Source organism: Pseudomonas sp. H2_D02 (assembly GCF_054677635.1).
Genome location: NZ_CP162816.1, coordinates 3,336,870 through 3,394,079, shown reverse-complemented (window position 1 = coordinate 3,394,079; position 57,210 = coordinate 3,336,870). Strand labels below are relative to the sequence as shown.

Annotated in this window: 51 protein-coding genes and 4 pseudogenes (2 of these 55 running past the window's edge); 15 read left to right on the top strand and 40 right to left on the bottom strand. The window is 61.5% G+C overall.

Annotation, left to right across the window (positions count from 1 at the left end):
• The 6 genes and pseudogenes from treS to AB4N42_RS15775 form a co-directional block, all read right to left on the bottom strand.
• Positions 1–1,324 (bottom strand): annotated as a pseudogene (gene treS / locus AB4N42_RS15800) (maltose alpha-D-glucosyltransferase); it reaches 744 nt to the left of the window's first position.
• Between the two features lie 309 nt (positions 1,325–1,633).
• Positions 1,634–2,896 (bottom strand): lipase family protein, encoded by a 1,263-nt coding sequence (locus tag AB4N42_RS15795; RefSeq protein ID WP_460114943.1) that lies wholly within the window; start codon positions 2,894–2,896, stop codon positions 1,634–1,636.
• Entirely contained in the window at positions 2,893–3,876 is a 984-nt protein-coding gene (locus AB4N42_RS15790; RefSeq protein WP_460114942.1) for an alpha/beta hydrolase fold domain-containing protein, read from the bottom strand. The genes AB4N42_RS15795 and AB4N42_RS15790 overlap by 4 nt, the downstream gene beginning before the upstream one ends.
• Positions 3,873–4,889 carry a phosphoglycerate dehydrogenase gene (locus AB4N42_RS15785; protein ID WP_460114941.1) on the bottom strand — a complete coding sequence of 339 codons (1,017 nt, stop codon included), beginning with the start codon at positions 4,887–4,889 and terminating at the stop codon, positions 3,873–3,875. The genes AB4N42_RS15790 and AB4N42_RS15785 overlap by 4 nt, the downstream gene beginning before the upstream one ends.
• Positions 4,890–4,919: 30 nt before the next feature.
• Complete coding sequence (locus tag AB4N42_RS15780; RefSeq protein WP_431145328.1) at positions 4,920–6,317, bottom strand: OprD family outer membrane porin; 1,398 nt, start codon at positions 6,315–6,317, stop codon at positions 4,920–4,922.
• Between the two features lie 84 nt (positions 6,318–6,401).
• Positions 6,402–7,691 carry a CitMHS family transporter gene (locus tag AB4N42_RS15775; RefSeq protein ID WP_181286378.1) on the bottom strand — a complete coding sequence of 430 codons (1,290 nt, stop codon included), beginning with the start codon at positions 7,689–7,691 and terminating at the stop codon, positions 6,402–6,404.
• A 257-nt stretch (positions 7,692–7,948) separates the two neighbouring features.
• On the opposite strand from AB4N42_RS15775, the gene AB4N42_RS15770 reads away from it, so the two are divergent.
• Complete coding sequence (locus tag AB4N42_RS15770) at positions 7,949–9,154, top strand: citrate synthase (RefSeq protein ID WP_030141650.1); 1,206 nt, start codon at positions 7,949–7,951, stop codon at positions 9,152–9,154.
• A gap of 61 nt (positions 9,155–9,215) precedes the next feature.
• Here AB4N42_RS15770 and AB4N42_RS15765 read toward each other — a convergent pair whose 3' ends face one another.
• From AB4N42_RS15765 to AB4N42_RS15755, 3 genes are all read right to left on the bottom strand, one after another.
• On the bottom strand, positions 9,216–10,589 hold the full coding sequence (locus tag AB4N42_RS15765; RefSeq protein WP_431145326.1) for an MmgE/PrpD family protein: 1,374 nt from the start codon (positions 10,587–10,589) through the stop codon (positions 9,216–9,218).
• A 74-nt stretch (positions 10,590–10,663) separates the two neighbouring features.
• Positions 10,664–10,972 (bottom strand): DUF4387 domain-containing protein, encoded by a 309-nt coding sequence (locus AB4N42_RS15760; RefSeq protein ID WP_198795860.1) that lies wholly within the window; start codon positions 10,970–10,972, stop codon positions 10,664–10,666.
• Positions 10,972–12,384: an acyclic terpene utilization AtuA family protein gene (locus tag AB4N42_RS15755; protein WP_460114940.1), complete on the bottom strand. Its 1,413-nt coding sequence runs from the start codon at positions 12,382–12,384 to the stop codon at positions 10,972–10,974. Before AB4N42_RS15755 ends, AB4N42_RS15760 begins: the two co-directional genes overlap by 1 nt.
• Positions 12,385–12,867: 483 nt before the next feature.
• Here AB4N42_RS15755 and AB4N42_RS15750 point away from each other — a divergent pair, with 483 nt between their 5' ends.
• Positions 12,868–13,116: a hypothetical protein gene (locus tag AB4N42_RS15750; protein WP_030141654.1), complete on the top strand. Its 249-nt coding sequence runs from the start codon at positions 12,868–12,870 to the stop codon at positions 13,114–13,116.
• Between the two features lie 21 nt (positions 13,117–13,137).
• Here AB4N42_RS15750 and AB4N42_RS15745 read toward each other — a convergent pair whose 3' ends face one another.
• Positions 13,138–14,013 (bottom strand): LysR family transcriptional regulator, encoded by an 876-nt coding sequence (locus AB4N42_RS15745; protein WP_198795858.1) that lies wholly within the window; start codon positions 14,011–14,013, stop codon positions 13,138–13,140.
• A 123-nt stretch (positions 14,014–14,136) separates the two neighbouring features.
• Here AB4N42_RS15745 and AB4N42_RS15740 point away from each other — a divergent pair, with 123 nt between their 5' ends.
• From AB4N42_RS15740 to map, 5 genes and pseudogenes are all read left to right on the top strand, one after another.
• Positions 14,137–15,006 carry an NmrA/HSCARG family protein gene (locus AB4N42_RS15740; protein WP_198795857.1) on the top strand — a complete coding sequence of 290 codons (870 nt, stop codon included), beginning with the start codon at positions 14,137–14,139 and terminating at the stop codon, positions 15,004–15,006.
• Between the two features lie 122 nt (positions 15,007–15,128).
• Positions 15,129–16,491 (top strand): annotated as a pseudogene (gene chrA / locus AB4N42_RS15735) (chromate efflux transporter).
• An 89-nt stretch (positions 16,492–16,580) separates the two neighbouring features.
• Complete coding sequence (locus tag AB4N42_RS15730; RefSeq protein ID WP_198795855.1) at positions 16,581–16,853, top strand: hypothetical protein; 273 nt, start codon at positions 16,581–16,583, stop codon at positions 16,851–16,853.
• A 165-nt stretch (positions 16,854–17,018) separates the two neighbouring features.
• A complete protein-coding gene (locus AB4N42_RS15725; RefSeq protein ID WP_030141658.1) occupies positions 17,019–17,231 on the top strand; it encodes a ParD-like family protein in 213 nt (70 codons plus the stop codon).
• The gene (gene map / locus AB4N42_RS15720; protein WP_030141659.1) at positions 17,228–18,004 is read left to right on the top strand and encodes a type I methionyl aminopeptidase; all 777 of its coding nucleotides are present in this window, start codon (positions 17,228–17,230) and stop codon (positions 18,002–18,004) included. Before AB4N42_RS15725 ends, map begins: the two co-directional genes overlap by 4 nt.
• Before the next feature lie 27 nt (positions 18,005–18,031).
• Here the strand turns inward: map and AB4N42_RS15715 are convergent, their stop codons facing one another.
• Complete coding sequence (locus AB4N42_RS15715; RefSeq protein ID WP_431147512.1) at positions 18,032–18,934, bottom strand: LysR family transcriptional regulator; 903 nt, start codon at positions 18,932–18,934, stop codon at positions 18,032–18,034.
• Between the two features lie 5 nt (positions 18,935–18,939).
• A complete protein-coding gene (locus AB4N42_RS15710; RefSeq protein WP_323154968.1) occupies positions 18,940–19,533 on the bottom strand; it encodes a TetR/AcrR family transcriptional regulator in 594 nt (197 codons plus the stop codon).
• 114 nt (positions 19,534–19,647) lie between these two features.
• Between AB4N42_RS15710 and AB4N42_RS15705 the strand changes: the two genes are divergently transcribed.
• Entirely contained in the window at positions 19,648–21,084 is a 1,437-nt protein-coding gene (locus AB4N42_RS15705) for an amidase (protein WP_217859716.1), read from the top strand.
• Positions 21,085–21,093: 9 nt separating this feature from the next.
• On the opposite strand, the gene AB4N42_RS15700 is transcribed toward AB4N42_RS15705, so the two are convergent.
• The 4 genes from AB4N42_RS15700 to AB4N42_RS15685 all read right to left on the bottom strand — a co-directional run bounded on the left by AB4N42_RS15700 (position 21,094) and on the right by AB4N42_RS15685 (position 26,261).
• A complete protein-coding gene (locus AB4N42_RS15700) occupies positions 21,094–24,111 on the bottom strand; it encodes an EAL domain-containing protein (RefSeq protein WP_460114939.1) in 3,018 nt (1,005 codons plus the stop codon).
• A complete protein-coding gene (locus tag AB4N42_RS15695) occupies positions 24,099–25,118 on the bottom strand; it encodes a substrate-binding domain-containing protein (protein WP_460116397.1) in 1,020 nt (339 codons plus the stop codon). The genes AB4N42_RS15700 and AB4N42_RS15695 overlap by 13 nt, the downstream gene beginning before the upstream one ends.
• 286 nt (positions 25,119–25,404) lie before the next feature.
• The gene (locus AB4N42_RS15690; RefSeq protein ID WP_030141663.1) at positions 25,405–25,812 is read right to left on the bottom strand and encodes a VOC family protein; all 408 of its coding nucleotides are present in this window, start codon (positions 25,810–25,812) and stop codon (positions 25,405–25,407) included.
• A 23-nt stretch (positions 25,813–25,835) separates the two neighbouring features.
• On the bottom strand, positions 25,836–26,261 hold the full coding sequence (locus AB4N42_RS15685; protein ID WP_460114938.1) for a YciI family protein: 426 nt from the start codon (positions 26,259–26,261) through the stop codon (positions 25,836–25,838).
• A 296-nt stretch (positions 26,262–26,557) separates the two neighbouring features.
• Between AB4N42_RS15685 and AB4N42_RS15680 the strand changes: the two genes are divergently transcribed.
• Positions 26,558–27,253, top strand: coding sequence for an EthD domain-containing protein (locus AB4N42_RS15680; RefSeq protein ID WP_225936047.1), 696 nt, complete (start codon positions 26,558–26,560; stop codon positions 27,251–27,253).
• A 100-nt stretch (positions 27,254–27,353) separates the two neighbouring features.
• On the opposite strand, the gene AB4N42_RS15675 is transcribed toward AB4N42_RS15680, so the two are convergent.
• The 21 genes from AB4N42_RS15675 to AB4N42_RS15575 all read right to left on the bottom strand — a co-directional run bounded on the left by AB4N42_RS15675 (position 27,354) and on the right by AB4N42_RS15575 (position 50,293).
• Entirely contained in the window at positions 27,354–28,487 is a 1,134-nt protein-coding gene (locus AB4N42_RS15675) for an FAD-dependent oxidoreductase (protein WP_407683152.1), read from the bottom strand.
• A 392-nt stretch (positions 28,488–28,879) separates the two neighbouring features.
• Positions 28,880–30,349, bottom strand: a complete 1,470-nt coding sequence (locus AB4N42_RS15670; RefSeq protein WP_217859721.1) for an NAD-dependent succinate-semialdehyde dehydrogenase — start codon at positions 30,347–30,349, stop codon at positions 28,880–28,882.
• A 16-nt stretch (positions 30,350–30,365) separates the two neighbouring features.
• Positions 30,366–30,806, bottom strand: a complete 441-nt coding sequence (locus AB4N42_RS15665; RefSeq protein WP_460114937.1) for a hypothetical protein — start codon at positions 30,804–30,806, stop codon at positions 30,366–30,368.
• The gene (locus AB4N42_RS15660) at positions 30,787–31,383 is read right to left on the bottom strand and encodes a dihydrodipicolinate synthase family protein (protein ID WP_460114936.1); all 597 of its coding nucleotides are present in this window, start codon (positions 31,381–31,383) and stop codon (positions 30,787–30,789) included. Before AB4N42_RS15660 ends, AB4N42_RS15665 begins: the two co-directional genes overlap by 20 nt.
• Before the next feature lie 25 nt (positions 31,384–31,408).
• Positions 31,409–32,419: an ornithine cyclodeaminase family protein gene (locus AB4N42_RS15655; protein WP_198795850.1), complete on the bottom strand. Its 1,011-nt coding sequence runs from the start codon at positions 32,417–32,419 to the stop codon at positions 31,409–31,411.
• 98 nt (positions 32,420–32,517) lie between these two features.
• A complete protein-coding gene (locus AB4N42_RS15650; RefSeq protein ID WP_261978301.1) occupies positions 32,518–33,468 on the bottom strand; it encodes a LysR family transcriptional regulator in 951 nt (316 codons plus the stop codon).
• Entirely contained in the window at positions 33,465–34,190 is a 726-nt protein-coding gene (locus AB4N42_RS15645; RefSeq protein ID WP_258647560.1) for a FadR/GntR family transcriptional regulator, read from the bottom strand. Before AB4N42_RS15645 ends, AB4N42_RS15650 begins: the two co-directional genes overlap by 4 nt.
• A 2-nt stretch (positions 34,191–34,192) precedes the next feature.
• Positions 34,193–34,978, bottom strand: coding sequence for a cyclase family protein (locus tag AB4N42_RS15640; RefSeq protein WP_030141671.1), 786 nt, complete (start codon positions 34,976–34,978; stop codon positions 34,193–34,195).
• Entirely contained in the window at positions 34,965–35,972 is a 1,008-nt protein-coding gene (locus AB4N42_RS15635; RefSeq protein ID WP_030141672.1) for an NAD-dependent epimerase/dehydratase family protein, read from the bottom strand. Before AB4N42_RS15635 ends, AB4N42_RS15640 begins: the two co-directional genes overlap by 14 nt.
• Entirely contained in the window at positions 35,963–36,955 is a 993-nt protein-coding gene (locus AB4N42_RS15630) for a fumarylacetoacetate hydrolase family protein (RefSeq protein ID WP_030141673.1), read from the bottom strand. The genes AB4N42_RS15635 and AB4N42_RS15630 overlap by 10 nt, the downstream gene beginning before the upstream one ends.
• Positions 36,952–37,524 (bottom strand): cupin domain-containing protein, encoded by a 573-nt coding sequence (locus tag AB4N42_RS15625; RefSeq protein WP_407683296.1) that lies wholly within the window; start codon positions 37,522–37,524, stop codon positions 36,952–36,954. Before AB4N42_RS15625 ends, AB4N42_RS15630 begins: the two co-directional genes overlap by 4 nt.
• A gap of 63 nt (positions 37,525–37,587) precedes the next feature.
• Complete coding sequence (locus AB4N42_RS15620; RefSeq protein WP_407683151.1) at positions 37,588–38,541, bottom strand: PDR/VanB family oxidoreductase; 954 nt, start codon at positions 38,539–38,541, stop codon at positions 37,588–37,590.
• On the bottom strand, positions 38,538–39,584 hold the full coding sequence (locus tag AB4N42_RS15615) for an aromatic ring-hydroxylating dioxygenase subunit alpha (RefSeq protein ID WP_030141676.1): 1,047 nt from the start codon (positions 39,582–39,584) through the stop codon (positions 38,538–38,540). The genes AB4N42_RS15620 and AB4N42_RS15615 overlap by 4 nt, the downstream gene beginning before the upstream one ends.
• Positions 39,581–40,654, bottom strand: a complete 1,074-nt coding sequence (locus AB4N42_RS15610; protein WP_198795845.1) for an aromatic ring-hydroxylating dioxygenase subunit alpha — start codon at positions 40,652–40,654, stop codon at positions 39,581–39,583. The genes AB4N42_RS15615 and AB4N42_RS15610 overlap by 4 nt, the downstream gene beginning before the upstream one ends.
• Positions 40,655–40,699: 45 nt before the next feature.
• Positions 40,700–41,902: an MFS transporter gene (locus tag AB4N42_RS15605; protein ID WP_030141678.1), complete on the bottom strand. Its 1,203-nt coding sequence runs from the start codon at positions 41,900–41,902 to the stop codon at positions 40,700–40,702.
• A 126-nt stretch (positions 41,903–42,028) separates the two neighbouring features.
• Positions 42,029–44,563: an efflux RND transporter permease subunit gene (locus tag AB4N42_RS15600; RefSeq protein ID WP_030141679.1), complete on the bottom strand. Its 2,535-nt coding sequence runs from the start codon at positions 44,561–44,563 to the stop codon at positions 42,029–42,031.
• Between the two features lie 4 nt (positions 44,564–44,567).
• Positions 44,568–45,662 carry a WD40/YVTN/BNR-like repeat-containing protein gene (locus AB4N42_RS15595; protein WP_030141680.1) on the bottom strand — a complete coding sequence of 365 codons (1,095 nt, stop codon included), beginning with the start codon at positions 45,660–45,662 and terminating at the stop codon, positions 44,568–44,570.
• 70 nt (positions 45,663–45,732) lie between these two features.
• Positions 45,733–47,097 carry a DUF1329 domain-containing protein gene (locus AB4N42_RS15590; RefSeq protein ID WP_460114935.1) on the bottom strand — a complete coding sequence of 455 codons (1,365 nt, stop codon included), beginning with the start codon at positions 47,095–47,097 and terminating at the stop codon, positions 45,733–45,735.
• A gap of 12 nt (positions 47,098–47,109) precedes the next feature.
• A complete protein-coding gene (locus AB4N42_RS15585) occupies positions 47,110–48,789 on the bottom strand; it encodes a DUF1302 domain-containing protein (RefSeq protein ID WP_030141682.1) in 1,680 nt (559 codons plus the stop codon).
• A gap of 184 nt (positions 48,790–48,973) precedes the next feature.
• Complete coding sequence (locus AB4N42_RS15580; protein ID WP_030141683.1) at positions 48,974–49,339, bottom strand: Rieske (2Fe-2S) protein; 366 nt, start codon at positions 49,337–49,339, stop codon at positions 48,974–48,976.
• Between the two features lie 15 nt (positions 49,340–49,354).
• The gene (locus AB4N42_RS15575; RefSeq protein ID WP_030141684.1) at positions 49,355–50,293 is read right to left on the bottom strand and encodes a VOC family protein; all 939 of its coding nucleotides are present in this window, start codon (positions 50,291–50,293) and stop codon (positions 49,355–49,357) included.
• Between the two features lie 319 nt (positions 50,294–50,612).
• Here AB4N42_RS15575 and AB4N42_RS15570 point away from each other — a divergent pair, with 319 nt between their 5' ends.
• Both AB4N42_RS15570 and AB4N42_RS15565 read left to right on the top strand, forming a co-directional pair.
• Positions 50,613–51,524, top strand: coding sequence for a LysR family transcriptional regulator (locus AB4N42_RS15570; RefSeq protein WP_030141685.1), 912 nt, complete (start codon positions 50,613–50,615; stop codon positions 51,522–51,524).
• Between the two features lie 216 nt (positions 51,525–51,740).
• Positions 51,741–52,898, top strand: coding sequence for an alpha/beta hydrolase family protein (locus AB4N42_RS15565; protein ID WP_198795839.1), 1,158 nt, complete (start codon positions 51,741–51,743; stop codon positions 52,896–52,898).
• A 238-nt stretch (positions 52,899–53,136) separates the two neighbouring features.
• Here the strand turns inward: AB4N42_RS15565 and AB4N42_RS15560 are convergent, their stop codons facing one another.
• Together AB4N42_RS15560 and AB4N42_RS15555 are read right to left on the bottom strand one after the other, a co-directional pair.
• Positions 53,137–53,586, bottom strand: coding sequence for an NADPH-dependent F420 reductase (locus AB4N42_RS15560; RefSeq protein ID WP_460114934.1), 450 nt, complete (start codon positions 53,584–53,586; stop codon positions 53,137–53,139).
• 72 nt (positions 53,587–53,658) lie between these two features.
• Positions 53,659–53,970 (bottom strand): annotated as a pseudogene (locus AB4N42_RS15555) (SDR family NAD(P)-dependent oxidoreductase); the annotation flags it as partial.
• A 4-nt stretch (positions 53,971–53,974) separates the two neighbouring features.
• On the opposite strand from AB4N42_RS15555, the gene AB4N42_RS15550 reads away from it, so the two are divergent.
• A complete protein-coding gene (locus AB4N42_RS15550; RefSeq protein ID WP_460114933.1) occupies positions 53,975–54,301 on the top strand; it encodes a winged helix-turn-helix transcriptional regulator in 327 nt (108 codons plus the stop codon).
• Here AB4N42_RS15550 and AB4N42_RS15545 read toward each other — a convergent pair.
• A pseudogene (locus AB4N42_RS15545) lies at positions 54,207–55,095 on the bottom strand (LysR family transcriptional regulator). The gene AB4N42_RS15550 and the pseudogene AB4N42_RS15545 sit on opposite strands and share 95 nt — an antisense overlap.
• Before the next feature lie 94 nt (positions 55,096–55,189).
• On the opposite strand from AB4N42_RS15545, the gene AB4N42_RS15540 reads away from it, so the two are divergent.
• The 3 genes in view from AB4N42_RS15540 to AB4N42_RS15530 are tightly spaced (at most 51 nt apart) and all read left to right on the top strand, a layout consistent with a single transcriptional unit that may run on beyond the window.
• Entirely contained in the window at positions 55,190–56,236 is a 1,047-nt protein-coding gene (locus tag AB4N42_RS15540; RefSeq protein WP_198795838.1) for an Ldh family oxidoreductase, read from the top strand.
• 1 nt (position 56,237) lies between these two features.
• Positions 56,238–56,966 (top strand): ABC transporter substrate-binding protein, encoded by a 729-nt coding sequence (locus tag AB4N42_RS15535; RefSeq protein ID WP_030141690.1) that lies wholly within the window; start codon positions 56,238–56,240, stop codon positions 56,964–56,966.
• 51 nt (positions 56,967–57,017) lie between these two features.
• On the top strand, positions 57,018–57,210 hold the 5' portion of the coding sequence (locus AB4N42_RS15530; protein ID WP_323155335.1) for a CitMHS family transporter. It continues 1,112 nt past the right edge of the window; the window shows 193 of its 1,305 coding nt (coding positions 1–193); it begins with the start codon at positions 57,018–57,020; its stop codon lies off the right edge, out of view.

Genomic DNA, 57,210 nt, shown 5'->3' with positions numbered 1-57,210 from the left:
ACATCTGCTCGCGAATGTGCTCGCGCAAGATGCTGCCGGGGAACGTCTGGCCTTGGTACAGGTACGTGTCGTGGGCGTGCAGCGTCCAGAAATGCACCAGCTCCAGGGTCAATTCGTCGTGGTTCTGCAACGCGTGGATCAGCGAGCCTGGGTCGATGCCGAAGGCGTGCATCTGGCGCAGCATCAACCGCAAGAACTCAGTGTCGCCCATCAGCAACGCGTGTTGGTAGGCCGGGCGCGTGATGAAGTCATAGGACAGGTCCGCCCCGCCGTGGGACATGGCGGCGATGTCATCGAGGGTCAGGTTCAGTTCCTGGAAACTGAAACCGCCGGCCTTGCGAATCGCACCGCCGAGCAACTGGTTGCCGGTGATCGACAACGGATGGCTCTCGGACCAGGCGGTACCGTCGAGCTTGCGTTCCACGCCAAGGAAACCGTTGGCGTCCAGGCGCAGGATCTTCGCGCCCATGCAATCGATGGCGTGCAGCGCATCGCCGATGATCATCTGTTGCGCGGCAAAGCTTGGGTCGAGCCAGTTCAACGACGGCTGGCCTTCCTTGAAATAATGCAGGTAGACCCAACGCCGCGGCTTGCCATCGACGCCTATGACGACAGGAGTCGCACTCCAGTCGGTTTCCTTGACGCCGGGCTCGAAGAAAATCACCCGCTGCAACTGGCCGACAATGTAGTGTTTGTCGCGCAGGGCATCCACCTGTTGCGCGGTGAGGTTCTGCGCATCACGCCCCTCCTCGACCTCCGGGAGCAGCGGCCAGTCTTCCTCGCGGATCTCCACCATATGGTAGAGCCCCGGATAATCTTCATAGGCCATTTCCGCCAGGCGAAAGTCCGCGCCCTTGCCGGTATGGGACGGGATGACATCGTCGATGACCACCGCGTTGTGGGCGGCGGCCATGCGCGTCAATGCCTGTAGCTGGGCCTCTGTGCCCAATTCCGGGTCGATGTCGAAGCTGATGCGGTCGAAGTTGCCGTCGATGGTCGGCGTGTATTCGGCGCCGCGCAGGCCGCCCGATTGCTTCAGCGGGCCGTTGTGGATGCCCTGGATACCGATTTTCGACAGCGCATGCCACAAGGTTTCATCCCCCAGCGCTTCCAGCATCGTGCCCTCTTCCCGGGTGACGATGGAAGCCGGGTACGCGGTGAACCACACGGAGGATAGCGCCGAGGCGTCGCGGGGCCGGGTGTGCGCGAAGGGCTGTTGCCATAGACGTCCCTGCCCCGAATAGAGCTTGGCCCGCTGCCTCGCAGCCTTGAGCATCGATTGTTCGACCAGCCAGTCAATATGGTTTTTCTCAGCCATCGTCATGAAAACAATCACCTGTCATAAGAAAAAGTCGGACCGCCCCCGGGCATCGAAGGTGCCGCTTATGAGTCATATGAGGCCATGGCCTGGCAATCGTTGCATTGGGACGGCTTCGCGATGAGACCAGCGCGGACAATCCGATACCCGTGGCGAGGACGCTCGCTCCCGCTGGACCTGTAGGAGCTGACGAGCGAAGCGAGGCTGCGATCTTTTCACCGCCAATTTAATCTGGAGCGAAAGATCAAAAGATCGCAGGCTTCGCCAGCTCCTACAAAGGCCAGCGGGAGCAAGCTCCCTCGCACAGGGGTCTACTCAGCACTCAATCGTCATTGAACAGCGCATCAGGATCTCGTTCACCTGGCGGACCGGGTCTTCGCAGAGTCGTGCAATTGGCGCCATAGCCCTGCCCGTCCAGTCGGGCCCCGACGAAGGCGAAGGCATCTTCCAGCGAACCATGCAGCACCCCGTCGTGCCCCAGGCCCTCATACGTGCGCCAAGTGACTGCGTTGCCGGCATGGCGCACAACGCCGCTGCGACCGCGTACTGCCGCTCCGGGGTAATCGTCCGATCAGCCTGGCCGGTGGCGATGAACAGCGGGAAGGCGATGGATGCCTGCGGCATGTCGGTGGTCGGGATACGAAGGGCGTTCAGCGTCTCTGGGGGGACGGTCAACAGCTCGGCAAACGAACTGATCTGCAATGCCTTGGACTTGATCGCGATGTCACGGGTACAGCCCTGCCGGGCGATCTCCAGCAATTGGAGGCCCTTGGCGGTCAGGATGTCTTCTACTCGCGGTCCGTCGTCACGCAGTCCGCCGGACACCAGCGCCAGGAACAGGGTATTGGACTGGCGCGGCGGCAGCGTAATGGGACCTTGGGGAAAGGTGCTGTTCGGCGCCGTCAGCAGCGCGCCCAGGATAGGCAGCTCCGGCGCGTAGCGCGTGGCAAGGATGGCCGCGCCCAACGCCGCTCCGCCGCCCTGGGATTGACCGGCGAGGAACGTGCGATTGGCAATCAGCCCTGGCCGGATGGCGCGGGCTGCGCGAATCGAGTCGAGGACGGAGCGTCCCTCGGCTTGCCAGAACGTATAAGGATGCGGTCCCGGCCCGCCCAGGCCTTGGTAGTCGGTCACGACCACAGCAAAGCCATGCGCCAGCCAGCGATTGATATACGCTGCGTCACGCTCGCGCAGCCCCGTCCAGGAAGGCGCGCACGCGTCGGCGATCCCCAGCGTGCCGTGGGCCCAGGCCAGCAGCGGCCAGCCTTCGGCGGGGGGCTTGCCCGTCGGCAGGTACAACGCGCCACTGACCGCAACGAGACCGGAATGCCAGCGCTCGTCGGTGGAGCTGTAGAGCAGACGCAACGCCTGCGCGGCAGCAGGCATCTGTGCCTGCACTGGCATGCCCTCGCTTCTCAGCAGTCCGCCGGGCAACGCGGGCATTGCCTCAGGCCCGCGATAGAAGGCCGACAGCTCGGTATCCCCTGCGGCAGGCCCGACCGGCAGCGTGCCGGCGGCCATGGCAACGGACGCTCCTAGGCAGGCACAGGCAAAGGCCACGATTCGGAAAAGCTTCATGGGAGGTTCGCCTCCCTGGAAAGCGCCGCACGCAAGGCGCTGCCCTGCTTGGCAATGACGCTGCGGGCGACGGGCGCCCTGTCATTGAAACGAACAAAACCGTGAGTCATGTTCGGCAAGACTCGCAGGGTCGTCGCCACCCCTGCGTCTCTCAGCCGCTGCGCCAGTTCGCGATTTTCATCCAACAACGGGTCCAGCTCGCCGACCACCAATCGTACCGGTGGCAGCCCTGCCAGATCCGCAATGATTGGCTGAACCCGCCAGTCGTCCTCGTCATTGGCCAGGTAGCTTGCCCAGTAGGCGCTCATGGTCTCGACCGACAGGTTCTGTCCTCCATACCCACCCAGCCTCTGCCACGAAACGGAGCTCATGTCCCGCGAGAAGCTGCCATAGAACAATAACAACTGCCGCAGCGCATCAATCCCCGAATCGCGCAACGCTATCGCAGCCCCCAAGGCCAGGTTGGCGCCTGCCGAATCGCCGCCCATGGCGTAGCCGCGCACCGGGCAATCGGTGATTGTCCCCAGCTTGATGACACGGCTGACGATTGCCACCACCTCGTTGAACGCCACGGGAAAGCGATACTCCGGCGACAACGCGTAGTCGATGGAGAGCACCGCCAGGCCACTGTCGCGAACCAACTGTCGCAGCGGTGCATCCCAACCGGCCAGTGAGCCATGGCGAAATCCGCCGCCGTGGCAGTAGAACATCAGGCAAGGCGTCTCATCGCCCTCCGGCCAATAGAGCTTGCACGGCACCGTCCGACCGTCAACGGAAAACCCCAACGTGCGCTCGTAGCTCAGAGCGACGCTGGGTTGCGCCGCCCAGGCATTGATCCGTTCCAACTGCGCCCGGACGCTTTGCACATCGCCATGAACCACAGGCAGCAGGCCGGCCTCGCGCAACGACGCCGCCACTGCCAGCAAGTCAGGATGAACCGGCGGGCGTGAGCCCGCTGACAGGTTTTCGCCAGGACTCATGGCTGTTCACCCTGTGCGACGGTTCGACGCCCGTCCGCGATAACGCAATGGCCGGGAGGGCTGCGCCCTTCCAGCACAGCCACAACACATTGGGCGGCAATCAGATTGGTACGGTTGAGCCCCTCGACCGTCGAGGCCCCGACATGGGGCGTCACGACCACGTTCGGCAGTTGGATGAGTTGTTCAGTAACGGGCGACAGCGCGGGATTGGACTCGCTTTCAAAGACGTCGAGCCCCGCCCCTGCCAGTCGCTTTTCCGTCAGGGCCTTGAGCAGTTCCGCATCGCGTACCAACCCGCCCCTTGCGGTATTGATCAGCACCGCGGAACGCTTCATCCATTTCAGCGCCCGCTCATCGATCATCCCCTGGGTTGCGGGATTGAGCGGCGCATGGAGCGTGACGAAGTCGCTTTCCCTCAGCAGCGTCTCCAGGTCCACAACGCTACCTTCGGCTTGAGCGCTGTCGGGGCTGGAGGTATGGATCAGCGGTTTCACCTCAAACCCGGACAAGCGCTGCAGCACGCCCCGGCCGATCCGGCCCAAGCCGACGATGCCAACCGTCTTGCGGTACAAATCACCGCCCAGGGGGATCGACCAATCATTGGCGGACAAGCCCTTCTGGCATTGCTTGAGCTGGCGACACACCGCGAGCATCAACGCAACGGTGTGGTCGGCAACGCTGGCGTCGTTACCGCCGATCGCGATGGTCGCCACCTTTCCAGCCGCCTCCACCGCTGCCGTGTCGACCCGTTCATAACCCACGCCACGCCGGGCGATGACTTGCAGGCGCGGTAACCTGCTCAACAGACTTGCGGTGATATTCGCGTGCCCGACGATCCAAGCGTCGGCGTCGGCGAGGAGCCCGATCAGTTGGGATTCGCTCAAGTCGCCATCGGCTTGTCCCGGCGGCAGGTCCGCGACCACGACATTACAACCATGGTGGTCCAGGAAATCAGCAGCCGTTGAGTCGAAGAATCGCTGTGTAACCACTACGTTATGACGAGATTTAAGCATCACCGGTCTCTCGGTATATAGGTTCAACGGTCAAAATGCATAATCCAGATAGACCCGCGCCTCAGAACCGCTCACGACGTTGTCGGGTTGCGCGGAGACAAGTGCGACAAAGTCCTGGTCAATCCGGTAGTTGAGATAAATCAAACCCACTGAAAGTCCGGCGTATTCCTTTTCGTCGAAGCGATAATAGAGGCGGTATTCGTTCTGCCGTTCATGCACATCGGTTCGGCGACCACTGAAAGGATCGGTGGCGTCAAACGCGCCTTGTTTATAGATAGCCATGACTTTAAAACCGTCCAGCGATGTTCCCAATAACGAATGCCCGCCCAGGTCATATTCGGCACCTAGTTGCCAAGTGCGCTCGCCATGGTTATTGAAGTCATTACCGGAGCGCGTCCAGGCGTCCATCCTGCCGTCGACATTGTCGCCATGATCGAAATAGGCGTAACCCAGTTGCCCATTGCTCAACTTGGCATTTGTCTCGGAAAACGAAACGCCCAGACGCAACTTATCGAGCAATAAACCCAAGTTGATATTCAACCAGCTCGCGTCATCATCATAAGCGGCCTCGCCGGCCTCCCAATCACGCTCCCAGATTCGCCCGGCTTTTTTGAATTGGTAATATTGAGTGTCCAATACCACACCGGCCTTGTCGCCGAGGGGTGCTTTCAATGTCAGCCCATAACGGGTGTTTTCATTGAAATCCCGCGCCACGCCATGGGCGTAACCCAATTCAACGGCTTTCAAATCGTAATTGATGCCGTAGGTATACAGGTCCTTTATTTCCTCCCCCGTCTGGCTCAGCAGGTGCTCGAACTCTTCCCGGTCCCGAGGCGAAGTACGGTTGATATACGCGGTTTCGAACCCCAGCGTACCGGGTAGCGGGCCAATACCCATGTCGGTGAAATTCAGGTGGGCCCGGCCGCCCTGATAGGAACCCGGCACAATCCGAGTATCGAGAGTGACCAACGTCCCCGCATCGAACCGGCCCCGGCCTATCTGGGAGTCGGCGTTCCAACCGTCCCCTTCATAACGCAGTTTGAAATAACCCTGTCCGACTTTGGCGAAGCCGCCGTTAGTACCATCGGAGTCGTCAAACAAGTCTCGACCGTTATCTTTCGAATCGATCATCGCCACGCCGTACAACGACGCGTCAAACCCGACGACCCCGGCCCAATAACTGGAGTTGTAATCCAGGATCGCGCCGATCCCTGTCCCTCCCAATTCGGCACCGTCGGGAAATCCTCCAAAACGGTCTTCAATCAAGTCATTGGATATCCGCGTATTGATATACATCGAACGAAGATACGCATTCAACTTGCCTTCATGCTGAAACCTGTCTGGATTACTGATGCTTGCTGAAAGACAAACATCAGACACACACAATGTCGACAGCAACGTCATAGCGACGGCGTTAATCGATTTCATCGACCACCTCATCTATTATTTTTATTTTGACGTGAGCAGACGCGAACAGGCGTCCTTGAAACTTCGGCGCAGTGAACTAGTTGATCAGATAATTGCCCGCGTCATAGCGGCCGTTATAATCAGGACAAGACTGCTGCCTATGGCCCAGAGCAGGCAATAGCGTTGCATATCGCCCATGTCACGCTTGATGATTCCACTAATGAGATAAACCGCCGCAACCAATGGGCTTAATGCATGGACCGGTTGCCCCAGCACCGCCGCGCGCGCGATATGCATCGGGTCGATGCCGTATTCGGCAGCCGCTGCCCCGAGCACCGGCAAGATACCGAAGAAAAATGCGTCATTGGACAGCAGGAAGTTAAGCGGCAAGGCAACCAGTGCGGTAATGATGCCGAAGTATTGGCCACCGCCCTCGGGAATCAACTGGACGATTTTCTCTGACATGCCGTCGACCATCCCGGTGCCTGACAAAATCCCCGTGAAGGCACCTGAGGCAAATATAAGCGCGATCACCATCAGCACGCTTTCCGCGTGAGCCGCGACTCTCGCTTTCTGCTCCGCCAGGCGCGGATAGTTGATCAACAGCGCCAGGGAAAACCCTACCATCATCAACATCGGCAAAGGTGCCAGCCCTGTCGCCATCGAGTACATGAGGCCGGCGGTAAGCGCCAGGTTGATCCAGAAAAGTTTCGGTCGATGGGTTTCACTCTGCACGGTCGGTAACGCGGCCTCCTCCGGTGCGGCGTCCTGGGTACCGGGCGTCCATCCCAAGCGGCGCCGTTCCTTGCGGCCTATCCAGAACGCCACGAGAAACGCGTAGACAAGTCCGGCGAACATTGCCGGCACCAACCCCAGGAACATCTGCGCCACATCGAGGTGAAGTGCACTGGCGGCGCGGGCGACCGGCCCTCCCCACGGAATCAGGTTGACCACCGTGTTTGTCAGCAAGAGCATCAACGCCAGAATAAGCGGGTTCATTCCGAGGCGCAGGTAAAGCGGCAGGAATGCGGTCGTTACGATCAGGACCGTCGTTGCGCCATCCCCATCAAAAGAAATAACCGTGGCCAGCAGTGCAGTGCCAAGTACCACTCTAAGGGGGTCATTGCCTACGTAGCGAAGAATGCGTCGCACGGCGGGTTCGAAGAGCCCAGCGTCGAACATGATTGCGAAATACAGGATTGCAAACATCAGCATCAATGCGGTGGGCGCTACTTGCTTCACGCCATTCATCACCATCCCGCCCAGTTCCGGTCCTGCCCCACTGGCCAGCCCGAAGGCAACCGGAATCAGGATAAGTGCCGTCACAGCAGAAAGCCGCTTGCTTATGATCAGTGCCATAAACGTGACGACCATTGCGAAACCTAACCAAGCCATGCGTTTCACCTTTTCGTTATTATTTTTATCGATGCATCGAAATCAATGTGAACATCTCTTGCGCAGCCGAAATCTACATAGGGGGTGAAACCCTGTAAATCTTGATTTTTTTCGTCAACATCCCGGCTGGATCGGGCTTATCAGCCGTCAGTCGCCTCACAAACCCAGACTGGGATTTTTCCGCCAATACACATTGACGACATGACGGCATATCTAATAAACATGTACGCCTTTCAATCAACTTGAGTGGGCCCGTCATGCCAGAACAAGAAGGCCTTTACCTCTCCGCAGACGAGGCGGCCGCCCTGCTCCGGGTCAGCCTGCCAACGCTGTACGCCTACGTCAGCCGCAAGAATATTCGCTCCATCAAGATCGCCGGGACGCCCAAACGTCGCTATTGGGCCGAGGATATCCAGCGGCTGGTGAAAGTCCCGGCGGCCGAGAAACCCGTGGCAAAACGCTCGCCGCCGTCGGACAGTGCAATTACGCTGATCACCGATGATGGGCTTTTTTATCGCGGCCATGACGTCGTCGAGCTCGCTGAACGCGCAACGGTCGAAGAGGTGGCCGAATTGATCTGGCAGGTGCCTTCGGCATTCGGCGAGTCGCTGCCTCGGGCCCCGAAGGACAGCGTCCAACTGCTGAAGATTTATGAGCATATGTCCGCCCAGGAAAAAGCCATCGCGCTTTTCCCCCTGGTTCAGCGAGAGAACCCCAAGGCGTTCGACCTATCCCCCGACAGCTACGCCCGTACAGGCGCCGATGTCGTGAGATGGTTTGCCGCGCTGGTCGTAGGGGCGACCGAGCCGAGCACGCAACCCTTGCACGAGTTCATCACCCGGTCTTGCGGTGCCCCGCCCGCCCATGCCGATCTGATTCGTCGCCTGCTGATCCTCAGTATCGACCATGAGCTGGACCACACCACCCACAGCGTCCGCGTCGCCGCCACGACCGGCGCCACCCCGTACTACGCCGTTATCGCCGCACTCGCCGCCGCACGGGGCCATAAGGTCGCCTATGGCAGGAATGAGGCAGCCAGCCGGATGATCGAAGAGATTTGTACCGCCGTAGACCCTACGCGGCCGATCTTGCAGCGCTACAACCAGGACGGACACATCGTCGGATTCGGCCCCAACGTCCACTCGATCAACGACCCGCGGGCCAGCAATCTCTTGGCCGCGCTGACCGCTGCCTTCGATGGCGACAGCGAGTTCATCAAGCTGCAAAAGGCTTTTTCGGTGGCCTCGGAGCTCGTTGCGTACCCACCGGAATTCATTCTCATGGTGAGCTTCATCGGCAGGAAACTGGGATTGCACGGGCAGGAAATTTCATTGGGAGGCGTAGGACGCTCCATCGGCTGGATTGCCCACGCCAGTGAGCAATACAACCAGCACCACGAGGGCCGGCCTCGCGCTCGCTACACCGGGATGTTGCCAACGGCGACCCATACCGGACGCCGCTGATTCCGCCTCGGGCGCTCCTTTTGGCGATGCCATTGGAGCGCAGGCACTTTTCGTACAAACCCTAGGAAACAGCCATCGCCATAAACAACGACTCGAACTCGGTTTGATCTTCAAGCCTCGCCACGAACCCAAGCACTGCGGCCTGTGCCGATGCGTCGATATGAGGCATCGCCATACGCCGGAACTTGCGTTCGAAGTCGCTATCGGTCATCGGCGTTTCTACCGATCCGGGCCCGGTGATCATCTCGCTCACCACTTGCTCGCCGGAAACCAGGGTCACGCGAACACGGTTGGCAAGGTGCCGTGGGAACAGCGCCGTCAGCGCCGGGTCCTCGACGACACTGGTCTTCTCCATCAAGGCAATCGCCGCAGGGTCGGCGATCATCTCGGCAGCGTACGAGCCAACCGTGATGTCACCGTCCAGCAACGCCCGGGCGACGTTATAAGGCAAGCTGTGGTCAGCCGTTTCGCGAGTTCTCGGCAACCATTTCTCAGGGGTATCGGCGAGCACTCGACGGTTGAATTCGGACGTTTCGATTGAAATCGCGGCAATGTCCTTCACACCGTCAATCCGCTTGCGGATATCCAGCGCCGCCCAGACGGCGGTGTGCAGCTCGCCGTTGGTGGGGAACGTCTTGGTCAGGGAGCGGCGTATGGCGTAGTCACCGTTGTCGGGTGTACCGAAACGATCAACATCCAGTTCGAATCGCCCCGAAACCTGTTTGAAGAAGCCCATCTCGCCTTCAAACACCGGCGACGGCCCTGTCATGCCATGACGCGCCAACTGCGCTGCGAAAATAGCGTTGCGCGCCGCATTGGCTGCGGAACAGCCCTTCCAATCGGACAGCGAACCGCTGCGCACTTGGCGCATAGCCAGGTGCCCACTCAGGGCGATGTTGATGGCTTGCTCGGTTTGCACCACGTCCAGCTTCATCAGGTTGGAAGCCGCTGCGGCCATCGCGACGTTGATGTAGTTGACGTGGTCCCAGCCACGCTTGTTCAAGCTGGCCGCATCCTGCAGGCGCATCTGGATTTCATAGGCCAGGACGATGGCCGAGACCAGCGCGGCGCCGGTTGCGTTTTCGGCTTGCGCCAGCGCCAGGCAGGCCGGGATGTTGTCGCTCGGGTGGCCGGGCTCCAGGCCCATGTAGCCATCGTTGTAGTCCAGGAAACGAACCATCAGGCCGTTGGTGAAGGCGGCGATTTCGGCTGTCGTCCTGAGGCGGGTGCCGAATACGCTGGAGGATTGCGCCGTATTCGCGGCGGCGTAACACAACGCTGCCTTGACCGGATCAGCCCCGTAGGCGCCCAGCACGCACGCCAGGCTATCGATAAAACGCTGGCGTACCAGCTTGATGATGTCTTCGGGCAGTCGCTGCTCCCGGAATTCGCAGGCGTAGCGCGCGAGCCGCCTCGCAACGGTCGAGTCCGTCATGATGACCTCAGGGGGTTGAATTGGATGGGCCTCGTCCATGAGGCGACTATGTCAAAGCGCGGGGCACCGCAGCCTCAGTCGATCACCACATCGAGCAGGCGCACATATTGCTGGCCGGCGTGCATGTCCCGCTCGACCATTCCGCCTTGGGGCGTTGTACGGGGATAGGAAATCTTGACCATTTCCAGGTCGGGCACGGCGATGCGCTTGACCCGTTCGGGATCAGCTCCGTAGAGACTTGCGAATTGCGCCGGGGACAGCGCCGCGCAGTCGCTATAGCGCTCGAAACTCTCGCGCCCGTTGAAAAAGACATCGAACGTGATCCAGAACGGTCCCGCCTGTTTGGATCGCACATGTCGGCAGACATCACGCAACTTGGTCATTATGCAAGCTCCTTTACAGCCATCGATCTATCCGATAAATCAAGCCACTCCAAGCGGACCAACTCCAAAGGATCTTCAAGTTGCACCACATGATTCAATTTGAATTCAAATATCTGCCCGCGAGGTATATCAGCCGGCGTAAAGGCAAATCCGTAGGACGGCAGTTCCTTGCCCATGACACTTGGATAATGGAAGAAATAAGGATTACAGGCGTGAGCAATGGTATTGGCCATTTCCTGAGTGGCAGCGGTTGCCACAAATAACATACCTATTTCAGGTGGCGGCAATGTTCCAGCGGCGGGCTTTACACCGGTAACAGCATTCCATCCATACATCCGCAGGGAAATATGAAACTCACCCAACTCCTCGGACGGAATGGATTGCCGGGTTCTTTTATAGAGCGCGTCCAGCAAACGATCATGAAAACCGTCAATATCCTTGAGCACGTCGGGATCCTGGATGCCCACCAACATGATGGTCTGATACATACCGGCCGCGGCGCCTTCCAACTTCATGGTGTACGGCATGGGTTCCCACCGCGAGCCTTCTACCCGGACAGCACGGCCATTCAAATCGGTGTAACGCGCATCGGCAACATTCAAGATGCCGCCGGGCTCCAGCAACCGAAACGGGTCGCTGTTCTCGTACAACATATGGGCCGAGACACTGTGGGGCGTGCACTGGTTGTCCTGGCTCAGCGGCTCGACTTCGAAGCCATTCGCGTCGACGCTCAACAAGATGCCCGACCCCAGCGTCGGGTTGACGGCACACTGCACGCCACATTCCCCGGTCTTGCCGGCGTGCCACGACGGGCCCCAAGGCGCGCCTTTCCAGATGGGGTAGCAGCCGATGACTGCGGTATCGGTCGAGCGGCCGGCCAATATGATATCGGCGCCTGCGTCCAGCGCAGCGAGAAAGGGCTCCACGCCGAGTGCCGCGACAATGTGCTCACAACTGTCCACCGTCTCATCGTTCAGCTCGGTATGAGGTGGGAGCGGCTTGATACGACCTTGCGCATTCAAGCGTTTAATTGTCTGCTTGTCCTGCTCACAATAAATGAGCGCAATCTTCGGCGACACGCCCAACTCCCGAGCGATCTCCACGGCAATATCCCGCGTCCAATCCAGATTGAGATCGCCGCCCGCCTGCCCCGCGGTCCCCACAATAATCGGTACACCGGACTTAGCCTGCGCCTTCATTAGAATGGTCAGGTCGCGCTTGACTGCACCGCGATTGTTCTTGGACTTTCCAAGTGCGAGATAGGCCGCACCGCTGTCCGTGGAACCTGCGTCCGTGGCAATGACTTGGGCCCCTGCCGCCAACCCGTATTCAATTTCTTCTTCGCGAACACCTGCTCCCAAAGAACCACAGGGAACGATTACCTTTACGCAACCTTCAAATAACTGCTCCATAACACCCTCTTCTTGGCGACTCAGTGGGCCAATAATAGGGTTTGTAATTACGTTGACAAGTGGACAGATTTTGTCCATATAGCCCTAAAAAAATGCCATCAGGTATTTATCAGGGAAACTTTCAAAAGCAACTTTCTCTGTAACTATCAGCCAAAAAAAAGACCCGTCGAATGCACATAAACGCGTTGGCGTGGAGGGTTTTCCTTATATTAGGGGGCGTTTTTTTTGGGTCGGTGCCAAAGCCGGATCCAGCCCTGAAATCGCATAAAAGCGCCCTTCATGGCGCCAACAATCCGTCACCAAACACCCACATGTAAAAACTTTTAAATAAGGTGCCATTTTCCCGACAGATGGCACAGGCGTCCCATTGCTGAAGGTTTGAAGGCAGGCTCATCATCCGCCGGGAAATCGCTGTGCGTTCAGGCGCCAAACCGCGCTGACACAGGACGTAATAACCGCATCGCTCAATGGAGCAACATTAGGATGATGACTGTCTATTTTCTTGTCATGACGATCTGTAGTGGCATGGAAGGCTGTGTGGAAGAGCGAAAAACCGGGCCGACCTACGCATCCAGGGAAATCTGCATTGAAACGGCCAAGGACATAACGCCGCGCAAAGGCGTTAAATATAAGTGCCGCAGCGAGCGGCTATGGGTTTCCAACGAAGTGAAACCCGTTGGAAGTTACGACGCGGTCGTTTCAACCAAGGTCAAGGAGCAGCCTCTACCCTGAGTTGGGCGCAAACGCTTCGCGTCATCCCTCCAGTACCAGCGACATGTCCGGGTACCGGGCGCACATGAAATCGACGAATGCCCGGACTTTCGGAGCGGCCAGGCGCCTGGACGTGTGCAGGACCCAAAGCTGCGCTTCGACCGTCGACACTGTCCCCCACTGAACCAATTCCCCACGGGCCAGTTGGCTCCAGGCAATGGACTGCGGAACAAGTGCCGCTCCACCACCGGCCACCGCGGCGTCGCGAATCATCAGGAACGAGGAAAACCAGAGCCTGGGGATCGGCTCCAGGATCAGGCGCCCATCGTCGAGGTTCCACTGGGTCGGCTGGAAGTTGGAGAACACGATAGCGGGAACGGCGCTGACTGCGCCGGGTTCTGGCTTGGCGACACCAGGCGCGGCCACGACCACCAACCGGTCCTTGGCGAAGCAGCGCCCGACCAGATTGCTGTCCGGGCGTGGGTTGATCCGGATGGCGACGTCAAATTGCTCCTCGACCAAGTCCACCAGGCGATCCTCCGCCAGCACTTCGATCGACACCTGCGGATAAGCCGCGCAGAACTCCGCCCCGATGCGCCCCATCGCCAGTTGCGAAAACAACACCGGAGCCGCCACTCGCAAACGCCCACGCGGCGTCGAGACGCCTTCCTGGGCCGCTGTCATGGCTTCGACGACTTCGCCCAACGGACCTTCGGCCCGGGCGATCAGCATTTCGCCGGCTTCGGTCAGCTTCAGTCCCCGGGCACTGCGCTCGATCAGCCTGACGCCCAATTGTTCTTCCAGCTCGGCGATGCGGCGCGACAGCGTAGCTTTCGACCGGCCGCTGGCACGGCTGGCCTTTCCCAATCCTGAATGGGTGGCGACCAGCGCAAAATCGATCAACGCGTTCAGGTTCATGGTGTTCCACTTTTGAAACGAGGTGTCTGCATTCTGGCGTCTTCGTTTTACCTCTGCAACGGCCTATCGTCTGCTCACTGCAATCGAAATCCCCCCTTGATAGCCGCGACAGGAGATTCATCCATGAGCATTTTGATCACAGGCGCCACCGGCACCATTGGTTCACTCATCACCGCACGACTCGCCGAGCAAGGCGCCGATGTAAAAGCGCTGGTGCGCCAGCCCGCCAAGCGGGAGTTTCCGGCAGGCGTCACCGAAGTCGTCGGCGACCTGACGGACGTAACCTCGATGCGCGCAGCCCTTGCCTCGGTGCGCACGCTGTTCCTGCTCAATGCCGTCACGCCCGACGAAGTGACACAGGCATTGATCGCGCTGAACCTGGCCCGTGAGGCCGGCATCGAGCGCATTGTCTACCTGTCGGTCATACACGCCGACAAATTCACTAATGTTCCGCACTTCACCGGCAAGCACACGGTGGAGCGCATGATCGACAGTCTCGACATTCCGGCGACTGTCTTGCGCCCGGCGTACTTCATGCAGAACGAGCTCATGGTCCAGCAGACCATCCAGGACTACGGGGTCTACCCGATGCCGATCGGCTCGGCGGGCGTCTCGATGGTCGATGTGCGCGACATCGCCGACATCGCCGTCGCCGAGTTGCTGCGACGTGACCGGGCGCCTGCTGCGCTTGAACGTGTCACGCTGGAACTGGTCGGCCCGCGCGCCTTGACCGGTGCATCCGTGGCGCAGGCCTGGCGTTCAGCCCTGGGTCGCGAGGTCGCCTATGGCGGCGACGACGTGGCCGCCTTCGAAGCGCAAATGGCCTCGTTCGGCCCAGGCTGGCTGGCCTATGACATGCGCCTGATGATGGCCGGTATCCAAAGGTTCGGCATGCAAGCCGAGGCAGGTACCGTTGAGCGATTGCAAGCCATCCTCGGCCGGCCGCTGCGCACCTATGAAGCGTTCGTTCGCGAGGCTGTCGGCAACGCCTGAATGCTCAGGTGTGGTGTTCTGCCGGTGGGAAGCCATTGCTTCCCACCTCGGCCGACAAATAGCTTTCCATTTTTCGATGAACCGATACTGTAGCGACATCTCATTTTTCCGAGCTGTCGCTCATGAATCCCGAGCTTGCCAAATCTGCCGTCGAAACCGATCTTCCGAGACCTGAGCCCATCAGCTTGCGCGTTGCCTTCTGGTTCTGGCTGAAACTGGGTTTCATCAGCTTCGGCGGCCCTGCGGGGCAGATTTCGATCATGCACCAGGAGCTGGTCGAGCGGCGACGCTGGATCTCCGAGCGACGCTTCCTCCACGCGCTCAACTACTGCATGTTGCTGCCCGGGCCCGAGGCCCAGCAATTGGCGACCTACATCGGCTGGCTGATGCATCGTTCCTGGGGCGGCGTGGTCGCGCAGCGCCCTGTTCGTCCTGCCCTCGCTCTTCATCCTGATCGCGCTGTCCTGGATGTACATCGCCTTCGGCGAAGTCCCGGTGGTGGCCGGCCTGTTCTATGGGATCAAGCCCGCTGTCACGGCGATCGTCGTTCAGGCGGCGCATCGAATCGGTTCGCGGGCATTGAAGAACAATTGGCTGTGGGCCATCGCCGCGGCTTCGTTCACGGCGATCTTCGCGTTCAACGTGCCCTTCCCCCTGATCGTGCTGGGTGCAGCGCTTATCGGTTATGTCGGTGGCCGCCTGGCACCGGAGAAATTCCAGGTAGGCGGACATGGCGCCGCGAAAAAGTCGTTCGGCCCGGCCCTGATCGATGACGAAACGCCCACCCCCGATCACGCCCGTTTCAGTTGGCCGAGGCTCGCCTTCCTGGCGATGCTGGGTGTGTTGTTGTGGAGCCTGCCGATGGGCTTGCTCACCGCGCTGTTCGGCTGGGAAGGCACGTTGACGCAGATGGGCTGGTTCTTCACCAAAGCTGCCCTGCTGACCTTCGGCGGCGCCTATGCAGTGCTGCCTTATGTCTATCAAGGCGCGGTCGGCCACTACGGCTGGTTGACCCCGACCCAAATGATCGACGGCTTGGCGCTCGGCGAAACCACGCCCGGACCGCTGATCATGGTGGTGGCTTTCGTCGGGTTTGTCGGCGCCTATGTCTCGCAGGTGTTTGGCGCCGACCAGGTGTTCCTGGCGGGTGCCGTTGCGGCAGCCCTGGTGACCTGGTTCACCTTCCTGCCCTCCTTCCTGTTCATCCTGGCGGGCGGCCCGCTGGTGGAATCGACCCACAACGAACTCAAGTTCACCGCACCACTTACCGCGATTACCGCGGCGGTGGTCGGGGTGATCCTCAACCTCGCGTGTTTCTTTGGCTATCACGTGCTCTGGCCAAGCGGATTCAGTGGAAGCCTCGACTGGCCTTCGGCACTGATTGCGCTGGCGGCGGCGATCGCGCTGTTTCGCTTCAAGCGCGGCGTGATCCAGGTGTTGCTCGGTTGTGCGCTGGTGGGCTTGGCCGTGCACCTGATGCGCTAGGGGCCAGAGCATTCTCCAGAGGCAACTTTTCCAGAAACAGATGTCTACCGGATGCGCGGTGCTTGCCGCCTCACTGGAGACGTTTTCCCATGCGCCACCTCACCACCTTCGCCTTTGCAATCATGTGCGTGACGGCGCAGCAGACCCATGCTGAAGACCTCGACCGGGCCCGGGAGCAATATCGGCGTTATTGGGCACAACAGCGGGAAGCGGAAAAAACCGAACGGGAGAACGATTCGCACCAAAAGGCCCAGGAGGCAATGGCTCGGGAAAAACGCAGGCATTACGAGCAGAGCCAGCGTGACGACGCCAGGCGCAGGTCGGAGTTCTATCGCCAGCGCGACAACGCTCGTCGCCAATGAATGGAGCATGACGGTTGTGGAGATGAAGCGCGTCGCGTGAGGGATCTTGCCACGCGTCGAGGACCTGGCCTGACCGGTCCCTTGAGGAGCGGCAGGAAAAAAGACGCTGGCCCATGAATATATGAAACGTATATGCTTCACCTACGTTTCATATGGGAGCTACACATGGGCATTGTCAACATCGACGACGAACTCCACGATCAGCTGCGCAAGGCAACCAAGGTGTCCTGCCGCTCGATCAACGCGCAGGCGGCCTTCTGGATCAAGGTCGGCATGCTGTGCGAGACCAGCCCGACCCTCAGCTTCAACGAGATCATCCAGCGCGAGCTCAGTGACGCCGGTGTCACCGCGCAGCCACTGGAGGCCAGCTATCAATGATCAAGCGACCCGAGGAAGTGGCCTTGATGGCTGAATCCGGCCGGCTGCTGGCGTCAGTCTTCGAGCGGCTGGACCGGACCTCTTTGATCGGCTTGTCGACGCTTCAGATCGATGAAATGGTCGAGCATATGATTGTCCGGGACCTCCAGGCCCGCCCTGCCAGCAAAGGGCAGTACGGGTATGGCTTCGTGCTGAACTGCTCGATCAACGAGGTGGTCTGCCACGGAGTGCCGTCGCGCTCGCAGGTGCTCCAAGACGGCGACATCGTCAATCTCGACATCACCTTGGAGAAGAACGGCTATATCGCCGACTCCAGCAAGACGTACCTGATCGGCAACGTCGATCCAGTTGCCAGGAAACTGGTCCGGGTCACCTACGAAGCGATGTGGAAAGGCATCCGCAGCGTCCGCCCGGGTGCGCGCCTGGGCGACATCGGCTCAGCCATCCAACGCCATGCCACGCTCAACGGATATTCGGTGGTCCGTGAATACTGCGGCCATGGCATCGGCCGGCAAATGCACGAAGAACCCCAGGTGCTGCACTTCGGCAGGCCGGGGACCGGGCTCGTCCTGCGTGAAGGCATGGTCTTCACCATCGAACCGATGCTCAACCAGGGTGCGCCGCACGTCAGGACCGAGGCCGACGGATGGACCGTGGTCACGAAGGACGGGGCGCTTTCCGCGCAATTCGAACACACCGTGGCGGTGACGCCTTGCGGTTTTTCGGTATTGACGTTGCGTGCTGATGAATCGGGCATGGTGGACGACCGATAGTTTCAGCGTGATGGGCACCGCTGTCGTTCAATCGCTGAGATAACGTTCGAAACGCGCTGCCAGAAAGGCCCTCAACATCTGTACCGCAGGCGTCAGCGAAGTTCGGTGGGCGCACACCAATTGGAGCGGTGCTGGCTGGCCATAGTCCGGCGGGAAAACTTCCACCAGGCGGCCACTGCGCAGGTCGTCCATGACGTCGAGCCTGGATTTGTAGACGATCCCCTGCCCCGACACCGCCCAGCGCCTGACAATATCCGCATCATCGCTGATGCGATTTCCGGCAACCTGGACCGTCTCCACACCTCTGGGCGTCTGGAAACTCCAGCGTTCGAACGTCTGGTCCCCCATCACATAACGAAGGCAATTGTGCCGGCTCAACTCGGCGGGTGTCTGTGGCCGACCATGGCGTGCGATGTAGTCCGGGGATGCGCACACGGTCCGCCTGTTGGAAGGCTCCAGCGCCAAGGACACGAGGCTCGAGTCGGCCAACTGGCCGTAGCGGATGCTCGCGTCGAGGTGCTCGCTGAACAGATCCGCCACCTGGTCGCTGACGCGCAACTGCAACAGCACCTTGGGGTGCAACTGCTGGAACTCGTCCAGCCACGGCAGCAACAGGTTGCGCCCGATGTCCGAAGGCATCGACAGCCGCAGCGTCCCGGCCACTTCGTCGCGTCCCTGGGCCAGGGCAAGCTCGCCGTCCCCCAACGCTTCCAATGCCTGCCGCGCATGCGCCAGGTAGCGCTCGCCGTCATCCGACAGACGCAGCCGCCTCGTGGAGCGCACGAACAACCGCACGCCCAGGCTGGCTTCGAGCCGTTGCACCGCGACGCTCGCGAGTGCAGGAGAAATGTCCAGCAACCGTGCCGCCGCTGAAAAACTGCCGACGTCCGTCGTGGCCACGAACACCTGGAGGTCATCGACTCGAATGATTTTTTTCACGCTGCAGGGTCTCTCGATTCACCGGCGATTTTTTTCCGAACCATCGCCACGAGGTTTTCGCCGACGCCCTCGATGCTGTGGTTCTGCGCAACGACCTGGGCCCCCTCCATCAAATAGGTGAGTTCCATCGCCACTTGGTTCGGCTCGGCCAGGCCGGCTTCGACACAGAGCGCCACCAACCGGAGGAACTGACGTTTTTTGTGCTCTTCGATGAGGGCGCGGGCTGGATGTGCCCGCTCAGGGATCTCTGCCAATGAATTGGTGAACGGACAACCCCGATAGGATGAGGCCGACAAGTCCTGTGCGATGAACTCGGCAAAGCCGAGAAGCTGCGCCTTGGGATCACCGGCGCGCTGCGCGGCCAGGGTTTCGAAAATGTCGGAGTATTGCTCGACGAGCAACCGCAGCCACTCAAGCACCAGCGCGTCTTTCGAATCGAAATGGCGGTAGACGGTCATCTTGGTCGATTTGGCCTTTGCCGCAATGGCATCCACCGTCACCCGACTGATGCCTTCGGTAAAAAACAGTTCCTCGGCTGCATCGAGAATCCTTTCTCGAGGGGCCAACTGGGGAATTCGTTCGGGCCGCATGAGATCTCCGCTTGACTTAAATACTCAACGGTATCGTACTATACCGAACAGTATCGCTCGATACTGATGAGTAAATCATAACGCTTTTGCCAGGCTATTGGCTCGGAGAATGTGATGAAACCCGCTGAATACGCCAAATACGATGCACTGGGCCTGGCTGAGCTGATCGCCAACGGTCAAGTCACCCAAGCCGAAGTCCGGGCCGCGGCACTGTCCGCCATCGAACAGCTCAACCCAAGGATCAATGCCATCGTTGAGGTTTGGGAAGATGAACCCGAGGCCGCTACCGGGCCGTTCGCCGGCGTGCCCTTCCTGGTCAAGGACCTGGGCTTGACCCGAAAGGGGCGTCTGAATGAATTGGGCAGTCGCCTGGCGGCCGGGTGTGTCGCCGAGGGGGACTCCAACCTGATGGCGCGCTTGCGGCAGGCAGGGCTGGTCACTCTTGGCAGGACCAGCACACCGGAACTGGCGGCCAGCACTACCACCGAAGCGGTTTTTTCGGGACCGACACGCAACCCCTGGGCGCTGGGTCGCAGTGCGGGTGGCTCCAGCGGTGGCTCGGCCGCCGCCGTCGCCGCGGGCCTGGTTCCTGCCGCGCACGCCACCGATGGCGGCGGTTCGATCCGTGTTCCTGCAGCCTCCACTGGGTTATTCGGCCTCAAGCCCAGCCGGGGCAGGATTTCAATGGGCCCGGCGGTGGATGAGGTGTGGGCCGGGCTCGCGGTCCATGGGGTGGTCAGTCGCACCGTGCGCGACAGCGCTGCCCTGCTGGATGCTACCCAGGGCGCAGCCGTGGGCGATCCCTTCGAGATCGCCAAGCCGCAGCATGCCTATTTATCGGAAGTGACCCGCGAGCCGGGAGCTCTGCGCATTGGCCTTCTGCTGCATCCACTGAATGCCAGCCATTGCGCCGCACCGATTGCCAATGCGACTCGCCATGTGGCCGGCCAGCTCCAAGGCATGGGACACAACGTGGAAGAGGTCTGCCTGGACATTGGCCTCGGCTGGGAAGGTTTTGTCGAGATGAATGCCCGGTTCTGGTCGGCCAACACCGCTGCCTGGATCAACGCCATCGCCGCTGGAACCGGCCGCCCCGTCGATGCCAGCACGCTTGAGCCGGCCACGCTTTCGCTGCACCGGATGGGCAGTGAACTCACTGCCATCGATTTGCTGGAGGCCATGCATTACAGGAATGTCGTGACCCGCAGCCTGGGTAACTTTTTCTGCCAATACGACATCCTGCTGAGTCCGACGTTGCCAGCGCTGCCGCCCGCAATCGGTAGGTACAACGAGGGCCAGGAGCAGTTGGATGGCAAGGGCTGGATGGAACGCGTATTCAACCACTCGCCTTTCACTGCGTTGGCGAATGTAACGGGGACCCCTTCCATGTCGGTGCCGCTGGCATTTGATCCGGAAACGGGCCTGCCGATCGGCGTGCAGTTCTCGGCGGGTTTTGGTCGGGAAAACATGCTGCTGCGCCTGGCAGGACAATTGGAGCGTGCATTGCCTTGGACGGCGCGAATACCTGAGGTCTGGGCTGGGAAGCTATGACACGCTGAACTAACGCCCAGGCATTGGACGGCCCGGGCGTTTTACACCGTGCGCCTGTCCTGTCGAGTCCGGATTCAGGGTGCGGCTTGACTGAGGCAATCGTGGCATACGCAGCAACAGGCTGATTTCCTCTGCGCTGACGGCCTTGCTGAAAAAGTGACCTTGAATTTCATCGCAGCCGTTTTCCCGCAGGAACGTTTGTTGCTCTTCGGTTTCGACACCTTCGGCGATCACTTTGAGGTTCAGTTTGTGCCCCAACGAAATCACCGCGGTGGCGATAGCCTTGTCGTTTTCGTTGTCGGGCAGGTCGCGCACGAAAGACTGGTCGATCTTGAGCCTCGCAATCGGGAAGCTCTTCAACGCTGCAAGGCTGGAATAACCGGTGCCGAAGTCGTCGATCGAGAGACTGGTGCCCATTGACTGCAGCGCCTTCATTTTACTGATGGCTTGCTGGAGGTCTTGCATGATCAGGCTTTCGGTCAGCTCCAGCTCAAGGTACATCGGCTCAAGCCCGGTTTCCTGCAGGGCATGGTTGACCCGGTCGATCAGGTTCCTTTCGACGAACTGGCGCGCCGAGATGTTCACCGACACGGTGATCGGCGGCAAGCCGGCCGCCTGCCACGCCTTGTTCTGCCGGCACGCAGTGTGGATCACCCAGTCGCCGATGGGCACGATCAGGCCGGTTTCTTCGGCCTGGGGAATGAACTTGATGGGCGACACCATGCCAAGCTCGGGGTGCTGCCAGCGAATCAACGCTTCCACGCCAATGATCTGGCCCGACTGCAAGTCCACCTGTGGCTGGTACAGCAGCAGGAACTCGTCATTGTCGAGGGCGTTTCGAAGCCCATCCTGCATGGCCAGCTTGCCCTGTACCTGGGTGTTCATCTCGCTCGTGTAGAACTGGAAGCTGTTGCGACCCAGCTCCTTGGCCCGGTACATGGCGGCGTCCGCATTGCTGATCAACGTATCGGTGTCTGCGCCGTCGGCAGGGTAAGTCGCCAGCCCCATGCTGCAGGTGACGTGGAGTTTATGGCCGCTGAGGTGGATCGGTTGCAGGATCGCTTCCTGGAGCTTGTGCAGGACGGGCGTCACGCCGTCGAGGTCCGAGGGCTGGTCGAACAGGATGATCACGAATTCGTCGCCACCCAGCCGCACAACGGTGTCGGTCCGGCGGACACACTCCACCATGCGCTGGGCCACCGTCTTCAGCAGTTCATCCCCAGCACTGTGCCCGAGGCTGTCATTCACCAGTTTGAATTTGTCCAGGTCGAGAAACACCACCGTTACCAGCCGGTTGTAGCGCTGGGCATAGAGCATGGCCTGCTTGAGGCGGTCTTCGAGCAGCGTGCGATTCGGCAACCCGGTCAGCACGTCATGATCGCCCATGAAGCGAATGCGCTTTTCCGTCAACTGGCGTTCGATGGCAATCCCGGCGAGGGGTGTCGCCAGATCGATCAGTTGCGTCTCGGCCCGGCTGGGGCTGCGCACGGTCTTGGCATACAACGCGAACGTCCCCAGTACCTTTCGCTCATGGGACAGGATCGGCGTCGACCAGCAGGCGCGAAACCCGTAGGGCTCGGCGATTGAACGGTATGCCTCCCACAGCGGATCCTGCTGGATATCCGTGACGATCACCGGTTCTCGGCGATACGCCGAAGTACCACATGAACCGACGTTCGGACCGATTTCGATCCCGTCGATGATCTGGCTATAGGCTTTGGGCAAACTGGGCGCGGCCCCGTGGTGCAGGTGCTTGCCTTCCTCATCCAGCAAGAGGATCGACACCATCATGCCCTCCAGCTGGGACTCGACCAGGTGAGCCAGGCTGTCGAGCACCTCGGCAAGCTCGGTGCTCCTGGCGATCAGCTCCAGGACATGGCCTTGTCCGGCACGAATGATCGCCTCCTGCTCCAGCCGGCTGTTCTGCACGGCGAGCCGTTCAGTGGCGATGCTCAATTGGGCGGTTCTTTTTTCCAACTGAAGCCGGTCCTCAAGAAACTGATTCACCGCCCGCGCCATGTTGCCGATCTCGTCGTTCCCATGGTCCGCCATCATCAAATGCGTTTTGTCCGCATGCTCCTGGCGCAACTGCCGGCTTATCTCATTCAGGCGCACGAGCACATGGCGGCCCATGAAGACCCGGGTCACGAACCAGGCGAGCACCAGGCTGGCGCCCAACATGATCAGTACCCATTGCTGGCTACGGTTCGAGTCCTCCACCAGCCGCTGCACGGCTGCGCGATAGTCCTCGGTGTACGCATTCGATTGCGCACGGGCCAAGGTGACCAACACCCCGGCCTGATTCTGCAACTCCTCGTTGAAGCGCTTTATGACGTTGTGCTGATCGACGAGCATCCCGCGCAGGAAAAACAGATCGGGCTTGCCCATGTCAGCGTCAAGTGAAGCGGCTTCGGGTGACAAACGTTCATAGCGTACCCGCAGCCGCTGCACGGCCTCACCGTCAGCCGCCTGCGACAGATCGAAAAGCAACACCGCTCGCTCCAGGCTGGCCGGGGTGCTTGCCGCCGTTAACCGGGCGGTGTGATCCTCCAGGGCCTGCTCGAACGTGATCTCGGTTTGCAGCAGGCTTTCACGCAACTGTGCAACGATGTTGGCGGTATTGCGGAACAACTGGCTCGACTGATGCATATCGAGTATCGCTACGGCACTGTTCGCGGCGGTCAACTGCTGAACCAGTTGGTCCAGGGCGCCAAGCTGTTCGACGGTCGCGGCATAGCTTGATCGCAGGACGTCTGGTGAACGGGTGGTCAGGAGCTGGTCAGTCTGGCGCTCGATCAGCAATGTACGCTGCACCATGTCCTGGCCATATTGCATGCGGACCAACCGCTCGTCCGTCAGTTGGCGAGTGGCGTTGTTCGAGGAGCGCAACGCGTAGACCGCCGTGGCTCCCCCCGCGAGGATCAACAGCGCCAGCGCCACAAACGCCAGCGCGAACTGGGCGCGGAGTGATTGTGGCCAGAGCTGGCGTCCAAGCCGGGAAAAAATATCCAACATCAAGGGTTCCATTGGCGGCGATAGATGTCTCGATAGCCGTTATCCGGATCGTACTGGGATTTTTTTCCGCCATCGAAGGCGACATTGTCGGCGTTGACCAAGTGGATCGGCGCGATGAAGCCGCTCACTGGCTGGCCTGCAAACAACCGGTTCAATTCGTCCATTACTTGCCAGCCATGCAGGTTGAGCGGCTCGGCGACGGTAACGGTCTGGTAGGTTTTCGCCTGGATGCGCAGGAAAGCCGAAGCGCTGCCATCCCCGGCAGACAAAAGACTGATGCCATTGCTGGGTATCGCGGCGCCGGTCAACGAGGCAATCGAGTAGTCGAAATAGATATCGTTGATCGCCAGCGTGTGGGTCCAGCGCTTGCCATAGCGCTGGAGCAGTTCCCGGGTCACGGCAGGCATCTTCTCGCTGCTTTCGGAGATCGCGACATCGCGCACTTCCAGCATCGAACATCCCTGACAGGCCCGAATGACGTCCTCCATGGCCTTGGCTTTGGTCATGGCGATGCTGTACTTGGAGTCAGTGAGAATGACCACGCCGGCCTGTCCGTTTGACTGCGCCACCGCCGCCATGGCGGTAAGCCGTGCCACTTCAAGCGGGTCGCTCGTGACGTTCATGGCCACCGGCGTACCGTCAATCGGCCCGGGGTGCGCCCCGGCGTGCCAGCCGACCACCGGGATGTCCTTGTCGGCGAAGCGCATCAGCGCCGCGTTGTTCTCAAGGGCATCGGAGCCGCACAGGATGAGGCCGTCGGGCTTCGCCGCCAGGGCATCGGAAAAAGCCTTGGCGCGACCGGACGCGGAGCCTGCGCCATCGAATATCCTCAGCGTCCAACCCATCGCACTGGCTGCCTCCCGGGCCCCCTGCGCGACACCGACAATGCCACCGTTGCGCAAGTCCTCTGCGACCAGCGCAATACTCTTGCCCCGCTGGGCTGGCGGACCGGCCTGCGGACCGCTCCAGCGGACGGCCCCGAGGGTGGCCTTGGCTACGATTTCCTGGGCTTGGGCCACCGTCACCGTGGCAGCCGCCTCGTTCGGTTGCTCCTGGCCGTAGCCGGAAGTTGCCGCAAGGAAACAGGACACCGCAATTGACGTCATCCAGCGTAGCGACGGCCCGATCAAACAGGTTCGATCACCCCAAATGAGGCGGGATCCAGGGCCGGTGGCGCGTTCATAGTCTGGCATGGCGTCCCTTTGCCAAGAATGCAGTACCGAAAGGATAGCCGGGTTCTGCAACTATCAAGTCCTTTTCAGGTCGCCGGCCGCTTCCAGGCCGGCGACCCTGGCTACGCCCGGCCTATTGGCGCCCCTCGTAGTTGACCATCCAGGCGATCCCGAAACGGTCTTCGAACATGGCGAAGCGTTCCGCCCAGAACGTCTTCGCCAAGGGCATGTGCACGCTGCCCCCCGCACTCAAGCCCTTGAAGAGCCGCTCGGCCTCCTCCGCGCTGTCGACGTTGAGAGAAACCGACACGCCTTGCGGCTTGCGATACGGCTGGCCTGGCGGGCAGTCGGACGCCATCAGGCTGAAATTGCCCACGGTCAGGCAGGTGTGCATGATCAGGTTCGGGTCCTTGGGCATGCCGACATCTTCTGGCGCCTCGGCAAAGGACATGGAAAACAGCTCGCCGCCCAGCACGTCCTTGTACAACGCAAAGGCTTCCTTGCAACGGCCATCGAAGGTCAGGTACGGAATGATTCTCATGGTGTGCTCTCCTTTCATCGGTTTCACGACTGACTGGATATCTGCGCCCGCAGGCGTTCTTCCTGTGCCTGTAGTTCGGGGGTAAAGCTCTCGCCGAATTCCTCGAGTTCGAAGATCTGGCGGATCTCGATTTCACTGTCGCTGACCATCGGGTTCGGACAGCGCTTGACCCAGTCGATCGCCTCTTGCAGTGACTGGACCTTGAAAATCCAGAACCCGGCGATCAACTCGCTTGTCTGGGCGAACGGCCCCTCGACGACGGTCCGGTCCTTGCCGGAAAACCGTACGCGCACGCCCTGGGCACTGGGATGCAGGCCTTCGTCGGCGAGCATCACCCCCGCCTTGACCAATTCTTCGTTGTAGGCACCCATGGCAGCCAGCAGCTCCGCGCTGGGCATTTCTCCGGCTTCCGACTCCGGACTGGCCTTGACGATCACCATAAATCGCATGCTCATATCTCCTGGGGAATGAATGGATCAGGCCGTCCGTGTGGCGGCTCTACAGGGTAGTCGAATGGCGATGACTCGAATCGACAGCGTGGCGGCGTTTTTTTTTCGAAGCGTGGTAAAGCCCGGGAATGAGTTGATCAGGCATGGCATTGCGCGATACCTGGCAGCCGAAATAGCGATTGGTTAGCCGCCCGACCCTCGCCTTATATTTTCAGGGTCAAAAAGTCCGTCGATGATAATAAAGCGAGAGTCCGCTCATGATTAAGATGCTAGCCGCTGTGCGCAGGAAACCCGGCATGACCCATGTTGAATTCCTCGACTACATAGAGCACCAGCACGGAAAGATCGCCCAAGCCAAGCCCCTGGGCGTCAAGCGCTACGTCCAGAACCACGTCATCGACGCAGCCTTTGGCGTCGATTCCGATAACGCCTACACGCAAACATTTCACAGGGATTCCATAACGGAATTGTTCTTTGAAAACATGTCGGACCTGATCGCCACCTTCAGCGACCCCTATACCCAGCAAACCACGGGACCTGATGCCAAGAACTTCGCTGACCTTTCCAAACAGGTTGCGCAACTGATGGATGAGGTCGAACTGTCCGAAACCGGCACATTGCCCACGAATTGGAAGGCCATGCTTTTCCTCAAAAAGAACCCCGCGGTGCAGCTCGAGGCTTTTTTCAGCGCCTGGGATCGCGCTCATGCTGCGGCAGCGAGTGAATGTCCGGCGTTCCAGAAGGCTCTGCGCAGGCACGTTCGCGCCCGGTATATGCCCGAAGGTGACCGGGTGACGTCTTATTTCGGGCCGGACATAGGCGTCTACGAAGGCGTTTCCAGCCTGTGGTTCGAAAACGAAGCGGACCTTCAAGGTTTTCGGCAGTACCAGAGGTCGTTGTTCCAGCAGCTTTCCGACGAAGGGATCGCGCTGTCGTCAGAATCGTTTTTCGTCTACGTGAAGGAAGTCGTCATTCTCGATCTGGGCCAATAGACCTTCAGCCATTACCGCCGGACGATTGTGAAATCAGGACCGGCCCGGAATAAAAAAGGACGACTATCAAAGCCGTCCTTTTATTTATGCCGGCCCGGGCTCAAACAGGCTCGGCCAATAGCGCGGTGGACTCGCGCATGATCTGGGCATGCTCGTCTTTATCACCACCATTCTTTTCCAGCTCGCACAGACGCGCGGAGTTCTCCACCACCAGTTGGCACCGCTCCCAACGTCGCGCTTCGAATCGGGCCAGGGCTGTCTGGAGATCACTTTCGGCGAGCAGTTCCTCAGCCAGCACGATGGCGCTCTCGATGCCAATTCCAGCCCCGGAAGCCAAGTGCGGCGTGGTGGCGTGCACGGTATCCCCGATCATCACGATGCGGCCTTGGTGCCAGGGTAACGGCACCAATAGATTGGCCAGCGGACGATAGTCGATACTGGCGCCCGACTCGTACAGCTGCGGCACCAGCGCTTGCAGGATCGGGGCTGGGAACTCGCCCAGCAGACGGGCCATCTCACCCGGCCAGGTGGCCGGATCGATCCACTCGGAAAAATCGCGGTTCTCCATCAGGAACATGTACATGTGCGTGTCGGAAATCGGATTGACACCGACCTTGGTGCGCCCCAGCCAGTGAGTCGGGCGGACGATTTCCGGCGGGCGCCTCAGCACCGCGCGCCAGACACTCTGATGGATGGGTTTTGGCGACGGTGCTTGCGGGAAAAATTCCTTGCGCATCCGCGAATGCACACCGTCAGCGGCGATGACCAGGTCATAGCGTCCAGCAGTCCCGTCGGTGAACGACACTTCAATGCCATCGTCCTGGTGGCTGATGGTGTCGTAGCTGATGCCGAGGCGCACGCGGGTGCCCACTTCCCTGGTTTTTTCGGCGAAGATCCGGGCCAGCACCGGGCGCAGGATGCCGCCGCCACAGGGGATCGGTTTATCGCTGACCGGAGGTCGAAGTGCCAATTGCACGATCAGCTCACCTGCCGGTGAAAACACATCGAAGTTGGTCGACAGGTACCCTTCCCCAGCCACCCGCTCAAGGATTCCAATCGTATCCAAGGCTCGCAACGTAGGCCCACTGAGGGTGATACCCGCCCCCAGCGGACACCACAGTGGGTCTATTTCCACCAGGTCGACTTCGACGCCCTGGCGGGCGAGTTGGATAGCCGCGGTCATACCGGAAAACCCGCCTCCGATCACCAGGACCTTATTGACTGCTGCAATCATCGCGCTCTCCTAATTATTCTTATTTCAATCGGGCGGACATTGCCTGGCGCACCGACAAGCTCTGCGGCGTCATCGAATCAACGCCGCAGAATCATGAGAATGCCGACGAAATATGCCGGATCAGCCACGAGACTATCGAATCGGGAATCAGCGCTGAAATCGCTTTGCACAATCCGAGGTATCGCTGCCGGCGATGGGTCTGCCAGCGCCACACACAATCCAGCCACCCCAAACCCGTGGCGAGGGAGCTTGCTCCCGCTTGGGTGCGAAGCGCCCACAAGAAAGGGCCGCTACGCAGCCCAGCGGGAGCAAGCTCCCTCGCCACAAAAGCGCTCGGCGGTGCATCAGCCAAGAAGGTGCAAGCCCAGGCATCCATGGACCAGGCACAGGTTTCACACGCTTTCCAAGCCATCCCAGCAGAGGTATTTCACTTCAAGGAACTCGTCGATGCCCAGGTGGGATCCCTCTCGCCCGAGACCGCTCTGTTTCACGCCACCAAAGGGTGCGACTTCATTTGAAATCAGGCCGCAGTTGATGCCCACCATGCCCGATTCGATGCGCGCGGCGTTGCGCCAGATGCGTGCCGCGTCACGGCTGAACAGGTACGCCGCCAAACCGAACTCGCTGTCATTGGCCATCGCGATGGCCTGGTCATCGTTGTCGAAACGCACCAGCGGCATGACCGGGCCGAAGATCTCCTCGCGAGCGACCCGCATCCCGTGGGTCACATCGGTGAGCAAGGTGGGCTGGAAAAAACACCCGCCGAGGGAATGAGGTTTGCCACCCGCCAGCAGCCGGGCACCTTGTGCCAGTGCATCATCCACCAACGCCTGGGATTTTCGTACGGCCGCGTCATCGATCAACGGCCCGACCTGCACGCCAGGCTCCAGGCCATTGCCCACCTTCAGGCGCGCCATCCGCTCAACGATGCGCTCGGCCAATGCGTCATGAACCCCCGACTGCACCAGCACCCGGTTCGCGCCGATACAGGATTGCCCGCCGTTGCGAAACTTGGCCACCATCACGCCGTCGGCTGCCGCATCGAGGTCCGCATCGTCGAAGACAATGAACGGAGCGTTGCCGCCCAGCTCCATGGAGCATTTCTTGACCGTCTGCGCCGCTTGCGCCAACAACAGCCGGCCCACTTCGGTGGACCCCGTGAAGGTGAGTTTGCGCACCAACGGGTTGGCCGTGAGCTCACCGGCAATGTCGCGAGTGTCATTACCGGTGATGACACTGAAAACGCCGCCCGGCACACCCGCGCGCAGGGCCAGTTCAGCGAGCGCCAACGCGGTCAAAGGTGTCTGGCTGGCCGGCTTCACCACCATGGTGCAACCGGCCGCGAGGGCTGGAGCGGCCTTGCGCGTGATCATCGCGGCCGGGAAATTCCAGGGCGTTATCGCCGCGCAGACGCCGATGGGCTCGCGCAGTACGACGATGCGCTGAGTGTCCTTCACCCCCGGAATCAGATCACCGCGCACCCGTGTGGCTTCTTCGCCAAACCATCGCACGAAAGACGCCGCGTAATCGACTTCACCGCGCGCCTCCTCCAGTGGCTTGCCCTCCTCCAGGGTAATCAGCGTGGCAATGTCCTCGCGATGTTCGACCATCAGCTCATACCAACGGCGCAACACCTCGCCACGGCGCTTGGCCGTCAAGCGACGCCACGGGCCGAAGGCGTCGTGCGCCCCATCGATAGCCTGCCGGACTTCAGCTTCGCGACAGCGCGGCAACTCGGCCAGCACCGTCTGATCCACCGGGTTGCGCAACGTGTACCGACCGTGCGGCGTCTCGGCCAGCCATTGTCCAGCGATGTAGGCGTCGGTACGCCACAGCGTGGGATCCTTGAGTAAATGTTTCACTGTGCAATCCTCCCCATCAGCACGGATGGCGCCCGATCATGAAGGCGCTGTCCGGGTCCGAAGTCACCGGCAACCCCGACGCAACCAAGCCTTGGCGCAGCGACTTCATGAAGCGATCCGGGACGCGCATCGCCGGGGCACGCAACGGGCCGCCATTGAAGCCGGCGAGCCAGTCCTGGTATTTCCACATCGTCCGGTTGAGCACACCGGTACCGCCGGCGTAGCTTTGCGCAGCAGCGCCGTTGGCACCGCGGGCCGGATTGACCTTCCAATACAGTTCCATCGCCTCTTCAAAACGACCCGTGCGCGCCAGTTCGAACGCTTTCGGGTAGTAGTCGCTCATCCAGGCGGTGTTGCTGGTGCCGGAGAACTGCAGCTTCATCAGGCTCATCAAGGGAATCGCGTCACCTTCGATCGGGCAACTGATCACCACCTGGTCACGGAAGTGGTGGTACATCTCGCAAATCCCCATGCGGCAGTGGGAACCCTTGCTCCGATTTGATCGCCGCGATGTTCGGGCAATCAGCCAACAGCCGCCGGACCAACTCCAGGGACATACCCGCCGGATGCACCCGTTCAAAGCCCCACAACGGAATCGGGAACAGCATCACGGCAAGGTCCGTCGCGTCGCAGAACGCCTTGGTGTAGTCGTATATTTCCTGCTCGTTGGTCGGCCAGAACTGCGGTGGATAGGACAGCAGGACAATATCCGCACCGGCATTCTCGGCGAGCTTCACCGCCTCGATGTTCTCGGCAAGCGTCCCAAAAGCCGCGTGGAAGAACAGGATCAGGTTTTTCCCCGACTCACGGGCCCAGGCCGTGAACTGCGCGTTCTCCTGGGGAGAGATCGCCAGTTCGCTGCACAGCAACGTGGCGCTGTAGCCCAGGCCGACCGTATGTTCAATGTCGTGGCGAATGCCACGTTCGTTGAGTCGCTTCAGATCGGCACTGAAGCTTGGGATGGTGACAGCCGAGCAGCCCACCAGGTTTTCCCGCGCCCAGGCACGGGCGTCCGCTTTCTTGTATGTGGCCATGATGATTTCCTTTGGACAGTGAGGGTTATTTCGAGACAGGGACAATGCTGGCCGGCAGCTCGATGCCGAGGCCTTGTTGCCGGGCGCGCTCGTACAGCGCTTGGGCGATGACGACGTCCTGCAGCGCCGAGCCCACCGATTTGTAGAGAACGATGTCGCTTGCCTGCTGGCGCGGGGTGACACGGCCCGCGACCAGGTCCGACAGCGCGACCAATTTGTCGGCGACATACACGCCGGCACTGATCGCGGCGATGGCGTCACCGGTATCGTGGAGCACCTCTTGCGGCATATCCGCGACAATGCAGGCGGCTCGCTCCATCGTGACCGGATCAACCTCCCGTTGCTCAGGCAAGGTGGAACCCAACGACACGACCGTGGCGCCCGGGCAAAGCCACGCGCCTTGCAACACCGGAGACTCGTCACGGCTGCGGGCGGCACAGATCACCACGTCAGCGTCCCGCACCGCCTCCTGGGCGCTGCTCACCGCCTGGATATCCAGCCCGGGCCTGAAGCTTTCGGCAAAACGCTCACGGCTCGCGGGCGTTGGACTGAACACCCGGACATGGGACACGTCGCGCACGGACTTGAGGCAGTCCAGCGCACCCCGCGCCTCGAACCCGGCGCCAATCACCCCCACCCGCAGCGCTCGCTTGGGCGCCAGCAAATCGACCGCCAGCGCAGCGGTGGCGGCGGTACGCAGACCGGTCACCCGGTTGCCGTCGATCAGCGCACTGAGGGCCATGGTCTGCTGGTTGAACAAGGCGATCAGGTAGCTGGCGCAGCGCGCCCGCATGGAAGCGGCAATCAACTTGCAGCCCATCTGGCCACCGGTGGGTGGTACGGCGGTCAAACTGCGCAGCCAGAGCCCGTCGCCACGTGCCATGGAACGAGGCGGCACCATCGCGTCGGACGTCGGATGGGCATACGCCTCGGCGAGTGCGGCGACGGCAGTGCCCCAATCGGCGAGAGAGGCAACATCGGCATCGCTGAGGAAAAGCGTCGGGGCGATGACTTGGGATTCTTGAGCGTGATGCATGGTGCGAACCTCGCAATCGGTATCAATCGTTGGTTGACTGACACCCTACGAGGCGCTCCCCGCACCGAATACTGCTGGGGAGCGAAAGCAGCTATCGCTTAAGTCGATGGCATGGACAGGTTGCAGATCAACCGGCGCACCTCACGGGAGGCACGCGTCACCGGGCGCCGGGGCGACTCCGCCAGGACAACGAAGCGCTCGAGGACCGGCTCGACGATTCGCGATGACACCAATCGCTGATCCAACGAGCCCGGCAGCACCGACGCAATGGCATAGCCGCCCCCCGCCGCCACGACTTCGTACTGCAGCTGGACGGAATCGGCTTCCACGGCCACGGATAATTCGACACCTTGATCGTCGGCCAAGTGGTCGAGCCTGGCCCTCAACAGATGCGGCCGCCCGGGTACGACCAAGGGCAATCCAGATAACTGCTTCAACGGAATGTCCCGACTGGCGAAAAGAGGATCGACGGCAGGCCCCACCAGATGCAGTGGGAGCCTGGCCAGCAGATGCGCTTGCCCGATGCTCGCCTCACTCTCGCGCAGCACCAGCGCCATATCCAGGCGACCGTCGTGCAACTGCTCTTCGAGTTGAGCACTGGCGCCCTCGATCAAATGCAACCTTACCCCGGGCATCTGCGCCCGCACCGTGGAAAACAGCGTCCCCGCGAACCGCCGCACCGCTGAGGGCAACATGCCCACGACCACCTCGCCCACCGGTTTTCCACGCAGGTTGCGAATGTCGTCGGCAAGGCCCTCCGCATCCGCGAGAAGGCCGGATATACATGGCAACAGCTGTTCACCGAATTCGGTCAGGACCACGCCTCGTCCGGTGCGATGGAACAGGCGTTCGCCACATTGCGACTCGAGCAAGGCGATATTGCGACTGACCATGGATTGCGGCATATCCAGCAATACGGCCGCTTTGCTGAGGCTGCCCGCCGCCACGACACGGACAAACAAGGTCCAGCGCGGATCGATGATGGTCAGCGCCGAGGCGGGGTACTGCGTTGTCGTTTCCGGCATCTGGGCGTTTTGGATGGTTGTCATGTCAGCAGCTCGTTGCGGGCCTGATGCAGGTACTCGCGACTGTCCTGGAGGTGCAGGCGCATGGCCGCGCGTGCGTATTCGGCGTCTTGATTGAAGATCGCCTGGTAGATCTGCTCATGCTCGCTTTGCATGCGCTGCTCGTAGTGCAAAGGCTCATCGTGGAACAGCCGCGCGGAATCCAATCGGCTGCGCGGAATGATGACCACGCCCAGGTTGAGCAGCGTGTTGGCGATGTAGTGATTGCCGGTCGCCTCGGCGATGCCCAGATGGAACTGGAAATCCAGCGCCGCCCGATCATTGAGGCTGACTGCCGGCTGTCCGAGCTGATCGAGCAGCGCTCGCAAACCGGCCAGCTGATCCGGGCGGCGGCGTTGCGCGGCGAGCCCGGCGGCTTCGACTTCCAGGCCAATCCGGAACTCCATGATCGCCAGGGAATCGACGATGACACCAATCGTCGCCGGGTCGATGAAGGTCTTCAATGACAGCGTGCTATCGCGCACAAACGTACCGATGCCGTGGCGTGTCTCGACCATTCCGGCGGCCTGCAGACGCGACATCGCCTCGCGCACCACGGTCCTGCTGACCCCGTGTTCGTGCATGAGGGCCGACTCGGTGGGCAATTGTTCTCCGCTACGCAGTCGCCCCTCGATGATGTGCTCGGAAAGCAGCACCTCAAGCCCTCGGGAAAGACTGCCGCGTTTTTTTCCTTCCGACGCACGCACGGTCATTCCTCGAAAATCGCCACGGCGCGGACGAAGCCGGCCGAGGCGTGCCTGATTTTGTAGGGGAAACAGGACACCTGAAAGCCATGGGCGGGCAGGCATTCCAGGTTCGCCAGTTTCTCCATCTGGCCGTAGCCGATGTCGCGTCCGGCCTTGTGCCCTTCCCAGATGATCGAGGCGTCGCCGGTGGCGGCGAAGCGTTCGCGCGTGTACTTGAACGGCGCGTCCCAGCTCCAGGCATCGGTGCCGACCACGCGTACGCCGCGCTCCAACAGATACAACGTGGCCTCGCGGCCAATGCCAACCCCGGCATCCAGATAACCTGGCTGGCCGAACAGCGCACCGGCGCGGGTATTGACCAGGACGATGTCCAACGGCTGGAGCACGTGTTCGATGCGCGCCAGCTCAGCCTGTACTTCGGCGGCGCTGACCACGTGACCGTCAGGCATATGGCGAAAGTCCAGTTTCACCCCCGGTTGCAGGCACCAGTCCAGCGGCAACTCGTCGATGCCGAACGCCGGCTTGCCGCCGTCCGTGGTCGAGGCGTAATGCCAAGGGGCGTCCATGTGCGTACCGCTGTGGGTGGTGATTTGCAGGCGCTCCGCCGCCCAGGATTCGTCGCCAGGCAGTTGCGCCTTGGCCAGGCCGGGAAACATCGCGGCCATCTCCGGCCAGCCTTGTTGATGGTCCATGTAGTCGATTTTCGGCAGCAACGGCGGCGGATCAGTGTAAGGGTTGTTGTCCAGGGTCACGGACAGGTCCACCAGACGGCGTTTAGTCGGTTGCATGATCGGTCACTCCAAGCGCCACCCGCCCCCGCGCACGACGCGCCGAGCCAGCAGGCTTCAAACTGTTACGTATCAAGGCGGCAGCCGAGCCGTCATGGCGAAAGCCAAGGGCCCGGGCCAGTGGGGTTTTCATCGCCGGGAAACTGCCGAACAAGGCTTGCAGCCCGGCATCCGGTAAGAAGCTGATCAGTCCGCGGCGTTCCTGGCCGTAGGCAGCGGCCAGGGCATCGATGAGCTGGGCAATGGACAGGTGCAACAACGGCAGTTGCCAGACACGTGAGCCGCCGAGTTCGGCGGTCGGCAGCTCGGCGGCTCGCAGCAGGTTATCGACGCAGCACCGCACCGACATCCACCACGCCTGCGCCTGCGGCGACACCGGGCAGCAATACGGCTCGCCCTGGGCAAACGCGTGCAGCAGATCGCTCATGAATGCCGAACGCAGGCCGTTGGGTTCACGTGGACGCGCGACGATGCCGGGCAGGCGCACGGCACGACCGTCCACCTCGCCGCGCCGAGCCAGATCGTTGAGGGCCGTTTCCACCATCACCTTGTGCGCGCCATAGCTTATTTGCGGGTGTGGCACGGCACGCTCATCCATGCGCGCCGGCAGGTCGCCGCCGTATACCGCCACGCTGCTGGCGTACACCAGCACCGGCACGCCAGGCTGTTCGCGCAACTGATCGAGCAACTCAAGGCTCGCCAGCAAGTTGACCTGATAGCCCAGTGAATACAGCTGCTCGGCCGCGCCGCCCGGCACGCTCACCAGGTGGAACACCACATCGATGCCATCGGCCAGGGCGCGACGCAGCAACGCGGCATCGGTGACGCTGCCACAATGACGGCGCACGCGCTTGTCGTCAGTAAAGCCCGCCAGTTCCTTATCCAGCAGGATCAACGCGCTGATTGGCTGGCCTCGCAGCTGATTCGTGTCGAGCAGGCGCTGCACCAGTGCCCGCCCGACAAAGCCGTTGGCACCGGTAATCATCACGCGCATGGGCGGTCTCCTCGGACGACACGCTGGTCTATCGCGCCAAAGACCGACTGCCCTTGCGCATCGAGGACGTCCATGCGCACCCGGTCGCCAAAGCGCATGAAGGACGTTTTGGGCGCGCCCTGTTCAATCATCTCCACGGCACGACGTTCAGCGATGCAAGCCGCGCCAACGCTGGGGTCGGCATTGGAAACCGTGCCGGAACCGATCACGCAGCCGGCCCTGAGACGCCGGGTCAGCGCTGCATGGGCGATCAACTGATGGAAGCCGAAATGCATCGCGCCACCGTGGGCATGCCCGAACCACTGGCCATTCCATTCAACCTTCAGCGGCAAGTGCACGCGCCCGTCGCTCCAGGCTTCGCCCAACTCGTCGGGGGTGATTGCCACGGGGGCAAAACTTGATGAGGATTTGGCCTGGATAAACCCGAAGCCGGTCTTCATCTCCCGGGGTGCAAGTGCGCGCAAGCTGACGTCGTTGACTTGCACGATGAGACGGATATGGGCGAGGGCTTCTTGCGCCGAGCAGCCCATGGGAACTTCATCGACCACCACGGCGAATTCACCTTCGAAGTCGATGCCATGGGTTTCACTGGGCAGCACGATGTCATCGTGGGCGCCGAGGAAGTCATCGCCGCAACCCTGGTACATCAGGGGCGTGTGTTCGACACCTTCGATGGGATCCAGCGAAAACGCTTTCTGCATCCGCTCGCCATGGCTGAGAAACGATGAAGCATCCAGCCACTGCCAGGCACGCGGCAAGGGTGCGGCGGCTTGTTGCGGATCAAAGGCAAAGGCCCCGACCAGCGCGCCTTCGTTCAGGGCGTCATAGCGAGCGCGCAAAGCGGCCTCGACGCTCGGCCAATGCTCGATGGCCTCCTGCAGCGTCGCCGCGAGATCACTGGCATCCACGGCCCAGGCCAAGTCGCGTGATACCACCAACAGGCGACCGTCGCGGCTGTGATCCTTGAGAGTACTGAGCTTCATGCCCGTTCTCCTTGCAGTTCGGGGGCGAAGCGACCGTCGAGCAGCACGAAGAGCATGCGTGCCATCTGCTCGGTGCGATTGCTCCAAGCGTGATTGGTGCCGCGCTGCACGACGATGTCACCGCGCTTGAGGTGCACCTCTTCGCCATCGAGGACCAGCCAGACCTCGCCCTCCGTCACCACGCCGTAATCCAGCGTTTCGGTGCGGTGCATCAGTTTGTGCGTGGAGTCCGCCTGGCCCGTACCGGCGTGGGCCTGGCCAATTTCGGCGAAGGCTGCCGCGGCATCCTCGGCACTGACCTGGTTCTGCACGCTGTCGGGCGGGATATCCACCACGCGGATGACGCTGCCCAACGGGGCCGGACTCAATTGAAGCGGCTTGCGGGTGGGGTCGTCGCCGTTGTCGAGCGTGGCCGGGCTGGCGCCGCTGTTCCAGATCTCGTGGAAGACCGTGCCGGGCACGGCCTTGAGCGGGAAGCTGTTCGGCGTCGGTCCGCTGAACGCGACCACCGCCCGCCCCTGGGCATCGTGCCCGGTGACCACGCGTTTGAAACCAGGAAGCTGTTGCATGTTCAAGTCCTCGATCTGTTGCTGGAACGTGCCAGCGGGCAAACATGAATTCATGGGGAAACCTTAAAGATCGAGCACCAGCCGCGCGCTCCTGGCGCGCGAGCAGCACGGCGTGAACTGGTCGTTGCGTGCTCGCTCGGCATCGGTCAGAAACATATCGCGATGCTCCGGCTCGCCTTCCAGCACCCGTGTCAGGCAAGTGCCACAGATGCCCTGCTCGCAGGACAACGGGATGTCGATGCCGGCCTCCAGCAGCACCTGGGCCACGCTGAGCGCGGCAGGCACCTGGAAGCATTGCCCGGTGCTTGCCAGTTGCACCTCGAACCCGCCCGCCTCGCTGGCCGGCGCAGCGGCAGCGGTAAAGTACTCACGGTGCAGCTGCGCCTCGGCCCAGCCCTGCGTGCGTGCGGTATCCAGCACATGGTCCATGAAGCCATTCGGGCCGCAGACATACAGGTGACGATCACTGGCCGGTGCGGACAAAACCCGAGCACTGTCGAGGCGCTGGATGGCCTCGCCATCGTCCAGATGAACATGCACGCAATGGGCGAACGCGCAATGACGGATGTACTCCATGAAGGCCATCCGCCCGGCCGAGCGACCGCAGTAGTGCAACTCGAAAGGCGCGCCGATCCGCGCCAGGCGCTCGGCCATGCAAAGGATCGGCGTGATGCCGATACCGCCCGCGAACAACACGCTGTACCCCGCCCCATGTTCCAGCGGGAACAGGTTGCGCGGCTCGCTGATGCGCAGCCGGCTACCTTCGTGGACCTGCTCGTGCATGGCCTGCGAACCACCGCGCGACGCCGGGTCGAGCAACACCCCCAGCAGGTAGCGGTGGCGTTCTTCCGGGTGATTGCACAGCGAGTACTGGCGCACCAGGCCATTGGGCAGGTGCACGTCGATATGCGAGCCGGCGCTGAAGGCAGGCAGCACGGAATCGGCGGCCGGGGCCAGTTCGAAGCTGTAGATGCCTTCGGCTTCGCGCCGCTTGCGAGTGACGATGACTTCGATCATCCCTTGGCACCCACAGGCTGCTCGGCAGCGATCAAGCGATCGAGTACACGCCGCGCGCGGATGGCGCCTGCATCACCGATCAGCAGGACCGGCTTCAAGTCCCAGAACGACGCATCGCCCATCATGCGCTGCTGCGCCTCGAGCATCGGCAAGTCTTCATCGGCAAAGGGTTGGTTGATCGCGGCCGCTTGCTCGTCAGCGAATCGCTCGGCGAACTCGCCCATTGCCTTGGGGAAACAAACTGAAAACCAGTAGTGAGTCGTGGCCTCGGTTTCCGGGGTGAACAGATGCGGAATCGGCGTGGAAACTCCCTGCTCCCTGGGGAGCCCTGTCGCCACCGCACCGGAAAACAACAACATGTTCGCAGGCGCATCCCAACGCACATCAATCCAACGGTCCACCGGAGTGCCCTGGGGAATGTTCCAGGCGGCGTAGAGAAATTCCGGCATGATTTCCGCGACGGTCTGGCGGTTGGACCAAACGGTGTTGCCCTCCTCCTGTACGCTGGTCAACGCGCTCTTGACGCCATCACCACCCAACGTTGACGGGTGCAGGAACTCGATATGACTCAGGTCCATGATGTTGTCGGTTTCCAGCACGTAGTTGGCTCGCGCGTGCAAATAACGTTTGCCGACATACCAAAGGTCTTCGTCCATGCAACTGAAATCCGGAATCAGCGTCGCGTCGGCCAGACCTGCATCGCCCATCCAGATCCACAACAGGCTGTGGCGCTCGACCAGCGGGTAAGCCTTGACCTTCGCCGCCTTGGGAATGGCGCCATCGCCGTGGGGGTTATGCATGCAGGTGCCGCTGCCATCGAATTCCAGGCCGTGGTACGGGCAACGCACCGAATCGCCTTTAAGCGTTCCCATGCCCAGGGGCGCGAAACGGTGGGGGCAGCGATCGGCAATGGCCTGGGCGGTGCCCTGGGTATCGCGAAAAAACACCACGGGTTCGTTGAGCAGGGTTCGTTGGAACAGCTCTCCGGCGTTGACCTCGGTTCCCCAGGCGGCTGCGTACCAGACGTTGCGTAGGAAGCTCATCGCAATACCTCTTTTCCAAAGCTTGATGACGGGTTGGCGTGCGTCGCCGCGCGCTCGGTTTCAATCAACCGACGCAGCACCCGCCGACAGCGCACGGCCCCGGCATCGACGGGCAGCAACACCGGGTTGAGGCCCAGCAAGTCAACCTCACCTATCTGGCGCTGCTGGGCCTCGACCATGGGTTTGTCTTCACCGGCGAAGATGCCGATCAACATGTCCTGGACGAAGGCGTTCAATTGCGCGTTGTCCTGCTCGAAACTGCGCGTGTTGGCGAAGAAATAATGGGTATTCGTCGCATCCTGCGGGGTCATCAGGTGCAGGTTCCAGGTCACCGGTCCCTCTTCCCTGGGGCGCCCTGGCGCGGTGGCGCCACTGCCCAGCAGCATCAGGCCAGGCGCGTGCCAGATGACTTCGGCCCAGACGTCTGCCCGGCTCGGATCTTCAAGGTGAGCGCCGAACGCCGGCGGAGGAACATCATCTGCGGCCCACCAACTGATGCGCACGCGATCGTTGGCCAGCTCCTCGACGGCGGCGCGGGTGCGTGACAACGCTCCGCCACCGAGCGTATCCGGGTGCAGGAAATCAACATGGCTCAGGTCCATGATGTTGTCGGACAGCAGCTCGTAATGCGCGCGTGTAGGCAGGTACCCGTGTCCCTTGGCATGGGTGGGCGCCTGCTCGAAAAAGGAAAAGTCAGGAATCAGCGCATCGCTGGCCAGGTGACGCTCACCCAGCCAGACCCAGATCGCGCCGTGGCGTTCAACGACCGCGAACCCGCGGACACAGGCCGCCTTGGGGATGTTTCCCTCGCCATGGGGGTTGTGCGTGCATTGGCCACTGCCGTCGAAACGCAAGCCGTGGTATGGGCACTGGATGCTGTCGCCAACAATCGTGCCCATGTGTAGCGGGGCAAAACGGTGCGGGCAACGATCGGCGAGCGCTTGGATCGCGCCCCGGCTGTCGCGAAAGAAGACCATGGGTTGTTCGACGATGGTCCTGCCCAGCATCGCCCCTGGCGCCAACTCGTCCGCCCACCCGGCGATGTACCAGGTGTTGAGCAAATAGCTCATATCGTTCTCCTCTTGTTCTTGTTCTTGTTTTTTTGGGATGTGGAATCAGCGATCAGGCTTTGCCGCAACCGCAGCGGGAAAAACCGACTCGCCGCCACGCAACCGAATACAGGCCACGGCCACCAGGAGTTGAACGCCGGCAACGATGCCCAGCGCGGCGGGCAAGGCGCTGGTCACCCCACCGGTGATCGCCAGCACCACCAGCGGGCTGACAAACTCCCCGGCGAAGAACATCGAGGTGAAACCACCGGCGGCGCGGCCGCGCTGCTGGAAGTCGACCTGGGCCATGATCCAGGTGAGCAGGGTCGGCATCATCAGGCCGATACCCAGGCCATTGATCAGTACGGCGATCACCACCCATCCATGGCTGTCGGCCACCGCCAGCAACCCACCGCCGATGCCAGCGGCGACGAAGGCCAGGAGCATCTGCCGGTGCGCCGGCACGCCACTGAACAGGCGGAAACTCAACGCGCCGACCAGTACGCCGAGCTGGCTGGCGCCCATGGTCAAGCCAATCTGCTGCGACCCTTCGACATGCAGCAGGTTGAGCAGATAACCAACTTGTACCGGCACGATGAACAGGCTCAATCCGGCAAGGAATGCCAGGCCATACAACGGTGCCAAGGCGCGCCAGGGAAACGTCGCGCCTGCGGCTTTTTTCGCCGCGACGTCACGCCCATGCGGCTCCCACAGCAGCCAGGCCATCAACGGCAGCAGCACCAGCCCCAACCCATACAGCGCAAACGGTGTGCGCCAGCCGTACTCGCCCAGCACGCCGCCGATGGCAATGAAAATCGCCGCCGACAACGAGGTCGCGACCATTTGCAGGGCGAACATGCGTTCACGCCGCGCGCCGCTGTAGTAGTCGCCCATCATCGTGGTGCAACACGTCATGATCGCCGCCTCGGCCAGGCCGATGCCGGCGCGGCTGACGACGATCGCCTGCAACGAATCCAGCCAGAGCGGCAGCACCCCACAGACGGTGTAGAGGCACATCGCGCCGATCAGCAACGGCTTGCGTCCGAGTCGGTCGGCAATGATCCCGGCGAAAGGTGCCAACAGGGCAATCATCAGCGCCGGTAGCGTCAGGGCGATGGGAACCAGCACCGCGACGCCCGGGGTGTCGGCGAAGTGTTCCTGCATGCGCGGCAGGACGGGGGCCAGCAGCACCGCGCCGAGGACCGGCAGGCAGCTGCCGAGCAACAGCAACAAGGACTGCGGCAGCCGCGCCTGGCGTTCAACGTTCATCACGCACCTCCGGCGGTTGGGTCGCGCAGAACGCCACCCCGAAAGCGACCAGACCGGTTCGAAGCGCTAGCCAGAGATACTGCTGGAGCTGATAGATGCGAGGCATGGGAACATCCTTTCTTATTGTCATGACGCAATGGGTTGGGCGCAGGGCGTTGCGCGTTGATCGTGTCCCGGGGTTTGCGGACAAAGGGCCTGTTGCAGGCAACCGCCCTCCTCGACCACGGCAGGCGTGAGCGCCAAGCTGGTCGGCGGGATGGGTTCAGCCAAGGTCTGTTCCCGACTGATCCGTTCGCTCGGCAACAGGAAGTGCGCCAGGGCCGGCAAAAGGACCAGGGCGCCGACCATGTTCCAGACGAACATGAACGCCAGCAGCACGCCCATGTCGGCCTGGAACTTGATCGGCGAAAACATCCAGGTGGCGACGCCGATCGCCAGGGTCACACCGGTCAGCATCACCACCTTGCCGGTGGACAGCAGTGCCCGGTAATACGCCTGCGACAGGCTGGTGCCCTGGCGCATGTGACCGAGCAGGATGCTCATCACGTACAGCGCATAGTCGACGCCGATGCCCACGCCGAGGGCGATGACCGGCAGGGTCGCGACCTTGACGCCGATGTCCAGCCAGACCATCAGCGCTTCGCAGAGGATCGAGGTGAGCATCAGCGGAATCACCGCGCACACCGTGGCACGCCAGGAGCGGAAGGTGATCAGGCAGAGCAGGATCACCGCACCGTAGACCCAGAACAGCATTTCCCGATTGGCCTGCTTGACCACGATATTGGTCGCAGCCTCGATTCCGGCGTTGCCGGCAGCCAGGAGGAACTGGACGTCGTTGGTATTGTTCGCCGCCGCGAACTGTTCGACATGCTCCACCAGGCGGGTCAGGGTTTGCGCCTTGTGGTCGGAGAGGTAGGCGTACAGCGTCAGCAGGCTGCAGTCTTCGTTGTAGAGACCGCGTGGCGCCCCGGCGGTGATCATGTTGAGCATCGCCTGGTTGTTCTGCAGCTCGTACCACTTCGGGCTGCCTTCGCTGAGGCCCACCAGCATTCGACGGTTGAGCAGCGCCAGGGAATTGGTCGAGTCGACACCCGGCAAGGTACGCAATTGCCAGTCGAGGGCATCGACCTTGTTCAGGATGTCATAGCGCGAACAGGCGCTGGCAGGCGTCTTGATCATCACCGCGAACAGATCGCTGCTCGCGCCGTAATGCCGGGTCAGGAAGGCATCGTCCTGGTTGTAGCGCGAGTCAGCACGCAGTTCGGGAGCGCCTGCATCCAGGTCACCCACCTTCAATTGCAGGCTAACCACGAAGCCGAGCGTCGCCAGCGCCAGGCTCAAGGCGATGCACAATGCCGCCCAGCGACGCTGGGTGAACAGATCGAGGAAGCGCCAGAATCCATGGCGATGTTGGCCGGCTTGCTCGGCGTGCTCGCTTTTCAGGCTCAGTCGCGCCGCATGGCCGCTGACCCCGATATAGGAAAGCAATATCGGCAGCAGGATCAAGTTGGTGAAGATCAGTACCGCGACGCCGATGCTGGCGATCATCGCCAGGTCCTGGATCACCTGGATCTTGATGATCATCAGCACCGCGAAACCGACCGCGTCACAGAGCAGCGCGGTGAGGCCGGCGAGGAACAGGCGGCGAAAGGTGAAACGCGCGGCGACCACGCGGTGCATGCCCCGACCGATGTCCTGCATGATCCCGTTCATCTTCTGCGCGCCATGGCTCATGCCAATGGCAAACACCAGGAACGGCACCAGCACCGAATAGGGGTCCAGCTGATAATCCAGCAACGGCAGCAGGCCAAGCTGCCAGACCACCGCCACCAATGAGCAGAACACCACCAGCAAGGTGCTGCGAATGCAGCGGGTGTACCAATAGAGCACGACGGTGGTGATCAGGATCGCCACGGCGAAGAAGATCAGGATCTGCCGCAGGCCGGCGATCAGGTCACCGACTTTCTTGGCGAAACCGGTGATATGGATATCAACGCTGTCGCTCTGGTATTGGCTGCGCAGCGATTCCAGTTGTTGCGACAACCGGGTGTAGTCCAAGGGCCGGCCGTCGGGAGTGCGCTGCAACAGCGGGACCTGGATGATGCTCGAGGCCTGGTCGAATGCCACCAGCTGGCCGATTTCGTTGGACAGCTGCACATTTCGCCGCAAGGCCGCCAGGCTGGCGGAACCACCGTCGTAGTTATCCGGGATCACCGGCCCGCCTTCCAGGCCGGCTTCGGTCACGGCGACCCAGCGCGTGGCGGGCGTCCACAACGATTTCATGTAGGCGCGATCGACACCGGGCAGCAGGTAGATCTTGTCGCTCAACGCCTGCAAGGTCTTGAGGTAGTCAGCGTCATAGATCTCGCCCCGCTTGTTCACCACGGCGATGCGCAAGGCGTTGCCCAGCCCACTCAACTCCTGCTGGTGCTCAAGGTAGTTGGCAATGTACGGATGATGGGTGGGGATCATTTTTTCGAAACTGGCATTGAGCTCGACGCGGCTGGACTGCCAACCCAACACCAGCGTGGTCGCCAGGCACAGCAGCAACACCCACAGGCGATGATTGAACAATGCCCGTTCGAGCACCGAGCCGGAACGCGGATCGAAATCGTCGAACGCATTCGCAGGGGATTGGGGGAACTTACCAGGGGACGTCATAACCTCACTCCGAAGCGGCAGTGGCTGGCTGCGCAATACGCTGCAGCCCGGTGAAACCGGCAACGACCAGGCTGCCATCGGCGGCCTCGATCAGACTTGAAACAGGCTTGCCCAACGGCTTGCCAAATGGCAGCAGCACCTGCCCGCCGTTGCGAAACAGCGTGCCGGCCTGGTTGACCAGCAACACCTGACCGTCGGCCAGGCGGGTGGCGTCGTTGAAGGAAATCGGCACCGGAACGGACAGGCGCTGAAAGCTTGTGCCGGCATCGTTGGAAACAAAGGCGTTGCCCTTCAGGCCGGCGACGAGCAGCGCGCCATCGGCACGACTCTGGAGGGTGAAGAAACTGCCTTCGTAAGGGCTGTCCAACTGGCTGAACGACGTCGCGTCGTCGTCCGAGCGCGCCAGGTAACCCTGCTCGCCCGCCAGGAACCAACGCGGGCCCTGGCGACTGATGGCGTACAAGTGCAAGCCGTTCGGGTTGGCGATGCGCCCCATCAATGAATGCCAGGTCGCGCCGCCATCGGTGGTCTGCAGCGCCAAGCCATAGGCCCCGACGATCAACCCACGGTGTGCATCGATGAACTGGAGCGCCAGGAAGGGCTTGTCCGCCCCATCGGCGACCAGGCGCTCCGCACTTTGTACCCGTATCAGGGCGTCGTCCGGGTTGGCTGCCGTGGCCTGCTCGGCCTTGGCGGCCTCCAGTTCCAGCTGTGCCACGCGCACGCCGTCGAGCTGCAGCGTCCAGTGCTCGCCGCCATCGTGCGTCGTCAGCACCACGCCTGCGTGGCCGACCGCCCAACCCTGCTGCGCATCGACAAACTGCACCGCCGTCAGGCTGACCGACACCGGCACCGAAGCCTGGCGCCAGCTCTGCCCGTTATCGTCGGAAAACACCACCAGCCCGCGTTCACCTACGGCGACGAGACGTGTACCGGCGCGCGCCAGGTCGATCAAAACGCCTTTCTGCGCACCCGACACCTGCATGGCGGGAGTATTCAGCGGCACGTCCACGGCAGCCGTCCCGGCCAGGCATTCGCTCGCGGCGACGGGCAGGCACAGGGCCAAGAGCAACGCGCCCGCCTGACTGATTCTGTTCATAACCCACCTCGGAAAAACATTCATCCCCCAAAGGGCAGGCCGACAGGCCCGCCCCTGGCTCTCGGCCCGATCAACGCACGCCGCGACCCGCCATCGCCGCGGGCGAGAACTCCGAGGCCTTGTAGCGATCAACCGCGCGATACTGCTCCGGCAACCCGGCATAGAGGTTCTGGATAAACCACGCACCGGAAGTCAGGTCGTAGAAACCGGATGACAGTTGCACCAGGCCTGGCAGGTCGGGCAATACGGAAGGCAGCGACCAGAGGGTCTTGGCCAGTTGACCGCTGGCGTCCCAACGATCGCCGAGCAGGGCTTGCCAAGTGTCCTCGTCGAGGTAGTAGCGGCCCTTGGGCAACTGGTGGCGCTTGCCGACGGCCACCGTCGACTCGACCACCCAGACGCGGTGCAACTCCCAGCGCACGTAATCCGGGTTCAGATGGTGCTTGCCCAACAGGTCCTGCGGCTGGGCAGCGTTCTGCACCTTGTTGGTGTTGTAGGGAACGTAGATTTCCTGCTTGCCGACCAGTTTCCAGTCGAACCGGTCCGTACGACCGCCCCACACACTCAACTCATCGAAGGACATGACCCCGGCGGTGGAAGGCGTCGGCGTATCACAGCAGGCGTTGGGCAGCGTGCGCACCCGGCGCTGGCCGCTCAGGTAGACATGGGCCTGGGATTTGTCGCCGTTGATGTTTTCACGCCCGAGGATCTGCTCGCCGGCACGAATCGCCGGGCCGAGGTTGACGAAGTGCACCAGCCAGTAGTCGCCCGAGTAGTTTTCAGGACCGCCCTCCTGGAAGTAGTAGGGCATTTCCTGGGTCAGCAGGCCGTCGCTGGTCATCACCTGGTTGCCGTCGGCGGTCATCAGATAGTGGCGAAAATGCCCCGCCACCGAAGTGCCGCGCCAGTTCAACACGTGGTTCCAGATGGCTTCGGTGCCGTTCTGCGGAATCGGAAACGGAATCCCGCCATAGGCACCGTCGGGAATCAGGCCGGCACTGCTGTTGATCAGTTTGGCCCGAGTCGCATTCTTGAAGGTGTTGTCGTAGACCCATTGCGGCGCGGCCGCCGTGCGCCGGGTCGGGTAGACATCGATGCGATAGGTCTCCGGGAAGCGCTTGAACAGCTCCTTGGTGCCGTCGCTGAGCTTGTCGGCGTACTTGGTCAGGTTCTGTGCAGTGATGCTGAACAAGGGTTTATCGGCGGCAAACGGATCGCTGCGCTTGGCGCCCGGGACATAGCCCGGCTCGACCTTGGTGTAGCCACCGTCCCAGGCCGGGATGCTGCCGTCGGCATTGCCAGCCTTCTCGGCACCGAAGGGCGTCAGGGTCTTGCCCAGCGCGGCGGCTTGTTCGGCGCTGGCGGCCAGGGCGATCGGCGCGGCGGCAGCCAGCAGGGTTAAGCACAAGGCCTTTAGAGTGAACTGAATGGTCATGCGCGAATCCTCTTAAAACGTGGTCTTGACGGAGAAAGCCAGGTAATCCCGGTCCTTCAGCGACTGCTTGTAGTTGAACTGGTTGGCGGCGTTGAGGCTGGTATCCTCGGGACCGTAGAAGTGGGTGTAGGTCAGCCCCACGGTCACTTGGTCCAGGTAGGTGGCGGAGACGCCGATGTTCATGTCCCCTCCCCGATCGGGACCGAACCCGCTGATCACCGCCGACTTGCCCATGGGGAAATAGCTGATGCCCACCGGCACGCTGAGGTCCACGCCTGGGAAGAACTGGCGATAGGTGGGTGTGTAAACCAGCTTCAAGCCCAGGCCGTCATCGGTGGCGTTGGGGTCCAGCGCGGCACGATTCCTGGTCACGGCCAGCAGGCGGTTCCAGGCGACCTCGCCCACCAGGCTGGCTTCATTGGAAACAAAGGAAGGGCCCAGCGAGGCCAGGACGTTGAGGTTGACGTGGGCCGTGCGGCCGACGGCGTAGAGGGCGTCATCGTTGTTGTCCGCGTCGACGCCCGGCAGGACGGTCTGGGCGTTGGAGACCAGCGGCATGTTCCAGCGCATCGACGCTTCGCCGGCAAAGCTGTACTCGTTCACCGACGTCGCGAAGCTGGCCCCCAGTACGCGAATATCTTCCGGGTAGACCCAGGAGTATTCGCCGACCTGCCCGGTGCTGAAGTTCGGCCCGGTGGCATTCGGCTTCAAATACAACGTCGGGGTTTTCTCGTGGTACTGCAGCGCGTACAGGCCGTAATCCGTCGTCCCGGTGTTGTACTTGAGCTGCAGGCCGCCCTGGCCGGAGCTCCTGGCCTTCTTGTCCTTGCCATGGAAAAACGCCGCCGGGCTGTTGGCATTGCCGCCCAGGAAATCCGGGAATGGCCCGCCTGTGATCAGCCGTTCATTGCCATCGCCGATGGTATCGCTGGTGGAGAAATAACTGCCGGCGCCCGGCAAGCGGGTGGCCTCCCACTCCAACTGGTAGAAGGCGCCCAATGACACATCGTCGGTCAGTTGGTACGCGGTGGAGAGCTGGTTGACCGGCCGGGTGATTTCCTTGAACTGCGTGTTGGGCACCGACTGCGCCTTGACCACGTCCACCGGCGCCATGGCCCCGGCAATCCCGTTGCCGCCGAAGAACAGGCTCTCGCCCCAGATCAGGCCGTGGCGCCCCGCGCGAACCGACAACGTACGGTCGGCCAGCTCACCGTTCCAGTAGACAAAGGCGTCCAGCAGTTCACCGTCGCCACCGTGCAATTGCTGGGTGTCGTGGGTGAATTCGTCGAAGCCCACCGACCGTTGGTTGGCGCTGGCCGCGTCGTTGTTGTCGTTGCGGTCCTGGTACACGGTGTCGTACCAGGCGGCGCCGCTCAGACGGGCACCGAAGTTGTGAAAACCGATGTCCAGTTCGGAAAGAATGTCCAGGCGATTGGAGATCAGCCCCTTGCCGAAGTTATGGTCGCCGTCATTCTGGTTCAGCGCCGTCTGGCCCTCGCTGAGTTTGCTGCTGGGATCCTTCAGCCGCCAGGCCGCGCTGTACTTCAGCGTATTGTCCCAACGCAAGCTGAGGTCGGGATTGCCGGTGTCGATCTGGAAGGCCTGGGCAGCCGAAGCGCCCAGTCCCAGGCTCGCAGCAAGGGTCAGGGTAAAGGGGACGCGCCGCGACGCAGCGATCTTGCGAGTAGCCATCGAAGTAACCCTCTTATTGTTTTTTTTGTATGTCAGTTCTTCTGGTAAAACCGTGCCGCAATCCAGCCAGGCCTACCGACTGTTTTTGCACGCATTCGCTGCCGGGTTGTGTTCACTTTCTCGGCAAAGCAGGCGTTTGACTAATCGCATGTAGGGATACGATGTATCAGAAACCGCGATACATTCATGACCCCGCAGGCACCTCCAGTTGGCCGGCTTCGAGCACCAGCCAATCAGCCTCCGCGTGCCATTGCAGAGCACTCAGGCTTTCGCCCAGGCACGGCCCGTAGACGCACAAACCAGTGTCCGGAAGGAACCTGGCACCGTGGGCGTAACAGATGACCTGGCGGCCATCGACGCTGAGAAAACGGTCCTTGCGGTACTCCAGGCGCACCTCCAGATGCGGGCAACGGTTGCGATAAACCCGCACCTCGCCGTCATGGCGCAGGGCAAACACGCTGTCTTTTCCGGTGCCCAGAGGGTCGAACCCGCGGGACTGCCCTTCGACCAGTTCATCCAGGCGACACAGCACCATCGCTTCATGACCCATGGACGAAATCCGCACTCAGGCCTGCTTCGGCGGCGGACCGCTCGGGAACCATTTTTCCCGGGAGGTGAACAGGAACAGCTGCGAGTTATCCGCCGACAACGACGCCTGGCGCGCTTGCCAGTCGTCGTCGTGCTTGTCCATGTCGGCGTCATATTCGATATGGCAGCCCAGTGGGCTGTTGAAATACCAGAACCAGTTGGAGCCGAAGAGGTGGCGGCCCGGGCCCCAGAAACTGGTCCAGCCTTGCTGTTCGAAACGCCGGCCCGCCAGCAGCACTTCCGTGCCGCTGCCCAGGTGAAAGGTGAAGTGCTCGCAGCCCTTCATGTGCGGCGGGGTCTGGATCATGAACAGACAGTGATGGTCATCGGAACCGGCCGGACGCATGAACGGGCCCGCGCCAACGAAAGCATCCGTGGTCACGAAGCCCAGGCGCTTGTAGAAGGCTTCGGCCTTGACCGCATCCGGCACGAAATACACCACGTGGGACAATGTGCGTGGCAGGGCCTGCATGTCCGGGTTGACTGCCGGCTGGTTGACCGGACGCTGGGGAGCATGGCCCGGTGCGTTGGTCAGGTCGGCGGGCGCGCTGTACGGGCGTCGCACACTGACCTGGAAACCAATGGCGAAACCCATGTCGTCCACACTGTGCACGGAACCATCGGCACCGCGAGTCACCAGGCGGTCGCGCCCCAACTCATCGGCGATGGCCTCGAGATCCGCCACGCCGGCCACGCCATAGACGGTTTCACGAATCGAGGGTGCAGGCCCGATGGCCGCTGGCAAACGGACGTCATCCGCCCGACGGATAATCACCGCCGTGCCGTCGAGCGCTTCGAAACGACCGCCCTCGCTGTCGACATCGACAGGTTGCAGACCGTAGTCACGCAGGCAATGCGTACAGGCTTCAATATCGTCGACGCCAAAAATCAAGGCATCAAGACCGATGATGTTCATGGTTACCACTCCGTTGTAATTATTCGCATGAGGCCAGCACCCGCTCTCAAGGCTGGAGGCTATGCGCTGCCGAGCCGGGTCCTGGAGTCGGCAAGGCCTCACGGTCGGCCGACTGTGGGCCGATACTGAAGGGGTAGGAATTCACTGACTAATCGCTTGTCGGGATGCGACCTATCGGCAAATGCGATACCTGGCTGCGCCGCACAAGCGGCGGGGAATATCGAATCGGCGATACTCGATTCGCCCGCTTGCGGGACTTGACGCCGCGATAGGAAGGTCGGAATGTATTTACAAAATAAATACAAGAATCGAGACCGCCATGCGTTTCAACCACCTGGATCTCAATCTCCTGGTGGCGCTTGATGTGTTGCTGGAAGAGCAGAACATCACCCGCGCCGCCGAACGCCTGCACATGACTCAATCCGCCACCAGCGGTGTACTGGGCAGGCTGCGCCTGTATTTCGAAGATGAACTGCTGGCGCAGGTCGGGCGCAAGATGCAACCCACGCCCTATGCCCGGGAACTGGCGGCGCCGGTGCGTGAAATATTGCTGACGATCCAGTCCTCGATTACCGCCAAACCGGTCTTCGATCCAGCCACCAGCAAGCGCCACTTCCGCTTGATCACCTCGGACTACCTGATCAGTGTCCTGTTCGCCCGGGTTATCCAGAAGATTTCCCTGGAAGCCCCGCACATCACCTTCGAGCTGCTGGGCCCCGGTGACACCTCCACCGAGCTGCTGATGCGCGGCGAAGCGGACATGATGATCGTGCCCGAGCACTACCTCATCGAAGGCCACCCGTCGCAGTTGCTGTTCGAAGAAGAACACGTTTGCGTTGTGTGGGATGGCAATACCCTGGTGGGCGACAGCATCACCCTGGATCAATACATCGAGATGGGCCACGTCTCCGTGATTTTCGGCCGCAACCGGCAACTGAGCGTCGAAGAATGGCTAATGAGCCAATACGGCCTCACCCGCCGCATGGAAGTGGTGACCCACGACTTCAATACCCTGCCACAACTGATCGTCGGCACCCAGCGTATCGCGACCATGCTCCAGCGAATGGCCAGGCTCTACGCCAACTACCTGCCGCTGCGCATCGTGCAACCACCGGTAAAGATCCCGGTGATGCGTGAGTTCATGCTCTGGCACCGCACGATGGAAGGCGATCCGATGCACCGCTGGCTGCGGGCGAAAATCAGCCAGATCATCAACGAACTGGAGCAGTAGCGACCGCCCGCTGCTTGAGCTTTTTGTTGGCGTGCGGCCCCTGGCCCCAAACCGATGGTGCACGCCCCCTCCATCGCCGTTCGCAATACCTCCCATCCCGACTCGCGATTGGCCAAACAACTGGCCTCCCCTTAGCCTGCTTCGAACTGTCAGGCCTGGCGATCCTCGCTCCGGTCCTGGCCGCCTGCATTTGCTTGCATAAGGACAACAACAATCATGTTTCGCTACTTTCCAACCAACTACGTGTGGAACCTTTCCGTCGACCTGGCCATTGAAATGGGCGCCCGCATCGGCGAAATCGAGGAAATGTGCGCGCCATTGCAAGAAGCCGCCAGGCAGCCGGATGCCGCCGGCAGCCAGGCTTTCCGTGAAACCTGGGCGAACATGGCCGACAAGCTGTGCGGCTTGGCAGAAGAAGATGAAGGCAAGGGACGGATGTTATCCGCCGGTGAAAAGTACAACCGCGCCGCCACTTATTACCTGAGCTGCGAACGCCTGCAGGCCCATGGTGCGCCGGGCCGCACGGAGCTTTACCAGCGATTTCTACAGACCTTCCAGCGCGGCATCGAATTGTCACGGGAAAACTGTGAGCGCGTGGAAATCCCCTACGAGGGCAAACACCTTTCCGGCCTGCTGGTCCGTGCCGAAGGCGTCAGCGGCCCCGCGCCAATCCTGGTGCAGGTCAATGGGCTGGATTCCACCAAGGAAATGAAATACCGCGTCGGCCTCCCCGCCTGGCTGGCGAAACGTGGCGTGTCGTCGTTGATCATCGACCAGCCCGGCACGGGCGAAGCACTGCGCCTGCATGACCTGACGGCACGTTTTGACAGCGAACATTGGGCCAGTCGCGTGGTGGACTGGCTGGAAACCCGCGACGATATCGACGCCAGACGCATTGGCCTGGAAGGCGTGTCGCTCGGTGGTTATTACTGCCCGCGCGCCGTGGCCTTCGAGCCGCGCTTTGCGTGCGGTGTGGTATGGGGCGCCAATCATGACTGGCGCGACGTGCAGAAGCGTCGCCTGGAAAAGGAAGGCAGTTTCCCGGTGCCGCATTACTGGTCCCATGTGTCTTGGGTCTGGGGCGCCAAAGACACGGACCAGTTCATGGCCATCGCCGAGCAGGTTCATCTGGACGGCATCCTGGATCGCATCAAGGTGCCCTTCCTGGTCACCCACGGCGAGAAGGATTCACAGATCCCGGTGAAATGGGCACATCGTACCTACGACCAATTGGTCAACAGCCCGAAACGCGAACTGAAAATCTTCACCGAGCGCGAGGGCGGCGTGCAGCATTCGAGTTTCGACAACAGTATCAATGCCGGCCAGTACATTGCCGACTGGGTGGCTGAAGTGCTCGGTGGTCGTACGGCATGAGCGGCGTCTGACGAGCTACCAGGATCAGGCTCTGGCGGTCCTTTGTCCGCCTGAGCCTGATCGAATCGGAACAGCCAGCCCGACTTATCAGTAGAACTTGATCAAATCCTTGAAGATCAGCTTACCCCAGCTGTTTCCACGCGCTTGCACAAGCATTCCTCCTTCCGAAAGCCCACCCAGCCTGATGGGGGCGAACCCGAGGTTCTCCGCAAGCGCACCCACCTCTTCCGCTGCGCGCTCATCGTCGCTCGCCAGGAACACGACTCTCCTGCCGCCCTGTACCGTCGGATCCTGCTCGAGGACAGTGGCGATCAAATGGTTGAACCCCTTTACCAGCCGCGCCCCCCGTGAAGGCCTGCTCGACCACCTTGGAAGAAGGCAAGCCCCCGAGTTCTTCAGGGGATACGCCATAGGCATTGGTCACATCGATAATCGTCTTACCCTCCCAGCTCGGCAGCGCCTTCGCAACGTCCCGGTGCGACTCGTAGCGAACAGCCAAAAAAAGGACGTCCGCGTTGACCGCCTCCGCCAGCCGTTTGGGAATGAGCCCCGGGCCGATCGCGGCCGCTTCGGGTGCAAAGCTCTCAGGGTCACGCGTGGTTGCAACGGACACCTCGATGCCGCTTCGGGCGAATGCCTTGGCAAGCGCCTGGCCAATCTTGCCGAAGCCGATAATTGCGTAGCTCATGGATGGTTCCTCGGGTCACTGCGCCCTGCGGGCTCCGGATTTCGAATGGAGCGACTGGCCGGGCGCGAAAAATCAGATTTGCGCCAGGCCGCCATCAACGGCAACTTCGCTGGCGGTCATGAAGCTGCTGTCTGCCGAGGCGAGGAAGGCGGCAACGGCTCCGATTTCTGCCGGATCGGCCATGCGCTGGAGCGGGTTCATCGAGGCGAAGACCTTCATGCCCTCCTCGCCCAACGCTTCCTTGGCCAGCTCGGTCGCCGTCGGCCCAGGCGACAGCACGTTGACCCGAATACCGGTGCCCTTCAAGTCCTCCGCCCAGGTCCGTGCAAGGTTGCGCACGGCTGCCTTGCTCGCGCTGTAGACGCTGAATGCCGGGGCGCCGGTCAGGATGATCGGCAAGTGGAAACCGCTGGTCCTGTTTTTTCTGCGTAATGGTCCGAAGCGCTACGGCGAACTCAAGCGGCTGATCCCAGGCGTCAGCGACAAAGTGCTGATCCAGCAGTTGAAAGACCTGGAAGCCGACCGCGTCCTGGCACGGACCGACTACAAGGAAGTGCCGCCACGGGTGGACTACGCACTGACTCCGCTGGGTTGCGGCTGTTCCAGGGACGCGCCGGTCGTTACTTCCCGATCCCCATCAACAGGTCGAAAAGCAATTGCGCGACCGGGGACAGTGTTCGCCCGCGGCGTGATATCAGCCCCAGGGTTCGGCTGATTGCGGGATTCGTCAGCGGGCGCGTGACCAAGGTCGCATGCCCTTCCGCGCGGCATGGCCAGCTTGGGCACCACACCCACGCCCAGCCCCGCCTCTACCAGGCTGACCAGCGCCGGAACATGCTTAACCTCACAGAACGACCGGGGCCGGATATCGCGGTTGGCGAGCGCCTGGTCGATGAGGAAACGATTGCCGCTGCCCTGCGCGAGGCTGATGTAGTCCACCGTCGTCAGGTCGTCCCAGGTCAGTGACTCGCGTTCGGTCAGTGGATGGCCGACTTGCAAGGCGACGACAAACGATTCCTCCAGCAACGGCTGGAACACCACATCGGCATCCTGGGTGCCGATGTAGGTCAGGCCAAAATCCGCCTCCCCCCTGGCCACCACCGTCAGGATCGCAGACGACGACTCATCGATGACCCGTACCCGGATTCCCGGGTATTTGGCGTGATATTGACGGATGACGTCCGGAAGGAAATACGCCACCGCCGAGGGTACGCAGGCGATGGTGACTTCCCCGGAAAGCCGGTAGGCCAGGTCGTGAAAACCAATCAGCGCATTTTCCACTTCGTTCAGCACATTGCGCGCGCGGGGAAGAAAACCACGGCCGATGGTGGAGAGTTCCACTCGACGGGTGGTGCGCTCGAACAACTGCACGCCCAGGGCCAGTTCAAGCTTGTCGACCCGACGCGACAGCGCGGATTGCGACAAATGCAGCGCCTGGGCAGCCGCGCTGAAACTACCCAGATCCGCTACGGCGAGAAAACCGCGTAAATCCGCGAGATCAAAATTCATGCGTTTCCCTCATAGATCCAACTTTTATTTGCATTTCTCTTTTTAATCAGCGCCCGGCAACCTGTCAACTCAGTCGAATCCATGAGTCATTTCCATGCACAACAAAAACGAATCCGCTGATGTTGCCCTTGAAGACCTGCGCGAACTGGGGCGTCTTGCCTTCCAGGGCTTGGGGCTTGCGCCAGAAGCCGCCGAACAGGTTTGCCAGGTGTTGGTGCTTGCCGACTTGTTCGGCTTGACCACCCACGGGCTGAGCCGCATCGAGTCCTATGGCGAGCGCCTCGAGTCCGGCGGCATCAGTGCCGCAGCCGAGCCGACTGTAGAGGCGCTTGCCCCCGCCATCGCACGGGTTGATGGGCGCAATGCCGTCGGGCCGTTGGTCGGCATGACGGCGCTGGAGGCCGGAATGAAGATCGCCCGGCAGTTCGGCATCGGCCTGGTCCTGGCGCGCGGCAGCAATCATTTCGGCCCCGTCTCGCCCTATTCCTACATCGCGGCCGAGCAAGGTTTTGCCAGCATCATCGGCAGCAACGCGACCACTACGATCGCACCTTCGGGCGGTAGCGACGCACGCCTGGGCAACAGCCCCCTGGGATTCGGCGTACCGAATCCGGATGGCAATCACTTCATGCTGGACATGGCCATGAGCGTCGTCGCGCGGGCGAAGATCCGCAACGCCCTCGCCCGCCAGGAAAGCATCCCGGACAACTGGGCAACGGACGTCAGCGGCAGGCCCACCACCGATCCCCGTGCGGCGCTGGACGGCTTCCTGTTACCCATCGGCGGTCACAAGGGCTACGGGCTGGCGCTGGTGGTTGATTTGCTGGCGGGGTTGCTTTCGAACGCGGCCTATCTGACCCACGTGAAATCCTGGGTCGATGCGCCGGATGAGCCGCAGAACCTGGGGCACTTTTTCATCCTCATCGATACCGCACGCCTTGGCTCCGCTGGCTGGCTGCAGGAACGCATGCGCGACTTCGCATCGATCCTTCACCAAAGCCCCCCCATCGAACCCGCGTCGCCGGTCATCGTTCCGGGGGAGATCGAACTGAAGAAGATGCGGCGCTACTTGCACGAAGGCGTGCCGGTGGATGCCGCCACCCGCCGGCTGTTGGATCAATACGCAAGTCGGGTGGCCTGAGATGACTTCATCCCACAAAAACCTTGCGACCGCCTTCAGCCCCACTGGCGTGCTGAGAGCGTCGATCAACGTGGGCAATCCCATCCTCGCGCGGCTGGACGAAGCCGGGAACGCGGTCGGTGTATCGGTCGATCTGGCCGCTGCCTTCGCCGAGGAACTGGGGCTGCCGCTTGAGCTGCGCGTGTTCAAAAGCGCGGGGGAATCCGTCGCGGCGGTTTCCGAGGGCCGGGCCGATTTCGGCTTCTTCGCGATCGACCCGCTTCGTGCCGAACAATTGGCCTTCACCGAACCCTATGTGCTGATCGAAGGCTGCTACCTGGTCAGGGAGGATTCGCACTTGAGCAGCATCAATCAGGTGGACCAGCCAGGCCTGGCGTTGGTGGTCGGCAAAGGCAGCGCCTATGACCTGTACCTGACGCGCGAGCTCAAGCACGCCACGATCATCCGCTCGCCGACTTCACCCACCGTGGTCGATACCTTCCTGGCCGAGGGGGCCGATGTGGCGGCAGGCGTGAAGCAACAGCTTGAGTTCGATACCACACGCTTCCCCGGCCTGCGCCTTCTGCCGGGGCGTTTCATGGAGATCCGCCAGGCCATGGGCGTTCCCCATGCCTATGGCAAGGACGCCGCCGAATGCTTGCGACGATTTGTCGATCGGGCCAAGGCCAGCGGCTTCGTTGCCGAAGCCATCAAGCGCCACGGCATCGTGGGCGCCACGGTCCCCGGCTGACGACCACGCAAACGTCCTGCGCCCTCTCCAATAAAAACAAGAGTAACTGACATGTTGGCATTCCTTGGCTTATCGATGGTCGTGGTATTTACCTACCTGATCATGGCGAAGCGACTTTCGCCCATCGTTGCGCTGATTGTCGTACCGGTGGTCTTTTCGATCATCGCGGGCTTCGCGCTCACCACCGACAAGATGATGCTCGACGGCATCAAGATGGTCGCCCCCTCGGCGGCGTTGCTGCTGT

Bases quoted from the DNA above. Each gene is read 5' to 3' on its own strand.
- AB4N42_RS15795 (WP_460114943.1), bottom strand. From the start codon at position 2,896: ATGAAGCTTTTCCGAATCGTGGCCTTTGCCTGTGCCTGCCTAGGAGCG.
- AB4N42_RS15790 (WP_460114942.1), bottom strand. From the start codon at position 3,876: ATGAGTCCTGGCGAAAACCTGTCAGCGGGCTCACGCCCGCCGGTTCAT.
- AB4N42_RS15785 (WP_460114941.1), bottom strand. From the start codon at position 4,889: ATGCTTAAATCTCGTCATAACGTAGTGGTTACACAGCGATTCTTCGAC.
- AB4N42_RS15780 (WP_431145328.1), bottom strand. From the start codon at position 6,317: ATGAAATCGATTAACGCCGTCGCTATGACGTTGCTGTCGACATTGTGT.
- AB4N42_RS15775 (WP_181286378.1), bottom strand. From the start codon at position 7,691: ATGGCTTGGTTAGGTTTCGCAATGGTCGTCACGTTTATGGCACTGATC.
- AB4N42_RS15770 (WP_030141650.1), top strand. From the start codon at position 7,949: ATGCCAGAACAAGAAGGCCTTTACCTCTCCGCAGACGAGGCGGCCGCC.
- AB4N42_RS15765 (WP_431145326.1), bottom strand. From the start codon at position 10,589: ATGACGGACTCGACCGTTGCGAGGCGGCTCGCGCGCTACGCCTGCGAA.
- AB4N42_RS15760 (WP_198795860.1), bottom strand. From the start codon at position 10,972: ATGACCAAGTTGCGTGATGTCTGCCGACATGTGCGATCCAAACAGGCG.
- AB4N42_RS15755 (WP_460114940.1), bottom strand. From the start codon at position 12,384: ATGGAGCAGTTATTTGAAGGTTGCGTAAAGGTAATCGTTCCCTGTGGT.
- AB4N42_RS15750 (WP_030141654.1), top strand. From the start codon at position 12,868: ATGATGACTGTCTATTTTCTTGTCATGACGATCTGTAGTGGCATGGAA.
- AB4N42_RS15745 (WP_198795858.1), bottom strand. From the start codon at position 14,013: ATGAACCTGAACGCGTTGATCGATTTTGCGCTGGTCGCCACCCATTCA.
- AB4N42_RS15740 (WP_198795857.1), top strand. From the start codon at position 14,137: ATGAGCATTTTGATCACAGGCGCCACCGGCACCATTGGTTCACTCATC.
- AB4N42_RS15730 (WP_198795855.1), top strand. From the start codon at position 16,581: ATGCGCCACCTCACCACCTTCGCCTTTGCAATCATGTGCGTGACGGCG.
- AB4N42_RS15725 (WP_030141658.1), top strand. From the start codon at position 17,019: ATGGGCATTGTCAACATCGACGACGAACTCCACGATCAGCTGCGCAAG.
- map (WP_030141659.1), top strand. From the start codon at position 17,228: ATGATCAAGCGACCCGAGGAAGTGGCCTTGATGGCTGAATCCGGCCGG.
- AB4N42_RS15710 (WP_323154968.1), bottom strand. From the start codon at position 19,533: ATGCGGCCCGAACGAATTCCCCAGTTGGCCCCTCGAGAAAGGATTCTC.
- AB4N42_RS15705 (WP_217859716.1), top strand. From the start codon at position 19,648: ATGAAACCCGCTGAATACGCCAAATACGATGCACTGGGCCTGGCTGAG.
- AB4N42_RS15700 (WP_460114939.1), bottom strand. From the start codon at position 24,111: ATGGAACCCTTGATGTTGGATATTTTTTCCCGGCTTGGACGCCAGCTC.
- AB4N42_RS15690 (WP_030141663.1), bottom strand. From the start codon at position 25,812: ATGAGAATCATTCCGTACCTGACCTTCGATGGCCGTTGCAAGGAAGCC.
- AB4N42_RS15685 (WP_460114938.1), bottom strand. From the start codon at position 26,261: ATGCGATTTATGGTGATCGTCAAGGCCAGTCCGGAGTCGGAAGCCGGA.
- AB4N42_RS15680 (WP_225936047.1), top strand. From the start codon at position 26,558: ATGACCCATGTTGAATTCCTCGACTACATAGAGCACCAGCACGGAAAG.
- AB4N42_RS15675 (WP_407683152.1), bottom strand. From the start codon at position 28,487: ATGATTGCAGCAGTCAATAAGGTCCTGGTGATCGGAGGCGGGTTTTCC.
- AB4N42_RS15665 (WP_460114937.1), bottom strand. From the start codon at position 30,806: ATGTACCACCACTTCCGTGACCAGGTGGTGATCAGTTGCCCGATCGAA.
- AB4N42_RS15660 (WP_460114936.1), bottom strand. From the start codon at position 31,383: ATGGCCACATACAAGAAAGCGGACGCCCGTGCCTGGGCGCGGGAAAAC.
- AB4N42_RS15655 (WP_198795850.1), bottom strand. From the start codon at position 32,419: ATGCATCACGCTCAAGAATCCCAAGTCATCGCCCCGACGCTTTTCCTC.
- AB4N42_RS15650 (WP_261978301.1), bottom strand. From the start codon at position 33,468: ATGACAACCATCCAAAACGCCCAGATGCCGGAAACGACAACGCAGTAC.
- AB4N42_RS15640 (WP_030141671.1), bottom strand. From the start codon at position 34,978: ATGCAACCGACTAAACGCCGTCTGGTGGACCTGTCCGTGACCCTGGAC.
- AB4N42_RS15635 (WP_030141672.1), bottom strand. From the start codon at position 35,972: ATGCGCGTGATGATTACCGGTGCCAACGGCTTTGTCGGGCGGGCACTG.
- AB4N42_RS15630 (WP_030141673.1), bottom strand. From the start codon at position 36,955: ATGAAGCTCAGTACTCTCAAGGATCACAGCCGCGACGGTCGCCTGTTG.
- AB4N42_RS15625 (WP_407683296.1), bottom strand. From the start codon at position 37,524: ATGCAACAGCTTCCTGGTTTCAAACGCGTGGTCACCGGGCACGATGCC.
- AB4N42_RS15620 (WP_407683151.1), bottom strand. From the start codon at position 38,541: ATGATCGAAGTCATCGTCACTCGCAAGCGGCGCGAAGCCGAAGGCATC.
- AB4N42_RS15615 (WP_030141676.1), bottom strand. From the start codon at position 39,584: ATGAGCTTCCTACGCAACGTCTGGTACGCAGCCGCCTGGGGAACCGAG.
- AB4N42_RS15610 (WP_198795845.1), bottom strand. From the start codon at position 40,654: ATGAGCTATTTGCTCAACACCTGGTACATCGCCGGGTGGGCGGACGAG.
- AB4N42_RS15605 (WP_030141678.1), bottom strand. From the start codon at position 41,902: ATGAACGTTGAACGCCAGGCGCGGCTGCCGCAGTCCTTGTTGCTGTTG.
- AB4N42_RS15600 (WP_030141679.1), bottom strand. From the start codon at position 44,563: ATGACGTCCCCTGGTAAGTTCCCCCAATCCCCTGCGAATGCGTTCGAC.
- AB4N42_RS15595 (WP_030141680.1), bottom strand. From the start codon at position 45,662: ATGAACAGAATCAGTCAGGCGGGCGCGTTGCTCTTGGCCCTGTGCCTG.
- AB4N42_RS15590 (WP_460114935.1), bottom strand. From the start codon at position 47,097: ATGACCATTCAGTTCACTCTAAAGGCCTTGTGCTTAACCCTGCTGGCT.
- AB4N42_RS15585 (WP_030141682.1), bottom strand. From the start codon at position 48,789: ATGGCTACTCGCAAGATCGCTGCGTCGCGGCGCGTCCCCTTTACCCTG.
- AB4N42_RS15580 (WP_030141683.1), bottom strand. From the start codon at position 49,339: ATGGGTCATGAAGCGATGGTGCTGTGTCGCCTGGATGAACTGGTCGAA.
- AB4N42_RS15575 (WP_030141684.1), bottom strand. From the start codon at position 50,293: ATGAACATCATCGGTCTTGATGCCTTGATTTTTGGCGTCGACGATATT.
- AB4N42_RS15570 (WP_030141685.1), top strand. From the start codon at position 50,613: ATGCGTTTCAACCACCTGGATCTCAATCTCCTGGTGGCGCTTGATGTG.
- AB4N42_RS15565 (WP_198795839.1), top strand. From the start codon at position 51,741: ATGTTTCGCTACTTTCCAACCAACTACGTGTGGAACCTTTCCGTCGAC.
- AB4N42_RS15560 (WP_460114934.1), bottom strand. From the start codon at position 53,586: ATGAGCTACGCAATTATCGGCTTCGGCAAGATTGGCCAGGCGCTTGCC.
- AB4N42_RS15550 (WP_460114933.1), top strand. From the start codon at position 53,975: ATGATCGGCAAGTGGAAACCGCTGGTCCTGTTTTTTCTGCGTAATGGT.
- AB4N42_RS15540 (WP_198795838.1), top strand. From the start codon at position 55,190: ATGCACAACAAAAACGAATCCGCTGATGTTGCCCTTGAAGACCTGCGC.
- AB4N42_RS15535 (WP_030141690.1), top strand. From the start codon at position 56,238: ATGACTTCATCCCACAAAAACCTTGCGACCGCCTTCAGCCCCACTGGC.